Source organism: Bacillus sp. PSXD-155 (assembly GCF_049310765.1).
Classification (GTDB): Bacteria; Bacillota; Bacilli; order Bacillales; family Bacillaceae_G; genus Bacillus_A; species Bacillus_A cereus.
This window is the reverse complement of the sequence record NZ_JBMOWC010000020.1, coordinates 1-56,366: the sequence shown is the minus strand read 5'-3', so window position 1 is coordinate 56,366 and position 56,366 is coordinate 1. Positions and strand designations below refer to the sequence as shown.

Below are 56,366 nucleotides of genomic sequence, written 5' to 3'. Positions count from 1 at the left end.
AGAACAAGGGTGGTCTACATTACCTGAAGTAACATTAAAATTCACTACAGATACACAACATAAAAAAGTAGCAGAAGCAATGCAAGAAATGTTTAAGAAAAATCTTGGCGTAGATATTAAATTAGAAAATAAAGAGTGGAAGAGTTACATCGACACATACAAGCAAAGTGATTTCCAATTAGCTTATATGGGATGGGGCGGCTCTTTATTAGATCCAATTACTAAACTAGATTTATATGCAGGTGATGGTCCGAATAACTATGCAAAATGGCATAATAAAGAATTTGACGCTTTAGTAAAAGAAGCAAAAGTTGAACAAAACGAAGATAAGCGTTTTGACTTATTGCATAAAGCGGAAGATATTATGTTTACAGATTCACCATTAATCCCAATTATTTTCCCAAGTGCTTCATATTTACAAAAACCATCAGTATCTGGTGTTCAGTTCATTATCGGTTCTAGTCCAGAACTAAGATACGCAAAAATTAAAAAATAAAGAAGTAGGCAATTGCCTACTTCTTTATTTTATTTCTCTTTTATATTCTTTTTTCGTTCCATCAGAGAAGACAACTTCTAAATCGAATTTTTGGTAGTCTTTATCAAGTTTGAACACGTTCACTACTTGATCGATTACTTCTTGGTCAGCAGTATCTTTATCAAATTTTAATTCTTGTAGAAGTGGGCTTAATTTTGTAATAGCCTCGTCACCTGTAAACTTTGCATTTGTTTTATGGTCTTCAAGCTTTGCTTCCATTTTCTTATCAGCGGCTCCATTTTTATAATCAGCTTCGTAGTCTTTCTTCGTATCTTGATAGTCTGCATCTAAACTAAATTCATTAAAGTTTAGTTTTAAATCTGCAGGAGCCTCATTTTTTGCTTCTTCAGTCGTCTTTTTATTAGAAGTTGTGTCTTCTTTTGCAGGGGCTTTACATCCTGTTAATGCAGGTACTAGCATAAGAGCTAATAAAACTGATAGTAGAATTCTCATTATAAATTCCTCCTTATGTAAATTCGTTCTATACAAGTTTTTCCCAAAAACATGTAATTATGTATGTGTTGAAAATAAATTATTATCCTGCAGTCACAAGGGCTCATCCGCAATTTAAATCAAAAATGATTTGTATGTATATGGTAAATTGAAGTTGTGAGGGAGGTACTGAAATGCTTTCTAAAACGTATCAAACCATTTCAAGTAACATATGCAGCAAATGGCTATTATACAATAATATTCGGAGGAGTTAGTTTAGAGAGAAATATTATTTCATTATTAGTTATTGTATTGGTTACACAATTAGTAGCAGTGAAGACTTTAGCTATAAAAGGTATCCTCAATTGGATACCTTTTTATTAGCTCTTATTATTTGGCAACTTCTGTCCACTTGTAGTTAAATTCACCGCCGAAGTCAGTCGTTACAAGTCCTTTAATGAAAGAGCGTTGTAAGTAAGAACGACCTTGTTGGTATAAAGGAGCGACAGCGCCGTCTTGTAATAGAATTTTTTCAGCTTGCTTCATTGCTTCAAAGCGTGCTTTTTCATCGCCAGCTAAATCTGTTTTCACTTTATGAATTAGCTCATCGTACTCTTTGTTAGAGTATTTATCGAAGTTATAAGCACTATCTGTTGTAAATAAATCTAAGAATGTAATTGGATCAGCGAAATCAGGGCCCCAGCCGTCAATACCAATTTCATAGTCACCACTTAATAGTAGTTTCAACTGTTGTTTACGTGGTTGTGGTTTTAAATTCACTGTTAATCCATCTAGGTTTTTTTCTAATTCACCTTTTAAATATTCACCAGTCTTTTTAGCTAAAGCATTGTCACTTGTTAATAGTTCGATTGTTACTTTGTCAGTACCAAGTTCTTGTTTTGCTTTTTTCCAGTTTTCTTTCGCTGTTTTTACATCATCCTTGACTAGATTTCCATTTTCTTTACGGAAGTCATTGCCTTCTGGACTCTTTGCAAATTTCGCAGGAACCATTCCTTCAGCTGGGATAGCACCGTTATTTAAAATTGTTTCTACGTAAGCCTTTTTATTCATTGCGCCGTTAATAGCAAGGCGTGCATGTTGATTTTTTAATGTTTCATTTTTCTGATTTAGTCGTAAGAATTGAATGCCGACTTCAGCGCGTTCCTTGAAGTTTGGATCGCTCTTATATTTATCAACAAACTCTGCAGTTAAAGCAACGCGATCAATTTGTCCTGAATCATATAAGTTCACTTCTGTAGACTTATCTTTAACGACATTGAAGTTGATTTCTTCTAATTTTACCGTTTTAGCATCCCAATAGTTAGGGTTTTTCTTCAATTGGAAACTTTGTTCGTGTTTCCAGTTATCTAATGTGAAAGCACCGTTGTAAATTAAATGATTTGTTTCTAAACCGTATTTATCGCCCTGAGACTTTAAGTACTCTTCATTAATTGGCAAGAATGTTGAGAATGTCGTTAAGCTTAAGAAGTAAGGAACAGGACGGTCTAGTTGTACTTCTAACGTTTTGTCATCAACAGCTTTGACCCCTAGTTGATCAATTGGTAATTGTTTTTGGTTTATTTGTTTCGCATTCTGTACATCGAAGAATAAGAATGCGTATTCAGCTGCTGTATCAGGATTTACGGCACGTTGCCAAGCAAAGACGAAGTCCTTTGCTGTAACAGGAGTACCGTTTGACCATTTTGAATCACGCAGATGGAATGTATATTTTGTTTTATCGGGACTAATGTCAACCGACTCAGCAACACCAGGAATCGGTTTATTATCTTCTCCCATTGCATATAAGCCTTCAAAAACATTGCGCATTACATTCATGGATTCCCCATCCGTTGCTTTTGCAACATCCATTGTTGGAATTTCTGAAGCGAATGATAAGTTAATTGCTTGTTTATCAGGTACTTTATCGTTTGCTTTCGCTCCGCCTGCATTATCTTTATTTCCCCCGCAAGCAGTTAGTAATAGACTTGCCCCTAAAACAGATGCAACAACAGGTACAACTTTTTTCTTCATTGTTCGTTCCTCCCTAAATGTGTTGTTCGTAACGTCATAATGTCCATGTCTTGAAGTGGCTATAGAAGGAGATGGAACCTATTATAAATATTTGTTTATAGGTAATCAGGTGTTCTATATGTATATACATGTTGAGCTATAATCTATCGTTATATGTTTCAACTTAGTAGACATTATATTTTGATGGTGAAATATTTTGTTTCTTTGATTATTTAGAATATTAACACTGGAAAGAACTATATGTCAATAATAAAAATAGAATGTTAATTTCTTGGAATAATATATTAAAAAAGTAGATTCTCTTGTGTGAGAGAACCTACTTTTAATATATTTTGCTAAAAAAACAATTGGTGTGGGCTAATAATAAGTGGGGATGAAGAACCCCCACTTATTACGGTTTTACTTTATTTTTCAATTTTTGCCCACTTGAAGTTTAATTGACCCGCAAAGTCTACTTGCACAATTCCTTTCACATAAGAACGTTCTAAATAAGATTCGCCTTTTTGGTAAAGAGGAGCGATAACAGAGTCTTTAAATAATATTTTCTCGGATTCTAGTAATGCTTCCCAGCGAGCTTTTTCATCACCAGCTAAAGTTGTTTTCACTTTTGCTATTGTTTCATCGAATTCCTTATTAGAGTAATGATCTAAGTTATAAGGGTTATTCGTTGTAAATAGCTCAAGGAATGTAATTGGATCCGCAAAGTCAGGGCTCCAGCCGTCAATTCCGATTTCGTAGTCACCTTTTAATAAAAGCGAAACTTGTTGCTTACGCGGTTGCGGTTTTATATTTACTGTTAATCCATCTAGATTCTTTTCTAGTTGCCCTTTTAAGAATTCACCAGTTTTCTTATCAAGGTCAGCATCACTCGTTAATAATTCTAATGTTATCTTTTCAGAACCAAGCTCTTGTTTAGCTTTTTTCCATAATTCTTGTGCAGATTTTGTATCAACTTTTGTTAAATCGCCGTTTGCAGTACGGAAGTCTTTTCCTTCAGGTCCTTTTGCAAAGTTTTTTGGAACGAGACCAAATGTTGGTGTAGAGCCATCATTTAATAACGTATTTACAAAGGATTTTCTATCAATTGTTTGATCGATTGCTTGGCGTGCAGAAACGTTTTGAAGTACTTTGTTTTGTTGATTCATGCGTAAAAATTGTACGCCTACATTTGGACGTTCTTTAAAGTTAGCATCTTTTTTATATTTATCAACGAAGTCAGATGTTAGTTTTATACGATCTAATTGTTTTGACTCGAATAAATTTACTTCTGTTGATTTTTCTTTTACGACGTTAAAATTGATTTCTTCTAGTTTGACAGTATCTTTATCCCAATAGGTAGGGTTCTTCTTAAATTTAAAGCTTTGTTCGTGCTTCCAATCGCTTAGTGTAAAAGCTCCATTGTACAAGATTGTATTATCTTCTAAAGCGTACTTATCACCTTGTGCTTTAAAGAATTCCTCGTTAATTGGTAGAAATGTTGGGAACGCTGTTAAGCTAATAAAATACGGAACAGGACGCTCCAATTCTACCTCAAACGTATGGTCATCAACTGCTTTTACACCAAGTTGGTCGGCTGGAAGTTCTTTGTTGTTAATTTTTGTTGCATTTTTAATATCAAAGAATAGAAATGCATATTCAGAGGCTGTTGCTGGATCTACGGCTCTCTGCCAAGCGAACACAAAATCTTTCGCTGTAACAGGAGTGCCATTTGACCATTTTGAATCTCGCAAATGGAATGTGTATTTTGTTTTATCGCCACTTACTTCATGAGATTTTGCAACGCCAGGGAAAGGTTTGTTACCTTCACCAAGATTATACAAACCTTCAAATACGTTTCTCATTACTTGACCAGAATCAGTATCTGTAGCACGGGCCGTATCCATTGTTCGTATTTCAGTAGGTGAAGATAAATTTAAAACCTGTTTGCTAGGTGCCTCGTCTTTTGCATTTGCTCCGCTTGCTTCGTTTTTATAACTACCGCAACCAGTTAATAAAATACTTACTCCTACAACTGATGCAATACCGGGTACAAACTTCTTTTTCATTTGATTTTCCTCCTAAATAATTAAGTTTGGATGATGATGAGGGAAATGAAAAATAAAAAATCCCTCTTTTCATATTGAGAAAGAGGGATTTTTACGTACAAGTTATGCACCCGTATATAAACGAAGTCCCTCATTCTATCTTTCAAGCATAAAGCTTGCAGGAAGTGGCACAGTATTCAAAATGAACCTGCTGCCGAGGTTTCAAAGGGCCAGTCCCTCCACCTCTCTTGATACAATGAGTAAACGAATAAATTTTATTAATTTTTGTGTTTCTTTGATAATTCAAAATCTTACACCTTGAATAATGAAGTGTCAACCAAATGAAATATAGTTTAAATTTTCAGTTTTCTTAAACAAAAAAACCACTGCATATGGCAGTGGTTTTTCTACTAGAAGTTAAAGTTATCTGGATCTGGACCAACGCGACGATCTTCATTTAAAGCTTGAATTGCTTTCATATCATCAGCACTTAATTCAAAGTCGAAGATGTTTGCATTTTCAATAATGCGATGTTCTTTAATTGATTTAGGGATTGTTACAACTTCGTTTTGTAAATCCCAGCGTAAAATAATTTGCGCAGTTGATTTATTATATTTTGTCGCAATTTCTTGTAACGTTGGATTATCTAGTAGTTGTCCTTGCATTAATGGTGACCAAGCTTCAAGCTGGATATTATGTTCTTTACAGAATGCATGTAGCTCTTCTTGTGCTAAACGTGGGTGATATTCCACTTGGTTGACCATTGGCTTAATTTCAGCAATTTCAAATACGTCTTGTAAGTGGTGAATGTGGAAATTACTCACACCGATAGCGCGAACACGGCCATCTTTATAAAGTTTTTCTAATGCTTTCCATGATTCAGTATATTTCCCTTTTACAGGCCAATGTACTAAATATAAATCTAAATATTCTAGACCTAATTTCTCTAATGTAGTTTCAAATGCTTGAAGTGTTGTTTCATATCCTTGATCGCTATTCCATACTTTTGAGGTAATAAATAATTCTTCACGTGAAACACCGGATTCACGAATCGCTTGTCCAACGCCTTCTTCATTTTGATAGATTGCTGCAGTATCGATGCTGCGGTAGCCATTTTTAATTGCTGCTTTTACAGAATCAATTACTTCTGAACCATCTTCTACTTTAAAAACACCTAAACCAAACCAAGGCATTTTTACACCGTTATGTAATGTTGTATAATCTTTTAAACTTGTTAAAATCATATTATTTCCCCCTAGCTTTTTTGTTTGTTGCTTCTACTGCTTTTTGAATTGCCTCTGAAAAATTATATTCGTATAAAGTTTTGAGACCCTCAGCTGTGGAACCACCTGGCGTTGTTACTTGTTCGCGGAGGTTAGCTGGATTTTGCGTTTGCTCGAGCATAGAAGCAGAGCCAGAAATCATTTGAATGACAAGATGTTTTGCGGTTTCTTCATCGACTCCATAACTTTTTGTTGCTTCAATTAAGCTTTCAGCAAAGTAATAAAGGAAGGCTGGTGCACTTCCAGTAACTGCAGTAAGCTGATGAACTTCTTCCTCAGTAAAAAGTTGCGAAGTACCAATACCTCTTAAAAGCAGTTGCAGGGTTTCTTGATGCATCTCGGTTACTGATTGTCCTATTGTATATAAGGAGATAGACTTTCCAATTTCAGCAGCTGTATTAGGCATAATCCAAGCAACAGGTGTGCCTTTTGGGAGTCTAGCTTCTAAATAAGATGGTCCAATGCCAGCTGCTACTGTTACGACAAGTTGATTTGATATTAACGGAGATAGCTCAGCTAATAATTCTTCATGAGCAGAAGGTGGCATTGCTAAAACAACCGTATCGACAGATGTAATATGCTGCTTCCAATCCGTTGTAATAGACACATTATATCGCCTTTGTAATTGTTCTAACTTTTCTACGTTGCTTCGGTTAGAGATGATAATTTCTTCGATGTATTCTTTGCTTGTTTTAAGTAATCCGGAAAATATAGCTTCTGCCATACGACCAGCACCAATAAATAAAATTCGATGTTTGTTAGGCATATCCTTTATTCCTTTCTAGTAGAGATATGTTATAAAAACGATATCATCTTTAAGAGAATTTTGTAAAAAGAAAAGACTTACCGTAGATGGAATGGATAATGAGAAGGCGGAAATTCATGGTAAAGGAAAGGGCTATTCCTTATACTGGTAATAGGGAATTTATTACACATCTAGGGAGAGATAAATATGGTTAGAAGTCCACTTTTTTTACTTGTTTCTAGTATTATTTGTGTATTAGTTGGATTGTATATTCAATCGAGTTATATTGAAATTTTCGCATCAATTATGGGGATCATTAATGTTTGGTTATTAGCGAGAGAAAAAGTATCCAACTTTTTATTTGGCATGATTACTGTTGCGGTATTTCTATACATTTTTATTACACAAGGTTTATATGCAATGGCAGTATTAGCCGCTTTTCAATTTATATTTAATGTATATGGTTGGTATTATTGGATTGCACGAAGTGGGGAGGGAGAGGTAAAAGCAACAGTTCGTTTAGATTTGAAAGGGTGGACTTTTTATATAAGTTTTATTTTAGTTGCTTGGATTGGTTGGGGTTATTATCAAGTCCGTTATTTAGAGTCAACAAGTCCATATTTAGACGCTTTAAATGCCGTATTGGGACTAGTGGCTCAATTTATGTTAAGTCGAAAAATATTAGAAAACTGGCATTTATGGATTTTATATAACGTAGTTAGCATTGTAATTTATATTTCTACTGGTTTATACGTCATGCTAATATTAGCTATTATTAATCTCTTTATATGTGTAGCTGGTTTGCTAGAGTGGAAGGGCAATTATAAGGGGCAAGAACATACAAATAATTATATCTAGAAAATAATTAGAATTAAAAACCCCTGAAGTACATATGCTTCAGGGGTTTACTAATAGAATATAAGATTATGCTTTTGTCATACCAAGTAATACAGCGCCGCCAATAATTAAAACACTACCGAGTGCAATAAAGATCAATTGACGTTTTGTTTTCTTTTCACCTAAGAATACAATCGCACCGAATGTTGAGATAACGATTCCAGTTTGAGATAATGGGAAGCTTGTTGCTACTCCAACACGTGGTAATGAAAGAAGTAAGAATAAGTTTCCAGTTCCCCATAGTAAACCAGACAAAGCATTACGGATTGCATATTTGTTAAATGGTTTATGTTTAGACGTCAGTACAACCGCACCAACAAACATACCAACTGCTTGTGGTAAAATAGCAGACCAACCATCGATATTATACCAACGAATAATAATTACATATACAAGATAGCCGAAAGTAGAAACAATTAAAGTAAGAAGTCCTTTTTTCAATTGTCCAGGTGGCTGAGCATTTTCTTTATCATCTAATGATGTGAATACAATACCAACTACGATTAATAGGATTGCAATCGTTCCCAGAATGATCGTTGTAGTAGTAGTCCACTCACGGAAAGCGATAACCCCAAAGATAGAAGTTGCAACAAGTTGCATACCAGTAGAAATCGTTACAGTAGTTGAAACACCTAGTTTTTCAACTGTTTTTAATTGGTTTACTTGTCCTAAAGCCCAGAATAAACCTGAAATAAAACCAACAATTAAGATTGTCATTGTTAAAGCTGGTTGAGTAAATACATACATAATTGTTGCGAAGAATAGAGCACCGATTGTCATACCTACCGTTTGGCTATATGCACCACCACCCATTTTTACGCTTACTAATAAGATGTTTCCCCATGCAATTGCAGGAAGAAGCGCTAATAAAATGTCCATTACAAGACTCCCTTCGGTTTGCTATACCAATATAGTTACATATCGTTCTAACGATCGGTAATGCCCCACTAATAGAGTAGAAGATTACCGATCGCTAAAACAGGATGAAGAATTCACGATATAAATGCGTTTTCATTTCTTCATTTTTTGAAACACCTCCATATAATAACAGGAAATTGCCTATTTTAGAAAGTGAATTCAAATAAAATTTATATTTTAATAAGAGGTAAAATTCAGTTATTTCCCGGTGGTATATTTTATTTCCTAAGAAATAAAGAAGCAGCTTCGAAAAAAGCTGCTTTAAGAGTTAGTAATTCTTTTATTAATAAGTTGAATACATAGTAGAAATACGAGTGACATACCGATAGTAATAACTACAAGTGTCCAGGCGAGTTGCATATTACTTGCGTCAATGGCCATGTAAATTGCAGTCGGGATTGTCTGTGTTTTACCAGGGATATTCCCGGCAAACATGAGTGTAGCACCAAACTCACCGAGCGCGCGGACAAAGCTCAAAATCATCCCGCTTAGTAATGCAGGAAATGCGAGCGGAAGTGTAACGTGCAGAAAAACTTGATATTCACTTGCGCCAAGGTCACGAGCACTTTCTTCAATTTGTACATTTGCGATAGAAAATCCCGTTTTCGCTGATTGGTACATAAGCGGAAATGCAACAACTGTAGAAGCGATGATCGCAGCGGTAGATGTGAACATAATAGACTGCTGAAATAATGATTCAACCCACCTTCCGATCGGGCTGTTGTTTCCAAAGATGATAATGAGAAAGAAGCCGATAACAGTTGGTGGAAGTACCATTGGTAATAAAAATATGGTTTCTAATAGTACTTTATATCGCCATGAGGAGCGAGCTAGTGCTCGCCCGACAATCGTCCCTAAAATTGTAACGAGAATAGTGGCACACGCAGCTACTCTTAAAGATAGAAAGACAGGCGATATAATAGCATCAATGCTCATAGTAATTACGACAGGACTGTAAATCCATATCTCTTAAAGATAGATTGTGCATCTTTTGACTGCAAATACTCATAAAATGAAGTCGCCTCTTTCTTATGTTTAGATTCCTTTATAACACCTAAAGGATAGTGGATTGGCTCATGAGAAATAGCTGCTGCTGTTTCACCAATTTTTACTTTATTTGAAATGAGAGCATCTGTTTTGTATACGATACCAGCATCGACATTTCCTGTTTCTACATATGTTAACACTTGGCGAACATCTTTTGTAAATACGACTTTATTTTGAACATCATTCCAAAGGTTTTCTTGTGTTAGAGAGGACTTTGCATATTTGCCAGCAGGTACAGATTCAGGTGTACCAAGTGCGATTTTTTTGATTTTCTCATCTTTTAAATCTTGAAATTTTGTAAGAGAACTTTCTTTAGGGATGACTAGAACTAGTTCATTTCCAAGAAGATTTTTCCCTTCTTTTTCATTAATGAATCCTTTTTTTACAAGGATTTGGAATTTATCTTCTGCAGCAGAGAAGAATAAATCAGCAGGTGCACCTTGTTCAATTTGTTGTTGAAGTGCTCCAGAAGCACCGAAGTTAAAAGAAAGTTTAATATTGGGTTCTTTTTCTTTATATTGTTTTTCAATTTCTTTTAATGCATCTTGTAAGCTTGCAGCAGCTGAGATAGTAAGCTCAACTGCTTTTCCTTCTTTAGCAGTTGATTTCTCTTTCTTATCTCCGTTTGTACATGCAACACTAAATATAAGAAGAAAAGAAAGTATAAGTGCCCCAATCGAACGTAATGTAAATTTATTCATAAAAAAATCCCCTTTCGTTTTGACACATCTAATTATAACTAAATATAACTAAATATAACTAGTTATAATTGAATATAATTTGAACATATGTCTATTTTTAAAAAATAGGAGAAATATTCTTTTCTTTGTTACAATGAAAGGAGAAAGTGAGGAATCGTCTATGGATCATCATTCCTACACAACGGAAGAAGTAGCAAAGCGATTAAAAGTATCAAAATTAACTGTATACGACTTAATTAAAAAAGGAGAACTTCCTTCTTATAGAGTTGGTAGACAGATGCGCATTGATGCAGCAGATTTAGATCAATATATAAAACAAATGAAAACAGGAAAGGTACAAGTTACTCCTGTAAAAAACGATGGTAGTAGTATCTTGAACACGTGTATTATTAGTGGTCAAGAACTAACGTTAGATATGTTAGCTAAACGTATAGAAAATCGTTTGCCAAGTTCTAATGTTTTAAGGGCGTATCAAGGTAGCTTAACAAGTTTAGTGAAAATGTATCAAGGAGAAGGAAGTATCGTTAGTTTGCATTTGTTTGATGGTGAAACGGGTACATATAATGTTCCTTATGTAAAACGCATTTTAGTAGGCCAGCCATGTATTATGATTAATTTATTGTCCAGAAATGTAGGATTTTATGTCCAAAAAGGAAATCCGAAGAAAATAAAGACATGGGCCGACATATCCAGATCCACTATAAAGTTTATAAATCGAGAAAAGGGTTCTGGTATTAGAGTGTTAGTGGATGAACAATTACGAATCCAAAAATTAAATAAAGCTGATATTAGTGGATATGAATGGGAAGAATCGAATCATCTGGGTGTTGCCACGCAAGTTGCAAATGGAAAAGCTGATGTAGGAGTAGGTTCAGAAAAGTTTTCGCAAATTGTAAATGTGGACTTTATTCCAATCATGAAAGAACAGTATGATTTAGTAATTTTGAAGAATAAAGAAAATGAAGAGCTGATTGAAGTCGTGAAAGACATTCTGCAATCGGAAGAATTTCATAATGAATTAAATGCGATTGGCGGATATGATATTACGAAAACAGGTCAAATTATATATGAAACAAACTAAAAAGCTGCTTGTCTATAAGACGAGCAGCTTTTTCTATATAAAGGGGTTTGGGGAAACAAAGTGTTAAACAAGACCTTGAGCAAGTGTGTAAATGAAAGCCGTAAGAAGAGTAGCTCCACTTGCAAGTCCGATGAAGTCTGATTTGTTGAAAGTAATGTTGTTCATTATAATCTCTCCTTATTTGTTTAATGTAGTTGCAACAGCTTTTGCATCGACAAGTGCGGATAGCACCATGCCCATTGTATTTAAAAATTTATTTGATTTCATATTGTTCATCATGCGTATCCGCTCCTTTTCGAATTGTTGTTGCCCTGCTTATGTCTTAATTATAGGAAATATGTCCACTTGCAACTATCGAATTAGCTTACGAAAGACTTACACTTTTGTAAGAAAAAAAGACATTCATGTAAGAATGTCTTTCACAGCATATTGATATGATGATGTTCTTCAATTGTTTTTAAAAAACTACGCATTGAATTCGTCATATAGCTATCTTTACGGCGTATGAAAACCGTTGAAATACTGCCGTATTTTTCAGGGATTGCATGACAATGTACCTTACCTGCTTTAGAAAGATGATGGACAGCAGACTGTGGTACGAGTGTAATTCCGAGGCCGAGTGCAACGCTGTTTAATATTGTCTCTAATATATTGAATTCCATAATTCTTTTTGGTAGCAAACCTTCGTCTTTCAGCCATCGTTCTAGTTTGGAACGGTATCCGCATCCTTGGTTAAAAACGAGTAGAGGCGTTGTTGTAAATTCTTCTATATGAAAAGCTTTATTTTGTGTTACAAGCATTAATTTTTCTGTACTAACATCGTATTGTTCGATTAGTGGATGTTTAATAGGACCTGATATAAAGGCACCATCTAATTGATGATCAAGTACTTCTCTAATTAATTCTTCTGTTAGACCCGCTTGTAATGATAAATCGACATTCGGATAGCTTTTATAGTAAGAAGATAAAATGGTAGGCAGTGTACTTACTGTTTCGACTGTACCGATTTTTAATATACCGGAGGGTGTTTCGCTATCTAAAAATACTTGTTTTAGTTCGTCGACATCTTGCAAAATTTTACTAACATAAACGAGCATTTTTCTTCCTTCAGCTGTTAAAGTCATTCCTCGTTTATGGCGGTAAAAGAGTGGGGTTTTTAATTCGTTTTCTAGTTGTTTAATACGTGCAGTTACATTTGATTGTACATAATTTAATTCCTTTGCTGCGCTACTTACACTACCCTGGTCGGCAACGCTTTTAAAGATTTGTAAGTCTCGTAATTCCATTTTGTAATCCCCCTTGATGTTAACTATCATTATAAATGATAGTTAACATCATTTTGAATCATTTTACGTGATATATTTTTTCTTTTACAATTCTCTTTGTGCAAATAGAAAGAAACGGGGGATTGCGGTGAGAAGAGGTCAAATGATAATAGGGGCTTTAGCGTGTTTAATTGCGAGTATGTCATGGGGAGCGATGTTTCCAGTTGCTGATCATGCGCTAGAATACATAGATCCATTTTATTTTTCGCTTATTCGTTATGGAGCAGTGGCGATAATGCTGATTGTATTGTTGTTAATGAAAGAAGGAAAACAGGCATTTCGTTTAGAGGGAAGAGGAAAGTTACTCGTCTTTTTTGGAACGATGGCATTTACAGTATATAATGTCCTCATATTTTTAGGGCAAATGTTAATGGGTAAGTCGGGTGTAATGGTAGCTTCCATTATGGAATCACTTATGCCGATGATTTCTATTTGTATTTTATGGGGATATAAGCATATAAAACCGAAGAAGTATATGATAACGAGTATGGTTATTGCTTTTGTAGGAGCTGTGTTTGTTATTACAAAAGGTGACATGAGTTTCTTTGTAACATTGAAAGATAATATGTTCTCATTAGCATTTATATTTATTGGTGTTGTAGGCTGGGTTATTTATACGATGGGTGGTCAAACGTGTAGTGATTGGTCAACATTACGTTATTCTACGTTGACGTGTGTATTCGGTACGACTGTTACAGGAATTATAACGGTAATTATTACGTCGCTTGGATATGTTTCAGTTCCTAGTATGGGAACGATTTCTATTGTGAAGTATGATTTGTTATTTATGATGACATTGCCAGGTATTGTAGCGCTACTTGCTTGGAACTATGGTGTGAAAATTTTATCATCCATTAATGGGATTTTATTTATTAATTTTGTACCAATTACGACTTTAGTTATTATGATGATGCAAGGGTATCAGATCACAATGTTTGATATTATAGGGACTGTACTTGTTATTGCAGCGCTTATTCGCAATAACGTTTGCCAGAGAAAAGAAGAAAATATAAATAAGAGAGTTTTACAAGAAGAACAATTACGTCAAGCTGTTTAATAGGCAAATGGAGGATTTCACATGTTAGAAAGTTTATTGTTTTTCTTCGCCGTCGGAGTTGCCTGTGAGCTTGCAGCAATTAATCGAAATGGTCGTAAAAAGATAAAACAACAAGCTGAGCTGATACAGCTTTTAAAAGAATTGAAAGAAAGAAAAAATTAAAAAGACGACCGGGCATAGACGGTCGTCTTTTTCTATATAAAGGGGAAAGGGGACACAAAGTTATACAAGCGTAGCAGCGTAAATGAAAGCAGTAAGAAGAAGAGAGCCGCTAGCTGATCCTAAAAAATCTAATTTGTTAAAAGTAATGTTATTCATAATACATTCTCCTTACTTGTTTAATGCAGAAGCAACAGCTTTTGCATCGAAAAGAGCCGATAATACCATGCCCATTGTATTTAAGAAATTGTTCGTTTTCATTTTGTTCATCATATTGATCCACTCCTTTTCGAATAATTGTTGCCCTGTTTCTGACTTAATTGTATGAAATATAGTAAGAAGTAACTATCGAATTAGCTTACAAGAAAATTACACTTTTGTAAGAATTGAAATTTAACAATTCATCCTTAATTTTATTACCAACTCCTAAAACTTAGTGTTATAATTATTGTAAGAATATGATTATACTTCGGATGTTTAGAAAGGAACGAAATAAATGTATAAACCAATTACATTTTTGTTGAAATATATATTTAAAACAGCTGGGAAAGTAGAAGTACAAGGAAGAGAAAAGCTACCAGAAGGTGGACCGTATGTTGTTGCATGTACACATACAAGTTTTATGGATGTATTAATGTTAGCTACAGGGATGTATCCAACTCAAATTCATTACATGGCCAAAAAAGAATTATTTGAAGGGAATTTCAAAAATTGGTTCTTTAAAAATGTAAATGCATTCCCTGTAGATCGTGCGAATCCAGGACCAAGTACACTTAAAATTCCATCACGTTTATTAAAAGAAGGAAAGGTAGTAGGGATTTTTCCGAGTGGAACAAGATCAGCGGAAGATGTTTCATTAAAAGCGGGTGCTGTGACAATTGCGATGCGTTCTAATGTTCCGTTAGTACCAGCAGCTTATGTTGGTCCATCAAGTGTAAAAGAATTAATAAAGGGGAAAAAGGCACAATTGATTTTTGGAGATCCAATTCAAATTGAGGCTGGAGAACAAATAGATCGAAAAACCGCTATGAAAATGATGACAGATCAATTAAATGAGAAGTTTGAGGAGTTAAAAGAAGCTTTGCAATCAAATCAAAAATAAGAAAAGACGACCGGGCATAGACGGTCGTCTTTTCTATTACTATTTATAATAAAGGGGAAAGGGGACACAAAGTTATACAAGCGTAGCGGCGTAAATAAAAGCAGTAAGAAGAAGCGAGCCACTAGCTAGTCCTAAAAAATCTAATTTGTTAAAAGTGATGTTATTCATAATATATTCTCCTTACTTGTTTAATGTAGAAGCAACAGCTTTTGCGTCGATAAGAGCGGAAAATACCATGCCCATTGTATTTAAGAAATTGTTCGTTTTCATTTTGTTCATCATATTAATCCGCTCCTTTTCGAATAGTTGTTACCCTGTTTCTGACTCAATTGTATGAAATGTTGCGGAAAGTAACTATCGAATTAGCTTACAGAAAAATTACACTTTTGTAAGAGAAACGAATGAAGGTGTAATGATAAGAAGATTTGACATATGTTCATGAGATTCATTAAGTTAAAGGTAGAGGTGAGTGTATGGCTAATATTAAAGATATTGCAAAGATGGCGGGAGTTTCAGTTACGACTGTTTCGAGAGTGTTGAATGATCACCCATATGTAAGTGAAGAAAAAAGGAAAGCGGTTATAGAGATAGTTGAGAAATTGAATTACTCGCAAAACGCAAATGCTGTTCATTTATCAAAAGGAAAAACGAATATTGTTGGTGTGATTTTACCGTATATTAATCATCCGTGTTTTGATGCGATGGTGAGCGGAATGATGGAGACTGCGTTAGCGCATAATTACAGGGTGCTACTTTGCCAAACGAATTATAATAAAAAAGAAGAAATGAAAAGTTTACATATGTTAAAAACAAAACAATTGGATGGTCTTATTATTTGTTCACGTGCAAATGATTGGGAAACGATAGAACCATATGCTTCTTACGGCGCAATAATTGCTTGTGAAGACAATGATATTTCAAACATCTCAAGTGTATATACGAATCATTCAGCGGCCTTTCAATTAGGAATGGATTATTTGATTGAGAAAGGTTATAAAAAAATTGGTTATTGCACGGGAAGGAAATTAGGGCCAAGTAGCCAAAAACGTTTTGATGTTTATAAACAGCAATTGCAATCTATAGACGAAGAGGTTAATGAAGAATGGATTTTTACAGAATGTTTTACACTAGAAGATGGTGTAAAAGTGGCTCATAAGTTAAAAGAGATGCAGGATCTTCCTGAAGCATTAATAGTAGCAGGTGATGAAGTTGCGATTGGGGTTATGACAGAAGTTGAAAAATTAGGGATTCAAGTTCCTGAGGATTTAGCGATTATTGGCTTTGATAATCAACCTATCTCGCAAGTGTTACAATTGACAACTATTGATCAAAATTTAAAGGAGATAGGGAAAACTGCTTTTGAAATGTTGCATAGAAAAGTGAATGACGAGAGTTCTGAACAAGAAAAGCTGGAAATTCCATACGAACTTGTGGAACGCTCTACAGTTTAATCGTAATCCGTTATGTGTATAATCGCATAACGGATTATTTTTTTGAAATATCTTTGACAGGAAACGCGTTTCATACTTTATAAAGGAGTTAAACCGGTCTGTAATAATCCATGGATTCTTTTCAAGTGTTAATGCAGTGAATAGAATTTGGAGGAATATGCATGAATGAACTTTTATCGAGTATGAAAAAGTATGTAGATGATGATGAAAAGATTCTGGCTTTTGTGGTAGGGATATTTGAGAAGGATAATTTTATATTATCGTATCAACATGGGGTTTTTGTTGCCACTACTAGACGTCTCCTTTTTTACGGGAAATTTCCGTACTATTCTTCAACATTTAAAGAGTATTCATATTTGCATATAGATAGCATAGATTTTCATCCGTATTTTGAATTTACTTGTAGTCATGAAACCATTCGCGCTAAGTATATTCAGAAAGGGAATGTGGAGCGATTTGTCCGTGCAGTTAGAGCAAATATGAATAATTAATCAACCCTCTGTTTAAACATAATATTTCAATTTTTAAGAGGGAAAATGCGGAATAAAAACCACTTCTAAACCTCTAGGAGATAGTGATACAATGTCAAATGGGGGGAGGGTATGAACTATGGTTAATCAACGTATAAAGGAAATAACACTAATTACAATTGGTTCATTATTATTCGCAATTGGTATTAATTACTTTGCAATTCCAAACCGTTTATCGGAAGGTGGAATTATTGGTTTAACGGTTGTTACGTACTACTTATTTGATTGGTCACCAGGAATTGTGAACTTTGCTATAAATGCAATTTTACTAGCTGTTGGTTATAAATTTTTTGATAAGAAAACAATGATTTATACAATTTTAGGGATTGTAGAAACATCTTTGTTTTTATACGTTACAGAACATATTGAGTATCATGTAAATAGTGATACATTATTAGCAGCTTTATTTGCTGGTTTATTTGTGGGTATTGGATTAGGCTGTATGTTCAAAGCCGGAGGTACATCGGGAGGATCAGCAATTTTAGCTCAGTTAGCAAATCAATATTTAGGTTGGAGTGTAGGGAAAGGCGTACTAATTATTGATATTGTTGTAATTGCTGGTTCTGTATTTATAATAGGGCAAGAAAAGGCGATGTATACACTTGTGGCTGTGTTCATTGGAGCGAAGGTGATTGATTTCATTGTAGAAGGAATGGACACAAAAACGGCTGTTACGATTATTTCGAATCAACCAGATTTAATTCGTGAAGCTATTACGAAAAATATGACACGCGGTGTTACTGTATTAGAAGGGCGCGGCGGATATACTGGTAAAAATAAAGAAGTTTTATATGTTGTTATTAATAAACAAGAGCTTGTTAAGTTAAAACAAGTTATTAGCCGGGTAGATGAAGATGCTTTCGTTGTTATACATGATGTACGTGATGTACTTGGCGGTGGCTTTAAAGCAAGCTAAAAGGTGAACGAGTAAATTCGTTCACCTTTTTTAATTCTTACAAAAATGTAAGTGTAATGTAATGAGATTCAATAGTAGATTTTATTCCCCCTTTTTAAAATGGATGTATATATATCCTGCAGAGGAGGAATGTTTATTATGAAGAAAAAAATGATCACTACTATAATAGCGATGATAGTGATAGTAGTAATGTTACTGCCTACGAAACTTGGACCGGTTATCGATAAATATAATCCACTGTATAAGACGAAAGAATACTATACGGTTGTGAATACAATTGGTCAGCATATCGGTGATGAGTGGTATGAATATGAATTTATTGCATTCGATGAACGTGGTAGAGAGCAGAAAATAAAGAAAACGGTTAAGCATATGTTAAAGAGAGATGAAGCATTAAAGGTTTTTGCAAAAGGGCGTTACGGTGAGTCCATTGAAGAGATTGAGGTTGCAAATATTCCTATAAATGCGAAGAGTAAACTTTTAACGGTGAGATAGCGAAATATACCCCCAGCTATTTTTTGTCGAAAATAAAAATACTGGGTAAGGGTATTTTTAAGATTAACAAAAAAGCCTTAGTCTATATAGACTAAGGCTTTTTTGTTATATAAAGGGGAAGGGGGTACAGTGTAGTAGCATGGGTGAAAGCTATAAGAAGAGTAGCTACTAGCAATGTAATTTGGTTATGTGATTGTTCTTCTTATTTGGCTTACTTTCTAACTTTATTGTACGAAATATAAGTAAGGAGAACTATCGAATTACATTACACATAACTTACAAACATGTAAGCCTTCTGTAATGTAATTCGATAGTTAAAAGATAGTAATTTTCATATAGTGTAACTAGAAAGTCTCAATGTATTACTTTCTGTTTGTAATGAAGAATGAAAAACCAACTAATTTTTAATAATCCTCATCTGAATAAAGATGGGGATCTTTTTTAAACCTTACAACATTGTAAGGTTTACGTAAGTTAATTCGATAGTAAATTTGTCATATTTTTTGCATAATAGATACAGATAGAAAAATAATTAGGGATCTAGTAAGAAGGGAGAAAAATGGGATGCGTAAAGAAGAAGTAGTGAAGTTACCAATTAAAGATTTCTGTAGCTACTTTACTGTTGCCGTAGTGTGTATTGGATTATTTGATATCATAACAAACTTAATTGTTAAATAATATAGATGCTAAAACAAGAAAGGAAGTCCTTTCTTGTTTTTTTATGGGGGCATAAAGATGAAATGGATTGATAGTCATATACATGTTGATCAATATAAGGATGAAGAGAAGAGCAGATTACTAAAAGAGGTGGAAAATAGTAAGGAAATAAAGGGGCTTATTGCGGTATCTATGAATTATCAATCTTGTAAGGAAACGTTATCTTTAGCGAAGAAGTATCCCTTTATATATCCAGCGATAGGGTTTCATCCAGAGCAACAGATTCATAAAGAAGAGTGTGAACAGATTTATCAACTTATTGAACAGAACGCAGAGGAAATTGTTGCGATTGGTGAAGTAGGTTTGCCCTATTATTTGAGAAAAGAAGATGAAAGAATTGCTGCAGATCCATACATAGCTGTATTGAAAAAATTTATAGAACTAGCTAGTAAGTATAATTTGCCGATTGTATTACACGCAGTTTATGAAGATGCTGACATTGTATGTGATTTGCTAGAGAAATATAAAGTTTCACGTGCACACTTCCATTGGTTTAAAGGAAGCGATGAAACAATGAAACGGATGATGAGAAATGGTTATTATATTTCGATTACACCGGATGTTTTACATAAGGAGAAGATTAGAAAAATCGTTTCGTATTATCCGCTTGAATATATGATGGTAGAAACAGATGGACCGTGGGAATTTCAAGAGGGTGTTATAACGCATCCAAGAATGATTCGAGAGGTATTAAAGGAAATTAGTTCTATAAAAAACATATCCATTGATAAGGTCGCAGAAACAATATATGAAAATACAAGTCGATTTTATTTGAAAGGATAGGAGAATTATAGTTTTAATCATGTAACGGAAAAAGTAAAAGTTGAATTTATTTAGTAAAATGCCACGGTTTGATATAGGACAAAAAACCACCAAGTGTTCCGCTCGGTGGTTTTGTATTAGGATTCTAATTTTTTCGCACGTTTTAATAATAAAAGAAAGACAATGATAACGAACCCTAGTATAAGGAAGAAGCCATATTGCTTTATATAATCAATTATGTCATTCGCACTGGTTGGTTTTTCAACGTGAATGCCGTCTTTATTCGTCGTAATATGAATATCTTTCATTTTTACTTCATTCTTTTCCTTTTGTAAATCAATCCATTCTATATTTGGAATACTTTCTAGATCCTTTAATACTTCTTTTAATGGTTTCACACCTAAGTAAGGATGATAGAATGCTCCAATAATCCCATCGGATAATTTAAAAACAGATAGAGCACGTTCTTTCATTTTAGCAATAGTTTGTGGCTTATCTTCTTCAATAAATCCGACTGTTTCAGGCAATAGTTTCATTCCATGTAAAAATGACGGAGTACTTGTATAATATGGTGAGTGCATGGATTTCCAAGTTGTATCATTTAACTGTAGTTGTCCTACATAAGTTGAAAAGTATCTTGATAATATTTCATATCCTTTTTGAGACATCGTGTAATGAGGTGCTTCAAAGGCAACAGGATATAGTTTAGCAGCTACAAGTTCTTGAATTCCTTTTTCGATATGATCTTTCGTATATTTTTCCTCAAACTCTTCCCCTTTTTTTACATATTGGTTATATGCCTCTATATTTGGAAAGTCATCTTTTGTCTTCGGTTTTTCATGCTTCGGTTGGCGAATTGGTTGATCTGTTTTTACATCCCAAAATTCAAAGCCCTCACCTGTTTCACTGTCATAAAATTGGTGAGTATAACCATGCATAATAATTGCTGCACCATCATCTTGCATAGAGCGTAAAAGATCAACTAGTTCTGGTTTATCTTCTAAATGTATTATTTTTCCTGTATCTGGATCTTTATATACCGGAATAACAGTAATCATGTAAGGCATCTTTTTCTCTTTTAGTAATTCAGCAATTTCTTTCAATTGATTTATATCTGCTGCTGGGTGAACATCTTCAAGACGTAAATAAGCTTCAACTTTATTCGTCGTTGGTTTTTGGCCGAAATAAGAAAATAACATTTCACCGACGTAATGAGACATCCAGTCAAAAAGATTAGGTGTTGCAACATAATAAGATGTTTCATGCTGAACGATTAGTGGATTAGTGTTATTTGAGCTTAAAGCGTTAGCAATCACAGTTCCATTCGTATCAAATGATTGAATTAATCGTTCCTCTTCTAAGGTATTTTTTAGCTTCTTGTCTGGATATTCAATTTTGTTAACTCGTATATCGTCACTCTTCAATGTAATGAAAGAAAAACGGTTAGATAATTGTTCAACATTTTGTCCTAATACTAATACAGGGCCGGAGAAGTTTTCTAGAAATTGTTTCGTTTCATTAGAAAACGCTTCTTTTGTTTCACCGATATAAACAATATGTGTATAGGAGGATACGTTATTAATTGAAGTTGCTTCTTTTAAGTTTTTTACGGTTATATCATTTGTAAAATGTCCTAATTGAGTATTAAGGATTTGGACATTATTTGAAACTTTATCGTCTTGTGTACTATACAAAACAAGTACTTTTGGTTTTGATGATGTTTGTGCAGAGGTGTAGGTAGGGATGAGTAGTAAAATGCTGAACAAGAGTGTTAGGCATTTTTTCATTTTGTATGCTCCTATTCTATATATAGAGTTCAGTTTACAATTATATACAATAAATACGTTATAGTCTATGAAAGTTACATTTTTGCACGTATTTACCAGCTGTTTTTTTACAAAATCGGTCTAAAGCATGATGATAATATGTATAGTTATTTGCTATGATAAAAGAGTAATAGAATGTAGGTAATTGTAAAGGGAAGGCTGAAAGGGGACAAATTTCAGCGGAGAAAGAGGTAGAGGTAGTGAAGAAATTCTTTGTAGGATTTTTAGTTGTTCTTGGAGTATATTTATATTTCCAAGGAAAGTCTGAAGGAATGGATAAGCTAGTGAATGGAACAAGTTATGTTGATTCAGAAGAAGCAAAACAGGTGAAACAAATCATTATAGAGGAAGCGAAGAAAGTAAATCTTCCAGAATGGATACCTCTTGCAATTGCTGAGCATGAAAGTCGATTAAATCCAAGGAGTGTTGGAGATAATGGAACTTCATTCGGATTGTTTCAACTACACCGCGGCGGCGGGCTTGCACCAGAACATTTAACTGATGATGAGCTAAAAGATCCACGTACAAATGCACAAATTGCAATGCCGCATTTGATGAAAGGATATAAGCGCGGGGTGCAAAAAGGTTTGACTGATTTTGCATTACTGAAATATATAGCGAATACATCTGGATGGCCAGGGAATTTAGGGCCGGAGTGGACGGATAATAACATGAAGTATAACATCGGATTAGAAGATGTGTACTATCGAAATAAAGGTGTAATAAAAGAGTAGGTTTTCTATACCTACTCTGTTTTTTTATGAATAATTTCATCCTTTTCTTTCGTGAAATACTGCGTGAGTTGTATTTTCACCTCTTCTAGTTTTGTAGAAACTTGCGGTATTTTATATCCTACATACAATGGTGAAACGACAAATCTAGGTACAACTTTACAAATGATTTTTCCATTTAAGTAATAGAAGAATAAGTTATAACTACTGCATCCTTTATGGAAATCTGTCAGTATGTAACGTACAGTTTGCTGAATGTAATTTGCCATTTCAGCTATATATGAAATATTATCAATGATTATATTGAATTCAGTGAAGCCAATAATGGGACGCTCTGAAATATTAAGCTCAATGCATTCATTTTTTTGAACAATTAACCCTTGGAAATTTTCTTCTTCAATATTTTCAAGATAATCTACATATTTCATTCCGATAATTTGCATGTGTGCATGATGCAAACTTCCACCTGAAAATGGACCGTGATTTTTATATAAAATCACAGATGCGAACTCTTCGTTCTTCTGTAAGTGTAACCAATGTTGAATAGAAAATTGCATTAATTTTCTCATATGTTCTTCTGTATATGTTGCGATATGATCTTCGCAATTATCGGTTTCGATTAACACTGTTTGAAATGTATCTTGTAATGTAGGAAATTTATTTTTTAACCAAATAATAGAACCATCAGTTGCTAAAATATCCGTTAATTGTTCTTTATCGCAAAATGGACATGCAGCGCTTCTATTCCGAATACTTTCTGGTTTTTGTTTACCAATATCGTTTAAAAAATATAGTTGTTGTGTATCCATTTGTATATATGCCCCTTTAAAATATGTGTAAAAATCCCGCTTAATACATTCGGGAAAAGGAGAAGGAAATCCTCTAAAGGAATAGGGGAAAAATAAAAGACAAGATATCCTCATTACGATAGGGTACCTTGTCTTTTATTTTTTCTCTAATAGCGTGTATGGATAATATAGAACATTTTCATTATTTTTCTTTTTTCTATTTTTTATTGTGTATAAAGTAATTGCTGTGCTTGCAATGATAATAATGGCTTTCTTCATATTCATATACCCCTTTTTATTGTTGGTTTAATTCTTGGCTAACTGCTTTTGCATCGACTAAAGCGTGTAAAATCATTTTCACCATGTTCATCATATTTCTTCACTCCTTTTTATAGTTCATTTAGTTCTTTTACAACTGCTTGTCCGTTCACTAATACCTCAAAGATTGCTTTTACGATTTCTTTCATCATGTTTGTTTCCTCCTTTTGTTTGTCTCTCTTGTTTACATCTTTATTGTATAGGGAGGCATCTTTTCGTACTATCGCTTTCCATTACGTGAACATAACAGTTTTGTAAGATTTGATGTCACTTATTGAAATGTTTAGTCTATCTTCATTATTTTCAGAAAAATGACTATTCAAACATGAAATTGGAAAGTATAATAAAGAAGTAAGTATTAAATTCCGTACGAAAGGGGTGAATGAGATGAAACGTTCTTTAGCTGCACGTGCCAAATTTTTAGATTTTATCTATTTTTGTCGTGCGATTTTTCATGATGTAGTTGTTAACGGGATACGTATGCCCTTTTTTAACAATTGCATAGTGACTATTGAACGATAGAAATCTCTTCACCCATTTTTAATAAACGTGTGAAAAGGGAGCTATTTGGCTTCCTTTTTCTATGCCGAAAACCATGGGGAATGTTTCTTTCTCATGGTTTTTTATATTGAAAGGAGTACGGAAAATGACTATTTGTAGTGTGAATAATGTAACGAAATCTTTTGGTGGAAACACTATATTTGAAAATATATCGCTTGAAATAAAGAATGGTGAACGTGTTGGATTAGTTGGTCGTAACGGTAGTGGGAAGACAACAATCTTTGGGCTTCTAACGGGAATGGAGAGTTTGAATGCAGGAGCCATTCATATGAAGAAAGGTACACGTATTGGTCATGTCGCACAAATTCTGAAGTTTGATGAGGCTATGACTGTATATGATGTATTGAGTTCTGCTTTTAAAGTAGAAAAGGAATTAGAAAAAGAAATGCATGCTTTAGAAAAAAATATGGCGGTGGAACAGGAACAATCTGCTTTGGAAAAGCTAATGGAGAGGTACGGAGTCATTCAAGAAAAATTTGCGTTTCTTGGTGGTTATGAAATAGAAGCAAATATAATGAAGGTAGCAAATGGCTTACAAGTGACAGACTTATTTTCAAGAGTATTTACAGAATTAAGTGGAGGAGAACAGACGAAAGTAAGCCTTGCATATATGCTATTGCAGAAACCAGATTTACTTCTATTAGATGAACCAACAAATCATTTAGATTTATTTGCAGTTGAATGGTTAGAGCAATTTTTAAAAGAATACACTGGAACAGTTATGGTTATTTCACATGATCGCTATTTCCTTGATGAAGTTGTAACGAAAATTTTTGATTTGGAAGATGGAGAGATTCACGTGTACCATACGAATTATTCTCAGTTCGTTGAGGAGAAGGAAGAAAGATTACTTCAAGAGTTTCAAGCTTATCAGGAGCAACAAAAGAAAATAAAGAAAATGAAAGAAGCAATTAAGCGTCTACGTGAATGGGCAAATCAAGCGAACCCTCCGAATGAAGGATTGCATAAAAGAGCGAGAAATATGGAACGTGCGTTAGAACGTATAGAGAAATTAAAGAGGCCAATTTTAGAACGAAAACAGATGGGTCTTCAGTTTGAAGGGCAAGAGAGAAGCGGGAAAGATGTTGTTGTAATGAAAGAAGTGAGTAAAGGTTTTGCTGGCCGACCTTTATTTGAACAAGCGAATTTACATGTTCGTTTTCAAGAGCGTGCGGCTATCGTTGGTCGTAATGGTACAGGAAAGACTACATTATTAAAACTACTATTAAAAGAAATAAATCCAGACGTTGGTGAAATTCGAATTGGTAGTAGTGTCAAGATTGGTTATTTATCACAGCATACGTATGGAAATGTGAAGAGTAATGTATTGGAAGCGTTTAGAGAGTATGTAGCTGTAACAGAAGGAGAAGCAAGACATATATTGGCTAAGTTTTTATTTTATGGTCCAGCAGTATTTAAGAAAGTAACGCAACTGAGCGGTGGAGAAAAAATGAGGTTAAGACTTGCGCAACTTATGTATCAAGACATCAATTTTCTAATTCTAGATGAGCCGACAAACCATCTTGATATTGAATCAAGGGAAGTTTTAGAGGAAGCCCTTGAGCAATATAATGGAACAATCCTAGCTGTTTCACATGATCGTTATTTTTTAAATAAGTTATTTGAAAAGACGTACTGGATTGATGAATGTAAATTATTTGAGTTTGCAGGAAACTATGCATGGGCTCGTCAAAAATGGGAAGAAAAGCTTGAGAAGCAAGTAATAAAGCAAAAACGCCAAGGGAGAAAGAGTGTTGAAATGGTTCCAGTAAAAGAGAAAAAAGCTAGGAATCTTGAAGAGATTGAAAATGAGTTAATGCATGTAGAAGAAGATATATATGCAATAGAATGTGAAATGGAACATGTAGCTGATGCTGAAAGACTTGAAAAATTATATGAGGAAAAAACGATGAAAGAGTTGTTACGAGCGAAGTTATATAGTGAGTTAGAGAATATTGTGGAGTAAAGAGTAGAAAGCCACTTCCTTTCAGTTTTGTTGGAGGAAGTGGCTTTTTCATAATGATATTTTGCTTTAAAGATTAAATGAAGCGATGTGTTTCACGTGAAACAGTAACTTAGATAAATCCGTGTTCCTCAATTTGCATAGCTTGTGAAGCGTATGAAATGATAAGGTGAAAAATAAATGTCATTAGTGGCCTTTCAATAGGAGTAATCACAAAAACAAAGGCTAATTATTTCCCGAGAGATAAAGTGAAACTTTAATCAGTGGGGGGGTTACTGCCCGGCAAATAGCGGGATAAATATGTGTAACAGAGACTAGTGATTGAAAACGAAAAGAGAGCAAAGTTACAGCTTTACGCGCTGAACTCTGCTCTCTTTCTGCGTGGCATCTTCTCTTGTTGAAATTATAATAGCGATCCCGAGCATGATAAAAAAAGCTAAAAAGAGGACGAACTTTGGGAAGAACGGGAATAGTAATAGCGCCCCGACTATCATAATTGTTAATAATACGTAGTGCAGGACGTATTGGAATAGGTTGTCCATATTTTCGCCCCCTTTTTGGTAATTGGTTATTAGTATTCTATGTTTCATGCTGAAGAAATAGAAGTAGATTTTTAAGTTTTTAATACGAATTATAGCTGAGTTTTCTTAAAGTATAAGAATAGAGTGATAATTTTGGAAAAATTCTCAAAATATTTATTTAGAAAGAATTGACAAAATATACTGAACGATATAAGCTAATAACCATAAAGTCTACCGGAAAGGTCGGAATAAGATTGTTACCCCTCAAAAACATCTATTTTTTTCTGATTAAAACCGACTTTTCCGATTGGCTATAAATGTGCTGTGGGAGGCATACATAAGCTAATAAGTTCAAAGGGTATAACTATTAAACAGTTAGGGTGGGGACAATGAAGAAAAAGACAAAAAAATGGGCTGGTGTATTTTCAGTATTACTTAGTAGTTCGCTTGTGTTATCTGCTTGTGGGGGACAGGAGGATACGGCTTCTACAGAACCAGTAAAAAAGCAGGATTTAAAAGATTCTAAGATTGAATCAATTCCAGCTACAGATAAAAAGAAAAGTCCAGAGAAAGCAAATCAACGAAAAGATACTTTCATTACAGCCATTTCTAAGCCAGGGGGAGTTTTCCTTCCGTATTTCCAAGATAATGGTTGGGATGGAAATGTAACGTCGGTTATTTTTGCTTCATTAGTAACAACAGACAAACAAAGTAAACCTGTTCCGGATCTTGCAGAAAAATGGGATATTTCTGCTGACCAGTTAACATATACATTCCATTTACGTAAAAATTTAAAATTTAGTGATGGGTCGCCTCTAACAGCGGATGATGTAGCATTTACATTAACACTACTTCATGATAAAGCGTATGAAGGTGGATTGGATATTGCTCAGTATGCTGTTAAAGGTGGGAAAGAATATAAAGAAGGAAAAGCAACTTCTATTGAAGGAATCCAAGTTGTTGATCCACAGACAATTAAAATTACAACTGAAAAAGTTAATTCACAGGCGCTAACGAATTTAGGTGGCCCAGTGCTATCAAAAGCTTATTATGGAAAAGATTATAAACAAAATACAAGTTTAGACTATTTAAAAGCATTATATGGGCAACCAATTGCAGCGGGTCCATATAAATTTGAAAAATATGTTCCAGGTCAAGAAGTCCGCTTTGTTGCTAACGAAAATTATTATGCAGGTAAACCAAAAATTAAAAACTTTATTTACAAAATCACATCAGGTGATACTGGATTCCAATTATTCCAAACAGGTGAACTGGACTATAGTGGATTTAGAGCGAACCCTGAAAATATAGACCAATTAAAAGGATTGGAGTTTGCAAATATTAATCTTGAATCATCAAGTGATATTGCTTATATCTATGTAAATAATAAGAAGTCGTATTTGAAAGATAAAAAGGTACGCCAAGCACTTACTTATGGATTAGACCGTAAGAAGTATGTGGATACAGCTTTACAAGGCTATGGCTCTGTCGCTAACGTACCAATTGCTCCAGTTTCATGGGCATATACAGAAGAAGGTATTAATAAATATCCGCACGACGTAGAAAAGGCTAAAAAATTATTGGATGAGGCTGGTTGGAAAGTAGGTTCTGACGGGGTTCGTGAAAAAGATGGTCAAAAATTAAAATTAACATACTACGCATCAAATACAGGTAAAACAAATGATATCTTTATTCCAATTGCAAAAGAAAGTTACAAAGAAATTGGTGTTGAATTAAATCCAGAGTTGATGGACTTTAATACGATGCTTTCAAAAGTAGGAAAAGGTGACTACGATTTAGCGGCAGTTTCAACACCAGGAATTAGTGATCCAAGTGAAGTTGTAAGTGAGTACTTATCAACTAATCCAAAAAGTGATACGGGTTATAATAATCCGAAAGTAGATGATTTGATTGTAAAAGGTATAGGAACGACAGATATTGAAAAACGTAAAGCGATTTATAAAGAGCTGTATAAAGAGTTAAGTGATGATCCACCAGTTATTTTATTAAACTATCGTAAACTACTTTATGCTCATAATGCACGTATAAAAGGAATTGATCCAGAAAAGTACGATAGCATCAGTTCCAACTTACCAGTGTTATCTATTGAACAATAAGGGTTGACCTAAATAATAGAAGACGTTTTTTCACACAGCAATGGAATGGTAGCTGTTTTGAAAAAATGTTCTTCTATTTTTAAGTAAATAGGATTGGGGAGACAAAAGGTGAAAACATATATCATTCGTAGGTTTCTACAAATGATTCCTACATTGTTTGGTACGTCTATTATTATCTTTTTCTTATTTGCACTCTTACCGGGTGATTATATCGATTCAAATCCAAAATTAACACCAGAGAGAGCTCAAGAATTAAGAGAGTTGTACGGTTTAAATAAACCGATTATTGAAAGGTATTTTCATTGGCTAGTGAATGCTTTGCATGGTGATTTTGGATTTTCTTTACAGTACCAAGAACCGGTAACTTCATTACTTAATAAATTCATTTGGAATACATTTATTGTTGCTGCTGCAGCTTTATTTTTCACTTGGATTATTGCTCTTATTATTGGGGTTATTTCTGCAACAAAGCAGCATTCTTGGTTTGATAGATTGGTAACAATCGGTGTCTTTGCAGCAATGTCATTTCCATCATTCTTTATCGGACTATTTTTAATTAAATTATTAGCAGTTGATTTAAAGTTATTACCTATTGGTGGCATGATTGATATTGGGAGTAACTCAACAGGGATAGCATACATATTAGAAGTATTACGTCATATGATTCTACCTGTATTTATTTTAACGCTTCTTGGTGTAGGATCGTTAACACGCTATTTTAGAACGGGCATGTTGGATGTTATTAGGCAAGATTATATTCGTACTGCTCGTGCAAAAGGTTTAAAAGAAAGAACCGTTATTTATAAACATGCATTGAAAAATGCAATTTTGCCAGCAATTACATTACTCGCTTTTGAATTACCGGGTTTATTTTCAGGAGCCATTATTATTGAACAGATTTTTAATTGGCCAGGGATTGGGAGTATTCAATTAGAAGCATTAAACTTTCGTGATTATACGGTATTAATGGCCTTTACAATGTTTCTTTCTTGTTTAACAATTATGGCTAATTTCTTAGCTGATATTGTCTATGCGTTTGTTGATCCAAGAATTCGATTGAAGTAAGGGGGGAAAGATATGGAGACTATTACACCTATAATAGAGAAAAAGAAAGAACGGAAAAAGAGAAATGAATCATCACCATGGCGCCAAGCGTATAAAAAAATCAAGAAAAATAAGATGGCACTGTGTGGCTTATACGTTTTAATATTTATGTTTTTATTTAGTTTTATTGGTCCAATCTTTTCACCGTATGCTGATGGGAAAGTACAAGTAACACAAATTAATAAACCACCCAGCCTGTCACATTGGCTTGGGACAGACCAGTTGGGACGGGATATTTTAACTAGACTTATGCAAGCAGGGCGTATTTCATTAACAATCGGTTTAGCGTCGATGCTACTATCCGTTATACTAGGAGCTCTATTAGGAGCAATTGCTGGTTTTTATCGAGGAGTTGTAGATCATTTAATTATGCGTGTTGCAGATGTGTTAATGTCCATTCCAGGATTACCACTACTTATTATAATGGGAGCAATTTTATCAGAATGGAAATTACCATCGGAGTACCGTTTATATGTTGTAATGATTATTTTAAGTTTAGTAGGATGGCCAGGACTTGCCCGTCTTGTGAGGGGACAAATTTTAACATTGCGGGAGCAAGCCTTTATGCAAGCGGCAGATGTATTAGGATTAAAAGATTCTCGGAAAATCATTCATCATCTAATTCCTAACGTCTTTCCGTTACTTATTGTTGTAGCAACTCTAGGTGTGGCTGGATCTATTTTAAGTGAGTCCGCACTAAGTTACTTAGGTCTCGGCGTCGTCCCACCTACGCCATCATGGGGGAACATGATTAGCGCAGCTAACTCATTAATTGATTTCCAAAAGCGTCCGTGGTTATGGATTCCGCCTGGCTTTGCAATCTTTATAACAGTTGTATCAATTAATTTACTTGGTGATGCACTTCGTGATGCGTTAGATCCAAAGATGAGACGGTAGGTGAGAAGGTATGAGTAGAGCGGTAGTAGAGCTAAAAGACTTACAAACACACTTTCAAACGGAGGAAGGGACAGTGAAGGCTGTAAACCATGTTAGCTTTGCTGTTCGAGAAGGTGAAACGGTTTGTGTAGTAGGAGAATCAGGTTGCGGGAAGAGTGTAACGGCTTTATCTATTATGGGGCTTATTGCTGAATCTGGCAGTGTAGTAGGTGGAGACATTTTATATGAAGGAAAAAGTCTTTTAGGAATGAAAGAGAAAGAACTTCGTAGTTTACGAGGCAATGATATTGCGATGATTTTCCAAGAACCGATGACATCGCTAAATCCGGTCTTCACTGTAGGTGAGCAAATTGTAGAAACGCTAAGGGAGCATGAATTACTTAGTAAAAATGAAGCGTATAAGAAAGCAATTGAGTTAATTCGTAAAGTTGGCATAGCCCGTGCTAATGAAATTGTTCATTCTTATCCGCATGAATTGAGCGGCGGGATGTTACAACGTATTATGATTGCTGTTGCGCTTAGTTGTAATCCTAAGTTATTAATTGCAGATGAACCAACAACAGCTCTTGATGTTACGATTCAAGCTCAAATATTGGATTTACTAAGACAAGTGAAAGAAGAATTTAAAACGTCGATCTTATTAATTACACATGATTTAGGTGTCGTAGCAGAAATGGCTGATTACGTTGTCGTTATGTATGGCGGGAAAGTTATTGAAGAAGCTCCAGTACGAGAGATATTCCAAAATCCAAAACACCCTTATACGAAAGGATTGTTGAAATCAAAACCAGTAATGGGAAAACGAATAGATAAACTATATTCTATTCCAGGGCAAGTTCCGAATTTAGTTGGTTTAGGTGAGTTTTGCTACTTTAGTGGGCGTTGTGAGCATTGTATGGAAATATGTGAAAAAGAAGCCCCAAATCTAAATGTAAATGATGAAAATCATAAAGTAGCTTGCTGGTTATATGAGGAGCGTGCGGAACAATGAGTGAACCATTATTAGAGGTGAAAAACCTAAAGACATATTTTCCAATTAAAGGTGGCATATTTAGTAGAACGATCGGGCATGTAAAAGCAGTTGATGGAGTAAGTTTTACTATTAATAAAGGTGAAGTGTTTGGTCTCGTTGGCGAATCAGGGAGCGGAAAAACAACGATAGGAAAAACAATTTTACGTCTCGTTCAAAAAACGGAGGGGGAAGTGAAGTTTAAAGGGAAAGATGTTCATTCTTTATCCAAGGATGAATTGAGAAAACATCGCCCTAATATGCAGCTCGTTTTCCAAGATCCATTTAGCTCATTAAATCCGAGAATGAGAATTGGTGAAGCGCTTGGAGAGCCGATGTTGGCCCACGGATTAGCGACGAAAGAAAATGTTCGTGAAAAGGTAATTGAAGTATTGGAGTTATGTGGCTTAGCTCCTTATCATATTGACCGGTATCCCCATGAGTTTTCTGGTGGACAACGTCAGCGTATCGTAATAGCAAGGGCTATGGTATTAAATCCAGAATTCATTGTAGCTGATGAACCTGTGGCGGCACTAGATGTATCTATCCAAGCACAAATTATTAATTTATTTAGTGAGTTACAGGAGAAAAAGGGATTATCTTATTTATTCATTTCACATGATTTGAGTGTAGTAGAACATTTATGTACGAAAATCGGAATTATGTATTTAGGTACAATTGTGGAGACGGCGCCGCGTGATGAGTTATTTACCAATCCGCTACATCCGTATACAAAAGCATTGTTATCAGCTGTTCCAATACCGGATCCAACAGTGAAGCGAGAGCGAATTATACTAGAAGGGGATATTCCAAGTCCAGCAAGTCCACCTTCGGGTTGTCGTTTTCATACACGTTGCCCGTTTGCAACAGATGTTTGTAAAAAAACAATACCAGAATTTCGTAATGTTGGTGATAATCATTTTGTTTCTTGTCATCATGTATAAAAAAAGGACTCTTTCAATTTGAAAGAGTCCTTTTTTTATTTACTAGATGAAGTTTGTTTCAATACAAATTGCTCGATTGCATGAGCAACACCATGTTCATTGTTTGTTAGTGTTACAACATCACATAGTTTTTTTACATCTTCTTCAGCGTTGCCCATTGCAACAGATAAGCCTGCTACTTCTAACATTGGTACATCATTAAAATTATCACCAATAGCAACTGTATCTTCAATAGGGATATTAAAATGAGCTGCCATCTGCTGTAGCCCGTTTCCTTTATGTCCATTCTTATCCATAATTTCTAAGTTAGTAGGAGCTGATGCTGTAACCATAATATCAGCGTCTTCTTGTAACACGCTTAATAGCTGTGCGCGATGCGCTGCATTAAATGTTGAAATGAAGAATTTAGATATTTCTAGTTCTTGGTTATTTACAACATCTTCTATTTTTTTGAAATCAGTAATTAGGTTTGATTTTTTTTGCTTTTCTGTAATTCGTTCAAGCTCCTCTAATGTAACATCGAGCGCATGCTTATTTTCTTCGAACGCTTGCATCACTTGATTTTGCCATGTATATGGAGAATAAACGCCTTTATTCGTATATAGCTTATATGGGAAACCTTCAGATTCTAGTAATTTTGCAAGTTTGTACACTTTGTCGTTTTGTATACAACGAGAGTTAATTACTTTTCCATCCACATAAACAATAGCCCCATTGCTTGCTCCGACTGGAAGAGATAATTTATATTCTTCCAATAGCTTTAAAGCATCCTCTTTCGCACGACCAGAACAAATCATTACAATATGACCAGCTTCTTGTGCAGTTTGGATTGCTTGTAGGTTTTCTTTGGAGATTTCAAGATTAGATGATAGTAGTGTACCATCCATATCTAATGCGATTAATTTCAAAATGACCACCTCTTTGTTTTTATTATACATAGTTATATAGAGGAAACATATAAACTTATCTTGGAAAGACGGTATTTTATCTCATATTAAAAGTAAGTAAAGATTAGATAGGTTTAGTGTCACTAAATAAACTGTTTGTAACAAAAATAGAGAGGAGGATGACTATATTTCACTTTATGACTGTAATATTACACGAATGTTACAAACGTGAGTTTAGTGAAAATCGCATTAAATAAAGGTTTTCAGGGATTATTATAAAAAAACGTAAAAAAAGTGTAATAAATTTCACGTTATTATATTGCAACGTAACAATAGTTATGTTACATTAATGTTACAAACGTTACGTTATCAAATTTAATGTAACGTTAACATAAAAACTATGAAATAAACATTTCTTAGAAATTACATATAGATAACTTATGAAAAGGGAGGATAAATGATATGAAAGAGCAAGTATTACAAGTAACAAAAGGTGACTTCGTAGGATCAGCAAGTGGAGCGGTAGTATTAACAGCATTAATCGTATTTCTATCAAGCGTATTAGTATAATAGAAACTTTGTAACAAAAGAAAAAGAAGGGAGAATGAAAGATATGAAAGAGCAAGTATTACAAGTAACAAAAGGTGACTTCGTAGGATCAGCAAGTGGAGCAGTAGTATTAACAGCATTAATCGTATTTCTATCAAGCGTATTAGTATAATAGAAGTTTTGTAACAAAAGAAAAAGAAGGGAGAATGAAAGATATGAAAGAGCAAGTATTACAAGTAACAAAAGGTGACTTCGTAGGATCAGCAAGTGGAGCAGTAGTATTAACAGCATTAATCGTATTTCTATCAAGCGTATTAGTATAATAGAAGTTTTGTAACAAAAGAAAAAGAAGGGAGAATGAAAGATATGAAAGAGCAAGTATTACAAGTAACAAAAGGTGACTTCGTAGGATCAGCAAGTGGAGCAGTAGTATTAACAGCATTAATCGTATTTCTATCAAGTGTATTAGTATAATAGAAGTTTTAAATCAAACAAAAATGGAAGGAGAATGAGGGATATGAACAGTGAACAAGTGTTTCAAGTAACAAAAACGGATTTATTAGGATCCTTAGGTGGAGCGGTAATATTAACATCATTTATTCTATTCCTTGCAAGTGTATTAGTATGATATATGTAAATACAACCATTCAAAAAAAATAAAGACTCTAACGTATTAGTAAGCAGTTAATATGTTGGAGTCTTTTTTATTTTCTTCTTATATACCTTCAAGTATTAAAGTTACCTCATTATTTAGCATCCATGGCTAATTAGACGCTGCGGTTGCAACTTGATTCAACGAATAATCAAAAATCCACTGAGTAAAAGCCTGATTGGTGAGGGCTGATTAAAGTTTCACTTTATTTTAAAGAGAAAAAAGTCGAATTTTATATGTAAGAAAAAAAGAGGAATTTGACAGAAAAGATAGAAAATTTTAAAGGTCAGAATTTGTTAGCTTGCTAACTAATTTCTATTTATTTATGTTGGAAGCGTTTTCGGTTGGTTTTAAGTATGGACCATTTAATCTATTTACAGGGGGATGAAGATATTATGAAACAAAAATCTATGGATACGCTAGCTGCACAAATGGAGGACTTTTTTCCAGTACGTGATGTAGATCATTTGGAATTTTACGTAGGGAATGCAAAGCAATCGAGTTATTATCTTGCGAGAGCATTCGGATTCAAAATTGTGGCTTACTCTGGATTAGAAACTGGAAACCGTGAAAAGGTATCTTATGTTCTTGTGCAAAAAAATATGCGTTTTGTTGTGTCTGGAGCTTTAAGTAGTGAAAATCGTATTGCAGAGTTTGTAAAGACTCATGGTGATGGCGTGAAGGATGTGGCACTACTTGTTGATGATGTTGATAAAGCATACTCAGAAGCAGTGAAACGTGGTGCCGTCGCAATTGCTCCACCAGAGGAATTAACAGATGAGGACGGTACATTGAAAAAAGCAGTTATTGGTACGTATGGTGATACAATTCATACGCTTGTAGAGCGTAAAAATTATAAAGGGGCATTTATGCCAGGATTCCAAAAGGTAGAGTTTAATATTCCATTTGAAGAGTCTGGCTTAATTGCTGTCGATCATGTAGTTGGTAATGTTGAAAAAATGGAAGAGTGGGTTAGTTATTACGAGAATGTCATGGGCTTTAAACAAATGATTCATTTTGATGATGATGATATTAGTACAGAGTATTCGGCTTTAATGTCGAAAGTTATGACAAATGGAAGCCGTATTAAGTTTCCTATTAACGAACCAGCAGACGGAAAGAGAAAGTCACAAATTCAAGAGTATCTAGAATTCTATAATGGAGCTGGTGTACAGCATCTTGCTTTATTAACAAGTGATATTGTTAAAACGGTTGAAGCGCTTCGTGCAAATGGGGTGGAGTTTTTAGATACACCTGATACTTATTATGATGAGTTAACTGCACGAGTTGGAAAAATCGATGAAGAAATTGATAAATTAAAAGAATTAAAGATCTTAGTAGATCGTGATGATGAAGGTTACTTACTACAAATCTTTACGAAACCAATTGTAGATCGCCCGACTTTATTTATTGAAATCATTCAACGTAAAGGTTCTCGTGGATTTGGTGAAGGAAACTTTAAAGCGTTATTCGAATCAATTGAAAGAGAACAAGAGCGTCGCGGAAACTTATAAGATTTATATCCACCAGCAAAAGTCCCTTTGCTGGTGGAAATTTCATTTTTATAAGGAGGAATCAGGATGAAATTTGTTACATTTCGTCTTCCTTCAAAAGAAATACGGGCTGGATGGCTTGAAGGTGACAAAGTAATAGATATGAATCTTGCTAGTGAAGGGAAAATCCCTTCTTCTATAATGGCTTTTTTAGAGAAAACGGATGAGTATGTAGAAGTAGTGCGGAATATTAAGAATCCAAATAAGGGTATATATGCTTTAGAAGAAGTACAATTGACAGCTGCTCTTCCTAATCCGAGTAGTATTCGAGATTTTTACGCATTTGAACAACATGTAAAAACAGCTCGTGGACGAAGAGGACTAGATGTTGTGCCTGAATGGTATGATATTCCGGTTTTTTATTTTACTAATCATCGTGCTGTAATTGGTTCCGGTGATTTTGTAATTGGTCCGAAAAAGTCTAAAAAGCTTGATTACGAGTTGGAGATTGCTTGCGTAATAGGAAAAGAAGGGCGAAATATTTCTCGTGAGCAAGCAGAGGAATATATTTTTGGTTATTGTATTATGAACGACTGGAGTGCGAGAGACTTACAAGCAACAGAAATGAAAGTAGGTCTCGGTCCTGCGAAAGGAAAGGACTTTGCAACTTCGTTAGGAGCACATCTTGTTACGAAAGAGGAATTAGATGTTTATCGTAATGGTGATCGATATGATTTAGAAATGACTGCTCATGTAAATGGAAAACTATTATCAAAGGGAAACTTCCAAGATATTTACTATACATTTGCTGAAATGATTGAACGTGCTTCAGAGGACGTGACGTTATATCCAGGAGATGTGATTGGTTCTGGGACAGTAGGAACAGGCTGTATTTTAGAACTTGGTACAGAAGAGTGGCTACAAGATGGAGATGTTGTAGAGCTGTCGATTACTGGTTTAGGTACACTACGTAATACGATCAAAAAAGAAAAGGAAGCGGGTGATGGGCATGTTTTATCGTCACATGGGAGAACTACCTCATAAACGACATGTACAATTTCGTAAAAAAGATGGATCGCTTTATCGTGAACAGGTAATGGGAACGAAAGGATTTTCTGGTACGCAGTCTATTTTGTATCATCACTATATGCCAACAGAAGTAGGTCATTCTGCATTATCGCATTCTTGTCAGTTGCAGTATGAAGAGGATGTTGCTCTTTCTCATCGCCACTTCCGAACGAAAGAAAATAAAAAAAGTGGTGATGCAATAAGTGGACGAAATTTCATACTTGGAAATGAAGATTTGTTAATTGGAGTAGTGAGCCCAACAGAAAAAATGGATTATTTCTATCGTAATGGTGATGGCGACGAAATGTTATTTGTTCATTATGGAACAGGGAAAATTGAAACGATGTTTGGAACGATACACTATAGAAAAGGCGACTATGTAACGATCCCAATTGGAACGATTTATCGTGTTATTCCAGATGAAGGTGAGACTAAGTTTCTCGTTGTAGAGGCGAATAGCCAAATTACAACGCCGCGTCGTTATCGAAATGAATATGGACAATTGTTAGAGCATAGTCCGTTTTGTGAAAGAGATCTTCGTGGTCCAGAAAAATTAGAGACCTATGATGAAAAAGGCGAGTTTGTCGTAATGACAAAGTCAAGAGGCTATATGCATAAACATGTTTTAGGACACCACCCGTTAGATGTTGTTGGATGGGATGGCTATTTATATCCGTGGGTATTTAATGTAGAGGATTTTGAACCAATTACAGGGCGCATTCATCAGCCACCGCCAGTACATCAAACATTTGAAGGGCATAATTTTGTTATTTGCTCTTTCGTACCACGTTTATACGATTATCATCCAGAGTCAATTCCGGCACCATATTATCATAGTAATGTTAATAGTGATGAAGTTCTTTACTATGTAGAAGGAAACTTTATGAGTCGCAAAGGTGTGGAAGAAGGTTCTATTACACTTCATCCGAGCGGAATTCCCCATGGGCCGCATCCGGGGAAAACAGAGGCAAGTATAGGGAAGAAAGAGACACTTGAATTAGCTGTTATGATAGACACATTCCGTCCGCTTCGTATTGTAAAACAAGCACATGAAACAGAAGATGAAAAGTATATGTATAGCTGGATTGAACAAGGTTCATATACTGTGAAATAAGTAAAAAAAGGCATGCTCTCAATAAGGGAGCATGCCTTTTTTGTGGAATCGACATGTATAATAATACCAAAAATAGTTGTCGAAAGATATATAGAAAGAATGATAAGGATAGTGCATATTCAGAAGAATTTCTACTTGTTTCGACAAAAGTATTGACTAGGAAAAGCGTAATGAGTAAAATAAAAAAGCGAATTAAAAATTTTCAGAAAATTTAAAACTTGGAGGAGTGAAAGATGAAGCAAATTTTTCAAAAGAAGCCAATTGCAAAGTTAATGCAAGAAAGTAAGCAAAAAACGTTAGCAAGAACATTGGGCGCGCTAGATTTAACTATGCTTGGAATCGGAGCAATTGTTGGAACTGGTATTTTTGTTCTAACGGGTGTTGTGGCAGCGAAACATTCTGGGCCAGCTATTATATTATCATTTGCGATTGCCGCGCTAGCTTGTGCCTTTGCTGCATTTTGTTATGCTGAATTTGCTTCTTCAGTTCCTGTCTCGGGCAGTGTGTATACGTATACATACGCGACGATGGGGGAAGTATTCGCATTTTTAATTGGCTGGGACTTAATGCTTGAATATTTACTTGCTACATCTGCTGTAGCAAACGGTTGGTCTGCATATTTTCAATCTTTATTAAAGGGGTTTGGAATCCACATTCCGACTATTCTCTCCTCGGCTCCTGGTACAGGAAAGGGTGGGATAATTGATCTACCTGCAGTTCTAATTATTTTAGTGATGACAGTTCTTTTATCTAGAGGTGTTCGTGAAAGTGCACGAGTAAATAACGTTATGGTATTTATTAAAATAGCAGTTGTTCTTATTTTTATTTTTGCTGGTTTTAATTATGTGAAACCTGAAAACTGGACGCCTTTCATGCCATTTGGTTTAGATGGTGTAATGGCTGGAGCGGCCACAGTATTCTTTGCATTTATAGGATTTGATGCAGTTTCAACAGCGGCAGAAGAAGTGAAACGTCCGCAACGTGATTTACCAATTGGTATTATTGCATCGTTATTAATTTGTACAGTTCTTTATATCGTTGTTTCGCTTATTTTGACAGGAATTGTTCCATACGGCCAGCTAAATATATCAGATCCAGTTGCTTTTGCACTGCAATTTATTGGACAAGATGGCTTAGCGGGGGTAATTTCAGTAGGAGCAATTACAGGGATTACAACAGTAATGCTAGTTATGATGTATGGGCAAGTTCGTGTTTCTTATGCGATGAGCCGAGATGGTTTATTACCGAAGCGTCTTGCTAAAGTTCATCCGAAATTTAAAACGCCATTTTTAAATACATGGACAACGGGAATTATTGCGGCACTGATTTCAGGATTAATAGATTTAAATGTTTTAGCACATCTTGTAAACATGGGGACATTGTCAGCATTTGCACTCGTAGCTGTTGCGGTAATTGTAATGAGAAGAACCCATCCAGACTTACCAAGGGCATTTAAGGCTCCGCTTGTACCATTTTTACCAGCGTTAACAGTGATTTTCTGTTTATACTTAATGCTTCAATTATCGGGGACAGCATGGATTAGTTTTGGGATATGGATGGTTATTGGTATAGCGGTTTACTTCTTATATAGCCGAAAACATAGTGCTTTAAATAATAGTAAAAAAGAAGAAGATGTTGCGAATTTATAAGCGAAAAAAATCCATTCTAATTCTGTTAGAATGGATTTTTTTATTTGAAAATTTACATTTTTCTGAACTTATTATAAGATAATTGTTGGCTAACTAAAGGAGTGAAATGATGAAAAATACGTGGCGTGAGTTAAGGGAGATGGACCGTAACGTATGGATTCGATTTATTGGAGAGACGTTAAATGGAATTGCAATGATGATGTTAATGCCTTTTTTTGCATTATATTTAAAAGATAAGGTAGATTCGTTGTTGGAAGTTGGGGTTATTATGGCGCTTTCTCCAATTGCTGCAAGCTTTGGTTCACTTATAGGAGGGAGAATTGCTGACATATATGGAAGAAAGCCGATTATGATATTTTCTATGGCAAGTAATGCATTATTAATGCTCGGTTTTCTATTTATAGAAGGATTTATTCCATATGCAATTTTATCTATTTTTTTAGGATTGAGTAATTCTTTATTTCATCCAGCTGCATCAGCTATGGTCGCAGATGTAACGGCACCAGAAAAAAGAACAGAGGCATATGGTTTATTACGAATGGGACACAATATAGGTGCTGCGATTGGTCCGATAATGGGAGCATCAGTAGTTGTGTTGTCAAAGAATCTTGTGTTTATTATTGCCTCTTCTACAATGCTATTTTATGCGTTACTTGTATTACTTCTTATTCAAGAGACGATGCCAAAGAGGACAGATAAGGAAGAACATAAAGAAAAGGAATCTGGGGCAGTTTGGAAAATTGTCATGCGAGATAAGGCATTAATGATTTACTTATTAGCAGGTATTATCATTTCGATGGGGTTTTCTCAAACAGAAGGCATGTTGCCACTACATTTTGATAACGAAATGAAGCGTATTTTTGGAGCGAATAATCCATATCCATATTTAATGGCGTTAAACGGACTATTAGTTGTTTTATTCCAATTTCAAATTTCAAAATGGGCTACGGATAAACCAGTCGGGAAGACGATGTTATATGGTGCATGTTTGTTCGGGATTGGATTATTTTTTATAGGGTGGTTACCGAAGTGGTTTGGAGAGTTTAATACAAATGCTACAGTTATTTTAATAACACTACTGTTCGTTTATGCTATATATACGTTAGGTGAGATGATTATGTCGCCTGTACAGATGACATTTGTAGCAAACTTGGCCCCTGAGCATTTGAGAGGGACTTATATGGGCGCTGCAAGTTTGCAGTGGATTACAGGAAGCGCATTTGGTCCACTTTTGGGAGGCTTTTTATTAGATCGATTACTTGGCCACTTGCTATTTACAATTTTAGCTGTAGGATGTGTAGTTGCAGGTATTGTATATATTTCTTTAGATCGCCTTGTTGAGCAAAGGCAAAAAGATACACTAACCAAACAATCTTCTTAGTAAATAGGTGACATACACAAAAAAGGGGATTTCTACATATTTTAGGTACATAACTAGATAGGATTACCATTTCATTTTAAAATTCACCTTTGTATAGTAGTGGAATAGAAAAAGTGTAGAAAACCAATAAGTAGTGTCATTTAATTATTTGTGGAAGTTACATTTTATTTCAAATAGGAACTACCTATTTTTATAAAAAGTGCTAAAATAGAAAAATGAAAACAATTGGTTAGGGTGATTTCAGTGACAAAAATTAAATTAGGTTTATTATATGGTGGAAAATCAGCTGAGCATCAAGTTTCGTTACAGACGGCTCTTGCTGCTATTAAAGCGTTAAATCAAGATAAATTCGAGATTCATCCAATTTATATTACAGAACAAGGTCAATGGGTACGTGGTGAGCGTATTGAAGGTGAAGTAACAGATGTTGAAGCTTTAAAAATGAGTAGTGCAGAAAATGCGATTTCTCCGTTATCATTAAGTACAGAGATTATTCCATCTGCAGCTTCTGAGGAAAACGCTATTGACGTTATTTTCCCATTACTACATGGACCAAACGGTGAAGATGGAACGGTTCAAGGATTATTAGAATTGATGAATATTCCTTATGTAGGAAATGGTGTTCTAGCATCATCTGCTGGTATGGATAAAGTTGTTATGAAAAACATCTTTGCAGAGGCTGGTTTAAAACAAGCAAAATATGCGTCTTTCATTCGCAGTGCATGGGAAAAAGATCGTCAGGAAGCTTATTCTAAAGTAGAAGATAAATTAGGATATCCTTGTTTCGTAAAACCAGCAAACCTTGGTTCAAGTGTTGGTATTAATAAGTGTAAAAATCGTGAAGAACTTGAGAATGCATTTGTAGAGGCATTCCAATTTGATCGCAAAATTATTGTAGAAGAAAATATTGTAGGTCGTGAAGTAGAAGTTGGGGTACTAGGTAATGATGAGCCGAAATGTTCAGTTGTAGGTGAAATCGTTCCGAAAAAGGACTTCTATGATTATAAGTCGAAATATATCGATGGTGATACGGCGTTAATTATTCCAGCTGAAATGACAGAAGAAGAATCTGATGTGATTAAGCGTGATGCAATTATTGCGTTCCAATCATTAGATGGTGCAGGCTTAACGCGAGCTGATTTCTTCTTAACGAAAGACGGAGAAGTGTATATTAACGAAGTAAACACTATGCCAGGATTTACACCGTTTAGTATGTTCCCTCTATTATGGCAACATACTGGGTTACCGTATCCAGAGTTAATCGAAGAGTTAATTCGTTTAGCGATTGAACGTCACGAAGAAAAACAAAAAATTAAATATACAATCTAACAAAAAAAGGAGGAAGCACTATTCGTAGGAATAGTGCTTCCTCTATGTAAGGAGCGTTTCTATATGATAAAGCGAATGTTAAAGCAAGTAGAACAGATGGTAAATGGTACTGGATTAGCAGAGCAATATGAGGGAACTATTATTCAAGGCGTGTCTATTGATACGAGAAAAATTGAAAAAGGAAACTTATATGTTCCGATTCAAGGGGAGCGTTTCGATGGACATGCTTTTGTAGATAAAGCAGTTGAAAATGGAGCTGTAGCTACATTGTGGATGAAAGATGTAGCAAATCCACCCGAGAATCTTCCGGTTATTTTTGTAGAAGATACGCTATCTGCACTGCAAATGTTAGCGAAAAACTATCGCGATCAATTGGATGTTAAAGTTGTTGGTGTGACAGGTAGTAACGGTAAAACATCCACGAAAGATATTGTGACAAGTATTCTCGCGACTAAGTTCAAAGTTCAAAAAACAGAAGGGAATTTCAATAACCATATTGGGTTACCTCTCACTATTTTAAACTTAGAAGAAAATACAGAAGTAGCTGTATTAGAAATGGGTATGTCAAGCCGAGGAGAGATTGAATTTTTATCTAAGTTAGCTCGTCCTAATGCAGCTATCATTACGAATATTGGTGAAGCACATTTAATGGATTTAGGATCTCGTGAGGCCATTGCTGAAGCGAAATTAGAAATTGTTACAGGGTTACAAGAAGGTGGCGTGTTCGTATATAATGGAGATGAGCCGTTATTAACGAATCGTGTTCCTGAAATGAATTTAGCAGCGGAAACAGTTACGTTTGGTGATGCAAGAGCCAACGATTACTATCCAACAACTGTAACATTACAGGCAACTGGGACACATTTTAAAATGAATAGAGATGAAAATATTTCATTCTACCTACCGGTGTTAGGAAAACATAATGTGTACAATACACTTGCTTCAATGGCAATTGCGACACATTTTGGTGTGACGTGGGAAGAAATGAAACAAGGTTTAGTAACACTTCAAATGACGGGCATGCGTATGGAGATTGTAAAAACGGATAGTGGATTAACAATTATCAACGATGCTTATAATGCAAGTCCGACGGCTATGGAGGCAGCATTCCATTTAATGAATGGTTTAGATGGATTTACTAAAAAAATCGTTGTGCTTGGTGATATGTTAGAACTTGGAAATCAAGAAGTGCAGTTCCATTATGAGGTAGGTAAATTAATCGATCCAGCAAAAATCTCACATGTATTCACATACGGTAGATTAGGAGCTCAAATTGCTGAAGGAGCGAAAATTAATTTCCCTAATGAACGTGTAAAGGCGTATGATAATAAAGAAGAGTTAGTAAGAGATTTACAAGCAGTAGTCGATGCGAAAGATGTTGTATTAATAAAAGCATCTCGCGGTATGAAATTAGAAGAAGTAATTACGATGTTGAAATAATTGGTGTATATAAATAGGGATGATAGTCACGAAAATAGAAGAAACTTATAATAAGCGCTTACAGTAAATGATAAAAAAATAAAAGTAAAGAAAAAGGCCCTGAATATAAAATAAGGTAACAGTTGGGTTTGCTTTTTACACATACAAAACTTATAATTGATAAAGTGTAATAACGTTTAGAAGTATTTTCGTGAAGAATATACGCCCGGTTATATACGTGAGCATTCAGGAAAAGGGCTTTTCCGCAAATTCGGAAAACGCCTTTTTTTAAATGATAAGTATAGGATAGAAAAGGAGAAGTAACATTGACAACATTTCGAGAATTAGGATTAAGTGAGTCTTTACTGCAATCGGTTGAAAGTATGGGCTTTGAAGAGGCTACGCCGATTCAAGCTGAAACAATTCCACATGCATTGCAAGGTAAGGATATTATTGGGCAAGCGCAAACAGGTACAGGGAAAACAGCAGCATTCGGATTACCACTATTAGATAAAGTGGATACAAATAAAGAAGCAGTTCAAGGTATTGTTATCGCGCCAACGCGTGAATTAGCAATTCAAGTTGGAGAAGAGCTATACAAAATTGGTAAACATAAACGTGTTCGTATTCTACCAATTTATGGTGGTCAAGATATTAACCGCCAAATTCGTGCTCTAAAAAAACACCCACACATTATTGTTGGTACGCCGGGTCGTATTTTAGATCATATTAACCGTAAAACACTTCGCTTACAAAACGTAGAGACTGTTGTTCTTGATGAAGCGGATGAAATGTTAAACATGGGCTTCATTGAAGATATTGAAGCGATTTTAACAGATGTGCCAGAAACACATCAAACATTATTATTCTCAGCGACAATGCCAGATCCAATCCGTCGTATTGCTGAGCGTTTCATGACTGAGCCTCAACACATTAAAGTAAAAGCAAAAGAAGTAACAATGCCAAACATTCAGCAGTTCTATTTAGAAGTGCAAGAAAAGAAAAAGTTTGACGTGTTAACACGCTTACTAGATATTCAATCTCCAGAGCTTGCGATCGTATTCGGTCGTACAAAGCGTCGTGTTGATGAATTATCAGAAGCATTAAACTTACGTGGTTATGCAGCAGAAGGTATTCATGGTGACTTAACACAGGCGAAACGTATGTCTGTATTACGTAAATTTAAAGAAGGTGCTATTGAAGTTCTTGTTGCAACAGACGTTGCTGCACGTGGTCTTGATATTTCAGGCGTAACACACGTATACAACTTCGATATCCCACAAGATCCAGAATCATACGTTCACCGTATCGGTCGTACTGGCCGTGCAGGTAAAAAAGGTATTGCAATGTTATTTGTAACACCACGTGAATCAGGACAATTAAAAAATATCGAGCGTACAACAAAGCGTAAAGTTGATCGTATGGAAGCACCGACACTTGATGAGGCATTAGAAGGTCAACAACGTTTAATCGCTGAAAAACTTCAAAGCACAATCCAAAATGAGAACTTATCATACTACAAGCGTATTGCAGAAGAAATGTTAGAAGAGAATGACTCTGTAACAGTAGTAGCTGCTGCTTTAAAAATGATGACTAAAGAGCCGGATACAACTCCGATCGCTTTAACATCAGAACCACCAGTTGTTTCAAGAGGTGGCGGTTCTAAAAAACGTGGCGGTAACGGAGGCGGATACCGTGATGGTAACCGTAATCGTAGTCGTGACGGACGTGGCGGTGGCGATGGTCGTAACCGTGATGGACGTAATCGTGACGGAAACCGTGATCGCAATCGTGATGGAAACCGTGATCGTAATCGTGATGGTGGTAGTCGTGGTCGTAGAGGTGAAGGTCAAGGTCGCCCAGGATCTTCAAATGGACGCGGCGAAAGAAAACATCATAGCCGTCCACAAGCTTAATAAAAAAGAGAATGCCCTTTGTTGGCATTCTCTTTTTTTATTTCTGTAATTGTGCATACTACATAGTAGTTATGATAGAAAAGGGGCTGTTATATGCTTGTAAGGCTTGGTTACGTTGCGATGAGTGTGCATTTGAAGAATGCATCCCCATCTCAAACGATGACGTACGCACAGTTTCAGAAAATAGATGATCGTGATGCTGCAATTCGTAAACTTGAAAGAATTGCTAATTCCAATTTGGAAAATTGTTTACGTTTATTAAAGCATAATAAGGGACATGACATATCTTTCTTTCGGCTTAGTTCTAAGCTCATTCCTTTAGCGAATCATGAGGAATTGCTAGAGTGGAACTATATTCGTCCTTTAAAAGAAAAATTGAAAGAATTAGGTGAATATGCAATTCATATGAATATGCGAATTGATTTCCATCCAGATCATTTTGTTGTACTAAATTCACCTGAGGAGAGTGTTTTTAAACAATCTGTAAAGACATTGCAGATGCACAAAAAATTATTAAAAGGCATGGGGATTGAACATAAGCAACGATGTGTACTACATGTTGGAGGAGGGTATAAAGATAAAGAACTTGCATTAGAGCGTTTTATAGAGAATTGGTCTAATGTCCCAAGGGGTATTCAAGAAATGATTATATTAGAAAATGATGATACAACTTTTACGTTAGAGGAAACATTATATTTAGGAGAAAAATTAGATATTCCCGTCGTGTTTGATTTGCATCACCATATGATGAATAATGAGCAAGAAGATTGGTATGAAGATTGGGCACGTGTTGTTCATACGTGGGAAACATCTTTGTTACCGGTTAAAATGCATATCTCTAGCCCTAGAGAGGGAAAAGATCCAAGAGCTCATGCAGATTATATTAATGTAGACGCATTTTTATCTTTTTTAAGAAGGATAAAGGGAAGTGTTCCGCAAATTGATTGTATGATTGAGGCGAAGATGAAGGATGAGTCTTTATTTCAATTAATGAGGGATTTAAACGAACAGGTAGATGTAGAAATTATCGATGGTGCAAGCTTTTATATTAAATAAGCTTTGCACCATCGTTTTTTTTTGTTAAAAAAGGAGTTAAAATGCCGCCGGTTATTAAACCTGTTAAATGACTGATCGGATTGGCGGAAGGATTAAAGAAAGTAAATAGCAGTAATAGAAGTATCACAATTGAGAAAATGGCAATTTCTTTTGGTTTTGAAGAGCGGTATCGATTGTACAATAAAAATAATTGTGCGCCTAATAGTCCGAAAATACCACCTGATGCACCTGCGTGAATATATTCAGGAGGCATAATAATATAAGAAGAAATATTTCCGGAAATTCCAGAAAGAAAAAATAGAATAAAAAAAGAAAAGTGTCCGAGTTGCTTTTCGATAGAAGAACCAAGTGCAAACAAAAAAATACTATTAGAAAGAAAATGTTGTAAGTCTACGTGTACCAGAAGGGAAGTTATGACACGCCACCATTCTCCTTTAGCGATATATTCATTAGAGGCTGCCAGTGGGAAGAGGAAAAAGTCGCCTAATATCATCATGACTAAGTGAATAAAAAGTAAGGTGAGAATAGTCGGTTGTAAAGAAATCTGAGTAGATCTTATTAGCATACGGTTACTATCACCCCTTTTGCATCAGAAAGATTCTCTGTTATTCTTATCAATATGAAAGAAGAAAGTTAAATAGAAGAAGGGGATTTTGAAATGATTATAGGGATTGGAATCGATATTATTGAATTAAATCGTATTGAAAAAATGCTAGATGGAAAGCTTAAATTTATGGAACGTATTTTAACAGAAAATGAACGTAATGTTGCTATGGAGCTGAAAGGAAGTCGTCTTACAGAGTTTGTAGCTGGAAGGTTTGCAGCGAAAGAGGCGTATTCAAAAGCTGTAGGTACTGGTATCGGGAAAGAAGTGAGCTTTTTAGATATTGAAGTGAAAAATGATGAAAGAGGTAAGCCGATGCTGATTACAAGTACAGAGTATGTTGTTCATTTATCAATTAGTCATAGTAAGGAATTTGCTGTTGCTCAAGTTGTTTTAGAAAGCTCGTCACGCTAGTCTGCATATTTTATATCTTTGTCTCATATATTTGAGGTAGCGATAAGGAAGGTACATCTTCCATTCATTTATAGGGGCAAAGGGGCTGAAGTGATGAAAAGGCGTCTGTTTTTAGTTCTTGTCGGTTTGTTGACCGTTTTTGTGTTGGCGGGTTGTGTGGAAAAGAAACAAGATGATGTCGTGAGAGATTTAGAGGCGAAAGTAAAAGGGATGAAAAGTTATCAAGCTGAAGCGAAATTATCTATTAAAACAGGGAATGAGCCTCAGGAGTATAATGTAGAGATTTGGCATAAGGAACCGTCTTTTTATCGTGTGAATTTAAAGAATGCAAAAAAAGATCAGAGCCAAATCATTTTAAGAAATGAAGAAGGTGTATTTGTATTAACGCCAGCACTTAATAAGAGCTTCCGTTTTCAAAGTGATTGGCCGCAAAATAGCAGCCAGGCTTATTTATATGAATCACTTGTAAGAGATATTTTGCAGGATAAGAAAAACCTTACTTTCGAGAAAACAGATAAGTATTATATTTTTAAAACAAAAACAAACTATCAACATCAAAATATGTTGCCGAAACAAGAGATTACGCTGAAGAAGAGCGATTTGACTCCAGTTTCAGTGAAGTTAATGGATAATGATCAAAATGTTCTTGTAAAAGTAGATTTCTCTAAGGTGAAATTCGATGCGAAATTTGATAAAGGTGCATTTGATACGAAACAAAATATGTCTAGAGCGCAGGTAGATGTTCAAACAACAGCAAAAGAAGACAAACCGTTTGCTATTTTGTATCCACTTGATACACCGCAAGGTATGACTCTGCAAGATGAAAAAGAGTTGAAGACAGACAGTGGCAAGCGTGCGATACTCACATACACTGGAAATAAGAAATCCTTTACTTTAATACAAGAAAAGGCAAAAGTTGCAGAGGCTTCATCAGCGGTAAGTGTAAGTGGAGAACCAGTTGATCTTGGGTTTACGATTGGTGCATTGACGAAAGACTCTGTAACGTGGTCGCATAACGGAGTAGAATATATGCTCGTGTCTAAAGGTTTAGAGCCGAAGGAGCTACTAATGGTTGCTCGTTCAGTTACAGCGAAGCAGGTGAAGTAAACTTCTTAGACGTGGTGATATATGTGCACCACGTCTTTTCTTAGTTTGAAGGTGGATTTCATAAAAGAAGCATATAAAAGAATAAGCTTCGCATATCGTGTATAAGGAAGTGTATTTATGGAAGAAGCACCATTTTACCGTGACACTTGGGTGGAAGTGGATTTAGATGCCATTTATAACAACGTTACGCATATTAAAGAGTTCATCCCAAGTGATGTAGAGATTTTTGCTGTAGTTAAAGCAAATGCATATGGGCACGATTATGTACCGGTGGCTAAAACGGCATTAGAAGCGGGTGCAACAAGGTTAGCAGTTGCTTTTTTAGATGAAGCTTTAGTGCTTCGGAGGGCTGGTATTACTGTGCCGATTTTAGTGTTAGGTCCCTCGCCGCCGCGTGATGTAAATGTAGCTGCTGAAAATGATGTAGCGCTAACTGTTTTTCAAAAAGAATGGGTGGACGAAGCAATTAAACTTTGGGATGGTTCATCTGTAATGAAATTCCATATTAACTTTGATAGTGGTATGGGGAGAATTGGAATACGTGAAAGAAAAGAACTGAAAGCATTTTTAAAGAGTTTAGAAGGTGCACCGTTTTTAGAGTTAGAAGGAGTATACACGCATTTTGCAACGGCAGATGAGGTTGAGACTTCGTATTTTGATAAGCAATATAATACGTTCTTAGAGCAGTTAAGTTGGTTGAAAGAATTCGGAGTGGATCCTAAGTTTGTCCATACAGCTAATAGTGCTGCCACGTTACGTTTTCAAGGGATTACATTTAATGCAGTGCGAATTGGGATTGCAATGTATGGATTATCTCCTTCTGTAGAAATACGTCCTTTTTTACCATTTGAATTAGAACCGGCGCTATCACTGCATACGAAAGTAGCTCATATTAAACAGGTGATTAAAGGTGATGGAATTAGTTATAACGTCACTTATCGAACGAAAACTGAAGAATGGATCGCGACTGTAGCGATTGGTTATGCAGATGGATGGCTTAGAAGATTACAAGGATTTGAAGTGCTTATAAATGGTAAAAGGGTACCGATTGTAGGGCGAGTAACAATGGATCAGTTCATGATTCATCTTCCTTGTGAAGTGCCGCTTGGTACGAAAGTTACGCTTATTGGAAGGCAGGGAGATGAGTATATTAGCGCTACAGAGGTTGCGGAATATTCAGGGACTATTAATTATGAAATTATTGCAACGATCAGTTTCCGTGTGCCAAGAATATTTATACGGAATGGTAAGGTTGTAGAGATAATTAATTACTTGAACAATATATAGAAGGTAGTATGATTGCTTCTTGTCATTGGAGTGACTGTTCATTACTGGATAATAAGCTCTTTTTGATGAGAAGCTTTTTACTTATAATCATTTTTTATATAAGTTACACGTAAGTTTTGAAGAGGAGTTCTATTGTTTTTAGTTAGTTATGAGATAAAAAATTTAAGAAGATGAATGTTTTGTTTATGAATTGGAAAACATAAGCAAGGAATAAGGAAGTCTTTGCAACAGGCTCCATACAATGGTATTATTACAATAGGTGTCATATATATATTTGGGTGTGTAGTTGACGGTGGAGGTGTATTTTTGTGTCCGAATCAAGTGTAACTACTGAAATCGTGGTTCGGTTGCCAAAGCAAATGGTAACGGAATTGGACGGAATTGGAAAACAAGAGAATAAGAATCGCCATGAACTAATTTGCCAGGCAACACAATTGTTATTGCGTCAACATAAGACGAAGAAACGCTACCAACATGAATCAATGCGACGTGGGTATATTGAAATGGGAAAAATTAATCTTGGTATTGCATCTGAAGCTTTCTTAGCGGAGTATGAAGCAGCTCATACAGTAGAACGCTTAGTTAGCGGGGGGTAATATTTTGATTGTAAAACGCGGCGACGTGTATTTTGCAGACCTTTCCCCAGTTGTTGGTTCTGAGCAAGGAGGCGTTCGTCCGGTTCTTGTCATTCAAAATGACATCGGAAATCGTTTTAGTCCAACGGTGATTGTAGCGGCTATTACTGCACAGATTCAAAAAGCGAAATTACCCACTCATGTGGAAATTGATGCGAAAAAGTATGGTTTTGAGAGAGATTCTGTTATTTTACTTGAGCAGATTCGAACAATCGATAAGCAACGCTTAACGGACAAAATCACTCATTTAGATGAAGTGATGATGAGTCGTGTAGATGAAGCGTTACAAATTAGTTTAGGACTAATAGATTTTTAAATCGGCAGTTTAAGTTGCTCTCTTTGAAGGGCAACTTTTTTTTATTATAGAGGAGGTTACGGTTGTATATGGAAATGGTAGATAATCGACAAGCGTTAATGAAAATGTTAGTGAAAGAATTAGGCTTTAGCGAAAAGCAAGTTCGTCATGTTATTCAATTAACAGAAGAAGGTAACACAGTTCCATTTATTGCTCGTTACCGAAAAGAATGGACAGGCTCTTTAGATGAGGTGCAAATTCGTGCGATTTTAGAGAGATGGCAATATATGATGCAACTTGAAGATAGGAAGGAAGAAGTTATTCGTCTTATTGATGAGAAGGGAAAACTGACAGGAGAGCTGAGACAGCAAATTGTTAAAGCTACAAAGTTGCAGGAAGTAGAAGATTTGTATCGTCCATATAAAGAGAAAAGAAGAACGAAAGCGACGATTGCAAAAGAAAAAGGGTTAGAACCGTTAGCTGAATGGTTGTTGTTATATAAGAAAGAAGATCCGGCTAAAAAGGCAGTGGAATTTATTAATGCAGAGAAAGAAGTGCAATCTGCAGAAGAAGCTTTACAAGGTGCACAAGACATTATTGCAGAAATGATTTCAGATGAAGCTACGTATCGTAGTTGGATTCGAAATATTACTTTTAGAAAAGGTATTATGTCTTCGTCTGTAAAAGGTGAAGAAAAAGATGAAAAGAATATATATGAAATGTATTACAGTTATGAAGAACCATTGCAAAAAGTAGTACCACATCGTGTATTAGCAATGAATCGCGGTGAGAAAGAAGATATATTGAGAGTTTCTGTTGTCCCACCAGTAGATGAGATATTAAATTTCTTATATAAGAAAGTAATTCGTGATAACGATTCTAAAAGTGCGCATTATGTACAATTAGCGATTGAAGATGGTTATAAACGATTAATTCAATCTTCAATCGAAAGAGAAATTCGTAAAGAATTAACAGAAACAGCTGAAGAACAAGCGATACACATTTTCTCTGAGAACTTACGTAACTTATTATTACAACCTCCGATGAAAGGGAAAGTCGTGCTAGCGGTAGACCCGGCATATAGAACTGGTTGTAAATTATCTGTAGTAGATGATACGGGGAAAGTACTACATATTGATGTTATTTATCCGCATCCGCCTGTTCGTAAATATGATGACGCAAAAACGAAAGTTCTTTCTATTATAGATAAATATCAAGTTGAAATGATTGCAATTGGTAATGGGACAGCATCTAGAGAAACAGAGGAATTTATAGTAGATGTATTACAAAGTGTGAAACAGGAAGTCTTTTATATTATTGTAAATGAAGCGGGTGCTAGTGTATATTCAGCTTCTGATTTAGCTCGTGAAGAATTCCCGAATTTACAAGTTGAAGAGAGAAGTGCCGTTTCTATTGGAAGACGTCTGCAAGACCCACTGGCTGAACTTGTGAAAATTGATCCTAAATCAGTTGGGGTTGGACAATACCAACATGATGTATCTCAAAAGAGATTGAATGAGTCATTAACATTTGTAGTAGAGACAGCTGTTAACCAAGTTGGGGTTAATGTAAATACGGCTTCGGTTGCATTGTTACAATATGTTTCAGGTTTATCGAAAACTGTTGCGAAAAATATTGTGGCAAAGAGAGAAGAGGATGGGAAATTCACAAAGCGCACGGAATTAAAGAAAATCCCACGTTTAGGTGCAAAGACGTACGAACAATGTATAGGTTTCTTGCGTATATTAGAAGGAGCGAATCCATTAGATAGAACAGGTATTCATCCCGAACAATATAAAAATGTTGAATTGTTATTGAAGAGTTTAGGGTTATCGATAGATGACGTAGGACAACCGCAATTACAAAAGAGATTGGAAGAAGTAGAGATTTCTAAGTTGTCTCAAGAAACGGGGGTTGGGGAGCCGACGTTAGTTGATATTATAGATGCGCTCATTAGCCCAGAACGAGATATGAGGGATGAGTTGCCTAAACCACTTCTGAAAAAAGGGATTTTGAAATTAGAAGATTTAAAACGTGGTATGGAACTAGAAGGAACAGTGCGTAACGTTGTTGATTTTGGTGCTTTTGTTGATGTAGGCGTAAAGCAAGATGGTTTAGTGCATATTTCTAAGCTTAGTAAACAGTTTGTAAAGCATCCGTTAGATGTTGTATCAGTAGGACAAATTGTAAAAGTATGGGTAGATGATATTGATACAAAAAAAGGACGCGTTGCACTATCTATGTTGCCGATTGAATAGTAAGAGAAGAGAGCAGATGAAACTGCTCTTTTTTTATAGAATAAAAAGTGTAATGGATTATGAGTTTTGATGTATTTTGCTATAATAAAACCAGCATTCATTTAGCAATTTAATTTGATACCGGTTTTTTTCGAAATATGCACGTTGCATCTGTTTTTTTAGCCACGTAGGCATAGGAATCCCTCCTTGTTTAATCCTACTCTCAAAAATCTAAAGTGCTATTGATGAGAGGTTGGTGAGTGGATTTCTATTCATGTTGTGTTTTTAGAAACCACGCGTCTTGAATGAGGATGGGTATATGTACTATTTAATATATGTATAAGAAGCGCGAAAAGTGTAAAAATATTTTTTTGTTTAGGAGGAATGAGAATGGGCGAGGGAGAAATTCAACGGCTAGTGGAAGAAGTATCGCTACAATACTTCGGAATGCCGTTTTTACATAAAGCAACGTTCAATAGTAGGCTGCGTACAACTGGTGGGCGTTATTTGTTGAAGAGTCACAATGTTGAACTGAATTATCGATATTACGAAATGTATGGTAAGGAGGAGTTAATCGGAATCATCAAACATGAACTGTGTCATTATCACTTGCATATTACAGGAAGAGGGTATAAGCACAGGGACAGAGATTTTCGTGAGTTGTTAAAGAAAGTTGATGCACCTCGTTTTTGTAAACGAATGATTAATGAAGAGAAGGAAAAAAAGATTTATAAGTATGAATGTATGGAGTGTTTACTTCAATATGTAAGAAGGCGTCAAATAAATACAAAAAGATATGTCTGCGGAAAGTGTAAAGGGAAACTCAAACCGATATCGAAAACATCTTGACAGTAAAAACACAATCCAGTATATTATAAACATGTCACGTTTGAACAAGATGTTGTTAAAAACTTCTTGACTTACAGAAAGAATTTTTATAAGATACAAATTGTCTTCATTATTCCGCAGTAGCTCAGTGGTAGAGCTATCGGCTGTTAACCGATCGGTCGTAGGTTCGAGTCCTACCTGCGGAGCCATACAGAGAAGTACCCAAGTGGCTCAAGGGGCTCCCCTGCTAAGGGAGTAGATCGCTAACGCGGTGCGAGGGTTCGAATCCCTTCTTCTCTGCCATACATATTGGCCCGTTGGTCAAGTGGTTAAGACACCGCCCTTTCACGGCGGTAACACGGGTTCGAATCCCGTACGGGTCACCACTTCGGAGGATTAGCTCAGCTGGGAGAGCACCTGCCTTACAAGCAGGGGGTCGGCGGTTCGATCCCGTCATCCTCCACCATATGAATTTTATATGAATAGTATTATCGCGGGGTGGAGCAGTACGGTAGCTCGTCGGGCTCATAACCCGAAGGTCGCAGGTTCAAATCCTGTCCCCGCAACCAAATGGTCCCGTGGTGTAGTGGTTAACATGCCTGCCTGTCACGCAGGAGATCGCCGGTTCGACCCCGGTCGGGACCGCCATTTTAACTTCTGCTAATTGGCAGTTGTTTTTTATTGGACATTATGGTACAATAACATTTGTCTTTGAAAATAAGATATTTTTTCGATGGGCTATAGCCAAGCGGTAAGGCAACGGACTTTGACTCCGTCATGCGCTGGTTCGAATCCAGCTAGCCCAGCCATTTACGAGCCATTAGCTCAGTTGGTAGAGCATCTGACTTTTAATCAGAGGGTCGAAGGTTCGAATCCTTCATGGCTCACTTTTTGTTTTTTCCGCGCGGTCGTGGCGGAACGGCAGACGCGCTAGGTTGAGGGCCTAGTGGGGGAAACCCCGTGGAGGTTCAAGTCCTCTCGGCCGCATCAAAAAAATCTTAAAAAAGTACTTGCATTTGAAAATGTAGTATGATAAGATAATTGAGTCGCCAAAATACAACGACGAAAAAACATCATGAATAAGCGCCCGTAGCTCAATTGGATAGAGCGTTTGACTACGGATCAAGAGGTTAGGGGTTCGACTCCTCTCGGGCGCGCCAATTACGGGAAGTGGCTCAGCTTGGTAGAGCACCTGGTTTGGGACCAGGGGGTCGCAGGTTCAAATCCTGTCTTCCCGACCACGCGGGTGTAGTTTAGTGGTAAAACAAGAGCCTTCCAAGCTCTGGTCGAGAGTTCGATTCTCTTCACCCGCTTTTAGTTCTTTGAAAACTGAACGAAACAAACAACGTGAAACGTCAATTTTTATTTTTAGATGCTAGACAAACTAACTTTATTGGAGAGTTTGATCCTGGCTCAGGATGAACGCTGGCGGCGTGCCTAATACATGCAAGTCGAGCGA

59 protein-coding genes, 12 tRNA genes, 1 rRNA gene, 1 pseudogene and 1 riboswitch (1 of these 74 running past the window's edge) are annotated in these 56,366 nt (G+C 35.5%); of the genes and pseudogenes, 54 read left to right on the top strand and 19 right to left on the bottom strand.

Features of this window, described 5'->3' with window-relative positions:
• Positions 1 to 496, top strand: the 3' end of a protein-coding gene (locus tag ACO6VI_RS21035) for a peptide ABC transporter substrate-binding protein (protein WP_071713801.1). The gene continues 1,115 nt to the left of window position 1, outside the view; 496 of the gene's 1,611 nt are visible here — the last part of the coding sequence; its start codon lies beyond the left edge, outside the window; its stop codon occupies positions 494 to 496.
• A gap of 24 nt (positions 497 to 520) precedes the next feature.
• Here ACO6VI_RS21035 and ACO6VI_RS21030 read toward each other — a convergent pair whose 3' ends face one another.
• Entirely contained in the window at positions 521 to 988 is a 468-nt protein-coding gene (locus ACO6VI_RS21030) for a YusW family protein (protein ID WP_422423991.1), read from the bottom strand.
• A gap of 170 nt (positions 989 to 1,158) precedes the next feature.
• On the opposite strand from ACO6VI_RS21030, the pseudogene ACO6VI_RS21025 reads away from it, so the two are divergent.
• Positions 1,159 to 1,351 (top strand): annotated as a pseudogene (locus ACO6VI_RS21025) (hypothetical protein); the annotation flags it as partial.
• 6 nt (positions 1,352 to 1,357) lie between these two features.
• Here the strand turns inward: ACO6VI_RS21025 and ACO6VI_RS21020 are convergent.
• The 4 genes from ACO6VI_RS21020 to proC form a co-directional block, all read right to left on the bottom strand.
• A complete protein-coding gene (locus tag ACO6VI_RS21020; RefSeq protein ID WP_000731063.1) occupies positions 1,358 to 2,998 on the bottom strand; it encodes a peptide ABC transporter substrate-binding protein in 1,641 nt (546 codons plus the stop codon).
• Positions 2,999 to 3,402: 404 nt separating this feature from the next.
• Positions 3,403 to 5,043, bottom strand: coding sequence for a peptide ABC transporter substrate-binding protein (locus ACO6VI_RS21015; RefSeq protein ID WP_000726449.1), 1,641 nt, complete (start codon positions 5,041 to 5,043; stop codon positions 3,403 to 3,405).
• Between the two features lie 132 nt (positions 5,044 to 5,175).
• Positions 5,176 to 5,280, bottom strand: a riboswitch (SAM riboswitch).
• A gap of 152 nt (positions 5,281 to 5,432) precedes the next feature.
• The gene (locus ACO6VI_RS21010) at positions 5,433 to 6,266 is read right to left on the bottom strand and encodes an aldo/keto reductase (protein WP_000604196.1); all 834 of its coding nucleotides are present in this window, start codon (positions 6,264 to 6,266) and stop codon (positions 5,433 to 5,435) included.
• Position 6,267: 1 nt separating this feature from the next.
• Positions 6,268 to 7,071 (bottom strand): pyrroline-5-carboxylate reductase, encoded by an 804-nt coding sequence (gene proC / locus ACO6VI_RS21005; RefSeq protein WP_001133009.1) that lies wholly within the window; start codon positions 7,069 to 7,071, stop codon positions 6,268 to 6,270.
• Between the two features lie 186 nt (positions 7,072 to 7,257).
• Between proC and pnuC the strand changes: the two genes are divergently transcribed.
• Positions 7,258 to 7,908, top strand: coding sequence for a nicotinamide riboside transporter PnuC (pnuC, locus tag ACO6VI_RS21000; protein WP_000252483.1), 651 nt, complete (start codon positions 7,258 to 7,260; stop codon positions 7,906 to 7,908).
• A gap of 66 nt (positions 7,909 to 7,974) precedes the next feature.
• Here the strand turns inward: pnuC and ACO6VI_RS20995 are convergent, their stop codons facing one another.
• From ACO6VI_RS20995 to modA, 3 genes are all read right to left on the bottom strand, one after another.
• The gene (locus ACO6VI_RS20995) at positions 7,975 to 8,826 is read right to left on the bottom strand and encodes a GRP family sugar transporter (RefSeq protein ID WP_422423987.1); all 852 of its coding nucleotides are present in this window, start codon (positions 8,824 to 8,826) and stop codon (positions 7,975 to 7,977) included.
• Positions 8,827 to 9,126: 300 nt separating this feature from the next.
• Entirely contained in the window at positions 9,127 to 9,801 is a 675-nt protein-coding gene (modB, locus tag ACO6VI_RS20990) for a molybdate ABC transporter permease subunit (RefSeq protein ID WP_000020518.1), read from the bottom strand.
• Between the two features lie 5 nt (positions 9,802 to 9,806).
• Positions 9,807 to 10,613: a molybdate ABC transporter substrate-binding protein gene (gene modA / locus ACO6VI_RS20985; protein ID WP_422423986.1), complete on the bottom strand. Its 807-nt coding sequence runs from the start codon at positions 10,611 to 10,613 to the stop codon at positions 9,807 to 9,809.
• A 160-nt stretch (positions 10,614 to 10,773) separates the two neighbouring features.
• Here modA and ACO6VI_RS20980 point away from each other — a divergent pair, with 160 nt between their 5' ends.
• A complete protein-coding gene (locus ACO6VI_RS20980) occupies positions 10,774 to 11,694 on the top strand; it encodes a substrate-binding domain-containing protein (RefSeq protein ID WP_002094235.1) in 921 nt (306 codons plus the stop codon).
• Positions 11,695 to 11,757: 63 nt separating this feature from the next.
• Here the strand turns inward: ACO6VI_RS20980 and ACO6VI_RS20975 are convergent, their stop codons facing one another.
• Together ACO6VI_RS20975 and ACO6VI_RS20970 are read right to left on the bottom strand one after the other, a co-directional pair.
• Positions 11,758 to 11,859 carry a DUF3948 family protein gene (locus ACO6VI_RS20975; protein ID WP_001060018.1) on the bottom strand — a complete coding sequence of 34 codons (102 nt, stop codon included), beginning with the start codon at positions 11,857 to 11,859 and terminating at the stop codon, positions 11,758 to 11,760.
• A gap of 254 nt (positions 11,860 to 12,113) precedes the next feature.
• Positions 12,114 to 12,980, bottom strand: a complete 867-nt coding sequence (locus ACO6VI_RS20970) for a LysR family transcriptional regulator (RefSeq protein WP_023520844.1) — start codon at positions 12,978 to 12,980, stop codon at positions 12,114 to 12,116.
• Between the two features lie 127 nt (positions 12,981 to 13,107).
• Between ACO6VI_RS20970 and ACO6VI_RS20965 the strand changes: the two genes are divergently transcribed.
• Both ACO6VI_RS20965 and ACO6VI_RS20960 read left to right on the top strand, forming a co-directional pair.
• Positions 13,108 to 14,076 (top strand): DMT family transporter, encoded by a 969-nt coding sequence (locus ACO6VI_RS20965; RefSeq protein ID WP_002004285.1) that lies wholly within the window; start codon positions 13,108 to 13,110, stop codon positions 14,074 to 14,076.
• 21 nt (positions 14,077 to 14,097) lie between these two features.
• The gene (locus ACO6VI_RS20960) at positions 14,098 to 14,238 is read left to right on the top strand and encodes a YrzO family protein (protein ID WP_000894065.1); all 141 of its coding nucleotides are present in this window, start codon (positions 14,098 to 14,100) and stop codon (positions 14,236 to 14,238) included.
• Between the two features lie 60 nt (positions 14,239 to 14,298).
• Here the strand turns inward: ACO6VI_RS20960 and ACO6VI_RS20955 are convergent, their stop codons facing one another.
• On the bottom strand, positions 14,299 to 14,394 hold the full coding sequence (locus ACO6VI_RS20955) for a DUF3948 family protein (RefSeq protein ID WP_088021351.1): 96 nt from the start codon (positions 14,392 to 14,394) through the stop codon (positions 14,299 to 14,301).
• 337 nt (positions 14,395 to 14,731) lie between these two features.
• Here ACO6VI_RS20955 and ACO6VI_RS20950 point away from each other — a divergent pair, with 337 nt between their 5' ends.
• Entirely contained in the window at positions 14,732 to 15,337 is a 606-nt protein-coding gene (locus tag ACO6VI_RS20950) for a lysophospholipid acyltransferase family protein (RefSeq protein ID WP_088021350.1), read from the top strand.
• 72 nt (positions 15,338 to 15,409) lie between these two features.
• Here ACO6VI_RS20950 and ACO6VI_RS20945 read toward each other — a convergent pair whose 3' ends face one another.
• Entirely contained in the window at positions 15,410 to 15,505 is a 96-nt protein-coding gene (locus tag ACO6VI_RS20945; RefSeq protein ID WP_001060007.1) for a DUF3948 family protein, read from the bottom strand.
• 305 nt (positions 15,506 to 15,810) lie between these two features.
• Between ACO6VI_RS20945 and ACO6VI_RS20940 the strand changes: the two genes are divergently transcribed.
• The 5 genes from ACO6VI_RS20940 (at position 15,811) to ACO6VI_RS20920 (ending at position 20,229) form a co-directional block, all read left to right on the top strand.
• Positions 15,811 to 16,788 carry a LacI family DNA-binding transcriptional regulator gene (locus tag ACO6VI_RS20940; RefSeq protein WP_001273903.1) on the top strand — a complete coding sequence of 326 codons (978 nt, stop codon included), beginning with the start codon at positions 15,811 to 15,813 and terminating at the stop codon, positions 16,786 to 16,788.
• A 161-nt stretch (positions 16,789 to 16,949) separates the two neighbouring features.
• A complete protein-coding gene (locus tag ACO6VI_RS20935) occupies positions 16,950 to 17,279 on the top strand; it encodes a PH domain-containing protein (protein WP_001004245.1) in 330 nt (109 codons plus the stop codon).
• A 118-nt stretch (positions 17,280 to 17,397) separates the two neighbouring features.
• Positions 17,398 to 18,234: a YitT family protein gene (locus tag ACO6VI_RS20930; protein ID WP_000248045.1), complete on the top strand. Its 837-nt coding sequence runs from the start codon at positions 17,398 to 17,400 to the stop codon at positions 18,232 to 18,234.
• A gap of 138 nt (positions 18,235 to 18,372) precedes the next feature.
• Entirely contained in the window at positions 18,373 to 18,729 is a 357-nt protein-coding gene (locus ACO6VI_RS20925) for a YxeA family protein (protein ID WP_000728426.1), read from the top strand.
• Between the two features lie 735 nt (positions 18,730 to 19,464).
• Entirely contained in the window at positions 19,465 to 20,229 is a 765-nt protein-coding gene (locus ACO6VI_RS20920) for a TatD family hydrolase (protein WP_078994852.1), read from the top strand.
• 116 nt (positions 20,230 to 20,345) lie between these two features.
• Here the strand turns inward: ACO6VI_RS20920 and ACO6VI_RS20915 are convergent, their stop codons facing one another.
• Entirely contained in the window at positions 20,346 to 21,995 is a 1,650-nt protein-coding gene (locus ACO6VI_RS20915; protein WP_422423979.1) for a DUF2334 domain-containing protein, read from the bottom strand.
• Between the two features lie 239 nt (positions 21,996 to 22,234).
• On the opposite strand from ACO6VI_RS20915, the gene ACO6VI_RS20910 reads away from it, so the two are divergent.
• Positions 22,235 to 22,768 (top strand): transglycosylase SLT domain-containing protein, encoded by a 534-nt coding sequence (locus ACO6VI_RS20910; RefSeq protein WP_000713253.1) that lies wholly within the window; start codon positions 22,235 to 22,237, stop codon positions 22,766 to 22,768.
• Positions 22,769 to 22,779: 11 nt separating this feature from the next.
• Here the strand turns inward: ACO6VI_RS20910 and ACO6VI_RS20905 are convergent, their stop codons facing one another.
• On the bottom strand, positions 22,780 to 23,574 hold the full coding sequence (locus ACO6VI_RS20905; protein WP_000381022.1) for a DUF4931 domain-containing protein: 795 nt from the start codon (positions 23,572 to 23,574) through the stop codon (positions 22,780 to 22,782).
• 135 nt (positions 23,575 to 23,709) lie between these two features.
• Positions 23,710 to 23,838: a hypothetical protein gene (locus ACO6VI_RS20900; protein ID WP_001998915.1), complete on the bottom strand. Its 129-nt coding sequence runs from the start codon at positions 23,836 to 23,838 to the stop codon at positions 23,710 to 23,712.
• A gap of 420 nt (positions 23,839 to 24,258) precedes the next feature.
• Here ACO6VI_RS20900 and ACO6VI_RS20895 point away from each other — a divergent pair, with 420 nt between their 5' ends.
• Both ACO6VI_RS20895 and abc-f read left to right on the top strand, forming a co-directional pair.
• Positions 24,259 to 24,393, top strand: coding sequence for an RAxF-45 family protein (locus ACO6VI_RS20895; protein WP_000830643.1), 135 nt, complete (start codon positions 24,259 to 24,261; stop codon positions 24,391 to 24,393).
• Between the two features lie 73 nt (positions 24,394 to 24,466).
• Positions 24,467 to 26,398 (top strand): ribosomal protection-like ABC-F family protein, encoded by a 1,932-nt coding sequence (abc-f, locus tag ACO6VI_RS20890; RefSeq protein ID WP_422424007.1) that lies wholly within the window; start codon positions 24,467 to 24,469, stop codon positions 26,396 to 26,398.
• Positions 26,399 to 26,739: 341 nt separating this feature from the next.
• On the opposite strand, the gene ACO6VI_RS20885 is transcribed toward abc-f, so the two are convergent.
• Positions 26,740 to 26,937: a hypothetical protein gene (locus tag ACO6VI_RS20885; RefSeq protein WP_000369254.1), complete on the bottom strand. Its 198-nt coding sequence runs from the start codon at positions 26,935 to 26,937 to the stop codon at positions 26,740 to 26,742.
• 368 nt (positions 26,938 to 27,305) lie between these two features.
• On the opposite strand from ACO6VI_RS20885, the gene ACO6VI_RS20880 reads away from it, so the two are divergent.
• From ACO6VI_RS20880 to ACO6VI_RS20860, 5 genes are all read left to right on the top strand, one after another.
• Positions 27,306 to 29,033: an ABC transporter substrate-binding protein gene (locus ACO6VI_RS20880; RefSeq protein WP_000730676.1), complete on the top strand. Its 1,728-nt coding sequence runs from the start codon at positions 27,306 to 27,308 to the stop codon at positions 29,031 to 29,033.
• A 108-nt stretch (positions 29,034 to 29,141) separates the two neighbouring features.
• Positions 29,142 to 30,098 carry an ABC transporter permease gene (locus ACO6VI_RS20875; protein ID WP_000860687.1) on the top strand — a complete coding sequence of 319 codons (957 nt, stop codon included), beginning with the start codon at positions 29,142 to 29,144 and terminating at the stop codon, positions 30,096 to 30,098.
• 12 nt (positions 30,099 to 30,110) lie between these two features.
• Positions 30,111 to 31,034: an oligopeptide ABC transporter permease gene (gene opp4C, locus ACO6VI_RS20870; RefSeq protein ID WP_000447957.1), complete on the top strand. Its 924-nt coding sequence runs from the start codon at positions 30,111 to 30,113 to the stop codon at positions 31,032 to 31,034.
• A 10-nt stretch (positions 31,035 to 31,044) separates the two neighbouring features.
• The gene (locus ACO6VI_RS20865) at positions 31,045 to 32,025 is read left to right on the top strand and encodes an ABC transporter ATP-binding protein (protein WP_063546233.1); all 981 of its coding nucleotides are present in this window, start codon (positions 31,045 to 31,047) and stop codon (positions 32,023 to 32,025) included.
• Positions 32,022 to 32,987 carry an ABC transporter ATP-binding protein gene (locus ACO6VI_RS20860; protein ID WP_063546235.1) on the top strand — a complete coding sequence of 322 codons (966 nt, stop codon included), beginning with the start codon at positions 32,022 to 32,024 and terminating at the stop codon, positions 32,985 to 32,987. The genes ACO6VI_RS20865 and ACO6VI_RS20860 overlap by 4 nt, the downstream gene beginning before the upstream one ends.
• Before the next feature lie 35 nt (positions 32,988 to 33,022).
• On the opposite strand, the gene ACO6VI_RS20855 is transcribed toward ACO6VI_RS20860, so the two are convergent.
• On the bottom strand, positions 33,023 to 33,895 hold the full coding sequence (locus ACO6VI_RS20855; protein ID WP_422423974.1) for a Cof-type HAD-IIB family hydrolase: 873 nt from the start codon (positions 33,893 to 33,895) through the stop codon (positions 33,023 to 33,025).
• A 441-nt stretch (positions 33,896 to 34,336) separates the two neighbouring features.
• On the opposite strand from ACO6VI_RS20855, the gene ACO6VI_RS20850 reads away from it, so the two are divergent.
• The 14 genes from ACO6VI_RS20850 (at position 34,337) to uvsE (ending at position 47,500) form a co-directional block, all read left to right on the top strand.
• Positions 34,337 to 34,444 carry a DUF3948 family protein gene (locus ACO6VI_RS20850; protein ID WP_000664237.1) on the top strand — a complete coding sequence of 36 codons (108 nt, stop codon included), beginning with the start codon at positions 34,337 to 34,339 and terminating at the stop codon, positions 34,442 to 34,444.
• A gap of 34 nt (positions 34,445 to 34,478) precedes the next feature.
• Complete coding sequence (locus ACO6VI_RS20845; RefSeq protein ID WP_000654250.1) at positions 34,479 to 34,595, top strand: DUF3948 family protein; 117 nt, start codon at positions 34,479 to 34,481, stop codon at positions 34,593 to 34,595.
• 34 nt (positions 34,596 to 34,629) lie between these two features.
• Entirely contained in the window at positions 34,630 to 34,746 is a 117-nt protein-coding gene (locus tag ACO6VI_RS20840; RefSeq protein WP_000654250.1) for a DUF3948 family protein, read from the top strand.
• A gap of 43 nt (positions 34,747 to 34,789) precedes the next feature.
• Positions 34,790 to 34,897, top strand: coding sequence for a DUF3948 family protein (locus ACO6VI_RS20835; RefSeq protein ID WP_000664237.1), 108 nt, complete (start codon positions 34,790 to 34,792; stop codon positions 34,895 to 34,897).
• Between the two features lie 43 nt (positions 34,898 to 34,940).
• Positions 34,941 to 35,051 carry a DUF3948 family protein gene (locus ACO6VI_RS20830; protein ID WP_001083691.1) on the top strand — a complete coding sequence of 37 codons (111 nt, stop codon included), beginning with the start codon at positions 34,941 to 34,943 and terminating at the stop codon, positions 35,049 to 35,051.
• Between the two features lie 419 nt (positions 35,052 to 35,470).
• Positions 35,471 to 36,589, top strand: coding sequence for a 4-hydroxyphenylpyruvate dioxygenase (gene hppD, locus ACO6VI_RS20825; RefSeq protein ID WP_000810920.1), 1,119 nt, complete (start codon positions 35,471 to 35,473; stop codon positions 36,587 to 36,589).
• Positions 36,590 to 36,655: 66 nt separating this feature from the next.
• Positions 36,656 to 37,612, top strand: a complete 957-nt coding sequence (locus tag ACO6VI_RS20820) for a fumarylacetoacetate hydrolase family protein (RefSeq protein WP_000673993.1) — start codon at positions 36,656 to 36,658, stop codon at positions 37,610 to 37,612.
• Positions 37,578 to 38,750: a homogentisate 1,2-dioxygenase gene (locus ACO6VI_RS20815; RefSeq protein ID WP_014481934.1), complete on the top strand. Its 1,173-nt coding sequence runs from the start codon at positions 37,578 to 37,580 to the stop codon at positions 38,748 to 38,750. Before ACO6VI_RS20820 ends, ACO6VI_RS20815 begins: the two co-directional genes overlap by 35 nt.
• Positions 38,751 to 38,983: 233 nt before the next feature.
• A complete protein-coding gene (locus ACO6VI_RS20810; protein ID WP_000809371.1) occupies positions 38,984 to 40,399 on the top strand; it encodes an amino acid permease in 1,416 nt (471 codons plus the stop codon).
• 109 nt (positions 40,400 to 40,508) lie between these two features.
• A complete protein-coding gene (locus ACO6VI_RS20805) occupies positions 40,509 to 41,780 on the top strand; it encodes an MDR family MFS transporter (RefSeq protein ID WP_000799720.1) in 1,272 nt (423 codons plus the stop codon).
• A 243-nt stretch (positions 41,781 to 42,023) separates the two neighbouring features.
• Positions 42,024 to 43,109 carry a D-alanine--D-alanine ligase gene (locus ACO6VI_RS20800; protein WP_000161433.1) on the top strand — a complete coding sequence of 362 codons (1,086 nt, stop codon included), beginning with the start codon at positions 42,024 to 42,026 and terminating at the stop codon, positions 43,107 to 43,109.
• A 63-nt stretch (positions 43,110 to 43,172) separates the two neighbouring features.
• A complete protein-coding gene (gene murF / locus ACO6VI_RS20795; RefSeq protein WP_000595969.1) occupies positions 43,173 to 44,549 on the top strand; it encodes a UDP-N-acetylmuramoyl-tripeptide--D-alanyl-D-alanine ligase in 1,377 nt (458 codons plus the stop codon).
• A 305-nt stretch (positions 44,550 to 44,854) separates the two neighbouring features.
• Positions 44,855 to 46,444, top strand: a complete 1,590-nt coding sequence (locus ACO6VI_RS20790) for a DEAD/DEAH box helicase (protein WP_000206602.1) — start codon at positions 44,855 to 44,857, stop codon at positions 46,442 to 46,444.
• A 93-nt stretch (positions 46,445 to 46,537) separates the two neighbouring features.
• Positions 46,538 to 47,500, top strand: a complete 963-nt coding sequence (uvsE, locus tag ACO6VI_RS20785; protein WP_000961144.1) for a UV DNA damage repair endonuclease UvsE — start codon at positions 46,538 to 46,540, stop codon at positions 47,498 to 47,500.
• Here uvsE and ACO6VI_RS20780 read toward each other — a convergent pair.
• Entirely contained in the window at positions 47,493 to 48,065 is a 573-nt protein-coding gene (locus ACO6VI_RS20780) for a rhomboid family intramembrane serine protease (protein ID WP_000908526.1), read from the bottom strand. The two genes, uvsE and ACO6VI_RS20780, sit on opposite strands and share 8 nt — an antisense overlap.
• A gap of 93 nt (positions 48,066 to 48,158) precedes the next feature.
• Here ACO6VI_RS20780 and acpS point away from each other — a divergent pair, with 93 nt between their 5' ends.
• From acpS to ACO6VI_RS20750, 6 genes are all read left to right on the top strand, one after another.
• Positions 48,159 to 48,518 (top strand): holo-ACP synthase, encoded by a 360-nt coding sequence (gene acpS, locus ACO6VI_RS20775; RefSeq protein WP_000583419.1) that lies wholly within the window; start codon positions 48,159 to 48,161, stop codon positions 48,516 to 48,518.
• A gap of 156 nt (positions 48,519 to 48,674) precedes the next feature.
• Positions 48,675 to 49,625 (top strand): LolA family protein, encoded by a 951-nt coding sequence (locus ACO6VI_RS20770; RefSeq protein WP_002094231.1) that lies wholly within the window; start codon positions 48,675 to 48,677, stop codon positions 49,623 to 49,625.
• Positions 49,626 to 49,742: 117 nt separating this feature from the next.
• A complete protein-coding gene (gene alr, locus ACO6VI_RS20765; protein WP_000390593.1) occupies positions 49,743 to 50,912 on the top strand; it encodes an alanine racemase in 1,170 nt (389 codons plus the stop codon).
• A gap of 308 nt (positions 50,913 to 51,220) precedes the next feature.
• Complete coding sequence (locus tag ACO6VI_RS20760; RefSeq protein WP_000004570.1) at positions 51,221 to 51,508, top strand: antitoxin EndoAI; 288 nt, start codon at positions 51,221 to 51,223, stop codon at positions 51,506 to 51,508.
• Positions 51,509 to 51,512: 4 nt separating this feature from the next.
• Complete coding sequence (gene ndoA, locus ACO6VI_RS20755) at positions 51,513 to 51,863, top strand: type II toxin-antitoxin system endoribonuclease NdoA (RefSeq protein WP_000635965.1); 351 nt, start codon at positions 51,513 to 51,515, stop codon at positions 51,861 to 51,863.
• Between the two features lie 68 nt (positions 51,864 to 51,931).
• Positions 51,932 to 54,100, top strand: a complete 2,169-nt coding sequence (locus ACO6VI_RS20750) for a Tex family protein (RefSeq protein ID WP_000426207.1) — start codon at positions 51,932 to 51,934, stop codon at positions 54,098 to 54,100.
• A 57-nt stretch (positions 54,101 to 54,157) separates the two neighbouring features.
• Here ACO6VI_RS20750 and cmpA read toward each other — a convergent pair whose 3' ends face one another.
• Complete coding sequence (cmpA, locus tag ACO6VI_RS20745) at positions 54,158 to 54,274, bottom strand: cortex morphogenetic protein CmpA (protein WP_001143640.1); 117 nt, start codon at positions 54,272 to 54,274, stop codon at positions 54,158 to 54,160.
• Positions 54,275 to 54,469: 195 nt separating this feature from the next.
• On the opposite strand from cmpA, the gene ACO6VI_RS20740 reads away from it, so the two are divergent.
• The 14 genes from ACO6VI_RS20740 to ACO6VI_RS20675 form a co-directional block, all read left to right on the top strand.
• Positions 54,470 to 54,928, top strand: coding sequence for a SprT family protein (locus ACO6VI_RS20740; RefSeq protein ID WP_000503730.1), 459 nt, complete (start codon positions 54,470 to 54,472; stop codon positions 54,926 to 54,928).
• A 113-nt stretch (positions 54,929 to 55,041) separates the two neighbouring features.
• Positions 55,042 to 55,116 (top strand) — tRNA-Asn (locus ACO6VI_RS20735).
• A gap of 3 nt (positions 55,117 to 55,119) precedes the next feature.
• Positions 55,120 to 55,210, top strand: a tRNA-Ser gene (locus tag ACO6VI_RS20730).
• 8 nt (positions 55,211 to 55,218) lie between these two features.
• Positions 55,219 to 55,293: transfer RNA gene (locus tag ACO6VI_RS20725), tRNA-Glu, on the top strand.
• A 4-nt stretch (positions 55,294 to 55,297) separates the two neighbouring features.
• Positions 55,298 to 55,373 (top strand) — tRNA-Val (locus ACO6VI_RS20720).
• 26 nt (positions 55,374 to 55,399) lie between these two features.
• Positions 55,400 to 55,476 (top strand) — tRNA-Met (locus ACO6VI_RS20715).
• A 3-nt stretch (positions 55,477 to 55,479) separates the two neighbouring features.
• Positions 55,480 to 55,555: transfer RNA gene (locus ACO6VI_RS20710), tRNA-Asp, on the top strand.
• An 86-nt stretch (positions 55,556 to 55,641) separates the two neighbouring features.
• Positions 55,642 to 55,716, top strand: a tRNA-Gln gene (locus tag ACO6VI_RS20705).
• A 5-nt stretch (positions 55,717 to 55,721) separates the two neighbouring features.
• Positions 55,722 to 55,794: transfer RNA gene (locus ACO6VI_RS20700), tRNA-Lys, on the top strand.
• Between the two features lie 17 nt (positions 55,795 to 55,811).
• A tRNA-Leu gene (locus ACO6VI_RS20695) sits at positions 55,812 to 55,894 on the top strand.
• A 96-nt stretch (positions 55,895 to 55,990) separates the two neighbouring features.
• Positions 55,991 to 56,067 (top strand) — tRNA-Arg (locus ACO6VI_RS20690).
• A gap of 4 nt (positions 56,068 to 56,071) precedes the next feature.
• Positions 56,072 to 56,148: transfer RNA gene (locus ACO6VI_RS20685), tRNA-Pro, on the top strand.
• A gap of 1 nt (position 56,149) precedes the next feature.
• Positions 56,150 to 56,220, top strand: a tRNA-Gly gene (locus ACO6VI_RS20680).
• Between the two features lie 77 nt (positions 56,221 to 56,297).
• Positions 56,298 to 56,366, top strand: a 16S ribosomal RNA gene (locus ACO6VI_RS20675); the annotation flags it as partial.

Coding starts and splice junctions, on each gene's coding strand:
- proC (WP_001133009.1), bottom strand. CDS start 7,071: ATGCCTAACAAACATCGAATTTTATTTATTGGTGCTGGTCGTATGGCA.
- ACO6VI_RS20905 (WP_000381022.1), bottom strand. CDS start 23,574: ATGGATACACAACAACTATATTTTTTAAACGATATTGGTAAACAAAAA.
- modA (WP_422423986.1), bottom strand. CDS start 10,613: ATGAATAAATTTACATTACGTTCGATTGGGGCACTTATACTTTCTTTT.
- ACO6VI_RS20915 (WP_422423979.1), bottom strand. CDS start 21,995: ATGAAAAAATGCCTAACACTCTTGTTCAGCATTTTACTACTCATCCCT.
- ACO6VI_RS21015 (WP_000726449.1), bottom strand. CDS start 5,043: ATGAAAAAGAAGTTTGTACCCGGTATTGCATCAGTTGTAGGAGTAAGT.
- ACO6VI_RS20740 (WP_000503730.1), top strand. CDS start 54,470: ATGGGCGAGGGAGAAATTCAACGGCTAGTGGAAGAAGTATCGCTACAA.
- ACO6VI_RS20920 (WP_078994852.1), top strand. CDS start 19,465: ATGAAATGGATTGATAGTCATATACATGTTGATCAATATAAGGATGAA.
- ACO6VI_RS20950 (WP_088021350.1), top strand. CDS start 14,732: ATGTATAAACCAATTACATTTTTGTTGAAATATATATTTAAAACAGCT.
- ACO6VI_RS20845 (WP_000654250.1), top strand. CDS start 34,479: ATGAAAGATATGAAAGAGCAAGTATTACAAGTAACAAAAGGTGACTTC.
- ACO6VI_RS20860 (WP_063546235.1), top strand. CDS start 32,022: ATGAGTGAACCATTATTAGAGGTGAAAAACCTAAAGACATATTTTCCA.
- ACO6VI_RS21010 (WP_000604196.1), bottom strand. CDS start 6,266: ATGATTTTAACAAGTTTAAAAGATTATACAACATTACATAACGGTGTA.
- ACO6VI_RS20750 (WP_000426207.1), top strand. CDS start 51,932: ATGGAAATGGTAGATAATCGACAAGCGTTAATGAAAATGTTAGTGAAA.
- ACO6VI_RS20895 (WP_000830643.1), top strand. CDS start 24,259: ATGAAACGTTCTTTAGCTGCACGTGCCAAATTTTTAGATTTTATCTAT.
- ACO6VI_RS20935 (WP_001004245.1), top strand. CDS start 16,950: ATGAATGAACTTTTATCGAGTATGAAAAAGTATGTAGATGATGATGAA.
- ACO6VI_RS20840 (WP_000654250.1), top strand. CDS start 34,630: ATGAAAGATATGAAAGAGCAAGTATTACAAGTAACAAAAGGTGACTTC.
- ACO6VI_RS20810 (WP_000809371.1), top strand. CDS start 38,984: ATGAAGCAAATTTTTCAAAAGAAGCCAATTGCAAAGTTAATGCAAGAA.
- ACO6VI_RS20945 (WP_001060007.1), bottom strand. CDS start 15,505: ATGAATAACATCACTTTTAACAAATTAGATTTTTTAGGACTAGCTAGT.
- ACO6VI_RS20815 (WP_014481934.1), top strand. CDS start 37,578: ATGTTTTATCGTCACATGGGAGAACTACCTCATAAACGACATGTACAA.
- ACO6VI_RS20780 (WP_000908526.1), bottom strand. CDS start 48,065: ATGCTAATAAGATCTACTCAGATTTCTTTACAACCGACTATTCTCACC.
- uvsE (WP_000961144.1), top strand. CDS start 46,538: ATGCTTGTAAGGCTTGGTTACGTTGCGATGAGTGTGCATTTGAAGAAT.
- opp4C (WP_000447957.1), top strand. CDS start 30,111: ATGGAGACTATTACACCTATAATAGAGAAAAAGAAAGAACGGAAAAAG.
- ACO6VI_RS20850 (WP_000664237.1), top strand. CDS start 34,337: ATGAAAGAGCAAGTATTACAAGTAACAAAAGGTGACTTCGTAGGATCA.
- ACO6VI_RS20995 (WP_422423987.1), bottom strand. CDS start 8,826: ATGGACATTTTATTAGCGCTTCTTCCTGCAATTGCATGGGGAAACATC.
- alr (WP_000390593.1), top strand. CDS start 49,743: ATGGAAGAAGCACCATTTTACCGTGACACTTGGGTGGAAGTGGATTTA.
- ACO6VI_RS20830 (WP_001083691.1), top strand. CDS start 34,941: ATGAACAGTGAACAAGTGTTTCAAGTAACAAAAACGGATTTATTAGGA.
- ACO6VI_RS20885 (WP_000369254.1), bottom strand. CDS start 26,937: ATGGACAACCTATTCCAATACGTCCTGCACTACGTATTATTAACAATT.
- ACO6VI_RS20880 (WP_000730676.1), top strand. CDS start 27,306: ATGAAGAAAAAGACAAAAAAATGGGCTGGTGTATTTTCAGTATTACTT.
- ACO6VI_RS20925 (WP_000728426.1), top strand. CDS start 18,373: ATGAAGAAAAAAATGATCACTACTATAATAGCGATGATAGTGATAGTA.
- ACO6VI_RS20960 (WP_000894065.1), top strand. CDS start 14,098: ATGTTAGAAAGTTTATTGTTTTTCTTCGCCGTCGGAGTTGCCTGTGAG.
- ACO6VI_RS20805 (WP_000799720.1), top strand. CDS start 40,509: ATGAAAAATACGTGGCGTGAGTTAAGGGAGATGGACCGTAACGTATGG.
- ACO6VI_RS20930 (WP_000248045.1), top strand. CDS start 17,398: ATGGTTAATCAACGTATAAAGGAAATAACACTAATTACAATTGGTTCA.
- ACO6VI_RS20975 (WP_001060018.1), bottom strand. CDS start 11,859: ATGAACAACATTACTTTCAACAAATCAGACTTCATCGGACTTGCAAGT.
- pnuC (WP_000252483.1), top strand. CDS start 7,258: ATGGTTAGAAGTCCACTTTTTTTACTTGTTTCTAGTATTATTTGTGTA.
- ACO6VI_RS20900 (WP_001998915.1), bottom strand. CDS start 23,838: ATGAATATGAAGAAAGCCATTATTATCATTGCAAGCACAGCAATTACT.
- ACO6VI_RS20955 (WP_088021351.1), bottom strand. CDS start 14,394: ATGAATAACATTACTTTTAACAAATTAGATTTTTTAGGATCAGCTAGC.
- ACO6VI_RS21030 (WP_422423991.1), bottom strand. CDS start 988: ATGAGAATTCTACTATCAGTTTTATTAGCTCTTATGCTAGTACCTGCA.
- acpS (WP_000583419.1), top strand. CDS start 48,159: ATGATTATAGGGATTGGAATCGATATTATTGAATTAAATCGTATTGAA.
- abc-f (WP_422424007.1), top strand. CDS start 24,467: ATGGGGAATGTTTCTTTCTCATGGTTTTTTATATTGAAAGGAGTACGG.
- ACO6VI_RS20835 (WP_000664237.1), top strand. CDS start 34,790: ATGAAAGAGCAAGTATTACAAGTAACAAAAGGTGACTTCGTAGGATCA.
- ACO6VI_RS20865 (WP_063546233.1), top strand. CDS start 31,045: ATGAGTAGAGCGGTAGTAGAGCTAAAAGACTTACAAACACACTTTCAA.
- modB (WP_000020518.1), bottom strand. CDS start 9,801: ATGAGCATTGATGCTATTATATCGCCTGTCTTTCTATCTTTAAGAGTA.
- ACO6VI_RS20820 (WP_000673993.1), top strand. CDS start 36,656: ATGAAATTTGTTACATTTCGTCTTCCTTCAAAAGAAATACGGGCTGGA.
- murF (WP_000595969.1), top strand. CDS start 43,173: ATGATAAAGCGAATGTTAAAGCAAGTAGAACAGATGGTAAATGGTACT.
- ACO6VI_RS20980 (WP_002094235.1), top strand. CDS start 10,774: ATGGATCATCATTCCTACACAACGGAAGAAGTAGCAAAGCGATTAAAA.
- hppD (WP_000810920.1), top strand. CDS start 35,471: ATGAAACAAAAATCTATGGATACGCTAGCTGCACAAATGGAGGACTTT.
- ACO6VI_RS20940 (WP_001273903.1), top strand. CDS start 15,811: ATGGCTAATATTAAAGATATTGCAAAGATGGCGGGAGTTTCAGTTACG.
- ACO6VI_RS21020 (WP_000731063.1), bottom strand. CDS start 2,998: ATGAAGAAAAAAGTTGTACCTGTTGTTGCATCTGTTTTAGGGGCAAGT.
- ACO6VI_RS20970 (WP_023520844.1), bottom strand. CDS start 12,980: ATGGAATTACGAGACTTACAAATCTTTAAAAGCGTTGCCGACCAGGGT.
- cmpA (WP_001143640.1), bottom strand. CDS start 54,274: ATGCCTACGTGGCTAAAAAAACAGATGCAACGTGCATATTTCGAAAAA.